General features: G+C 70.3%; 47 protein-coding genes and 2 pseudogenes. 13 read left to right on the forward strand and 36 right to left on the reverse strand.

The annotated features are described in order from the left end of the window. From AAHG03_RS14905 to AAHG03_RS14920, 4 genes are all read left to right on the forward strand, one after another. A partial coding sequence (locus AAHG03_RS14905) for a transposase (RefSeq protein WP_342151466.1) occupies positions 1 to 193 on the forward strand: 193 nt, incomplete at its 5' end. A gap of 602 nt (positions 194 to 795) precedes the next feature. Beyond that, on the forward strand, positions 796 to 1,497 hold the full coding sequence (locus tag AAHG03_RS14910) for a putative capsular polysaccharide synthesis family protein (RefSeq protein WP_342151467.1): 702 nt from the start codon (positions 796 to 798) through the stop codon (positions 1,495 to 1,497). Between the two features lie 45 nt (positions 1,498 to 1,542). After that, complete coding sequence (locus AAHG03_RS14915; protein WP_342151468.1) at positions 1,543 to 2,616, forward strand: polysaccharide pyruvyl transferase family protein; 1,074 nt, start codon at positions 1,543 to 1,545, stop codon at positions 2,614 to 2,616. Continuing rightward, positions 2,613 to 3,899, forward strand: a complete 1,287-nt coding sequence (locus AAHG03_RS14920; RefSeq protein ID WP_342151469.1) for a Rieske 2Fe-2S domain-containing protein — start codon at positions 2,613 to 2,615, stop codon at positions 3,897 to 3,899. The genes AAHG03_RS14915 and AAHG03_RS14920 overlap by 4 nt, the downstream gene beginning before the upstream one ends. A 17-nt stretch (positions 3,900 to 3,916) precedes the next feature. Here the strand turns inward: AAHG03_RS14920 and AAHG03_RS14925 are convergent, their stop codons facing one another. The 10 genes and pseudogenes from AAHG03_RS14925 to AAHG03_RS14970 form a co-directional block, all read right to left on the reverse strand. Further along, a complete protein-coding gene (locus AAHG03_RS14925) occupies positions 3,917 to 5,005 on the reverse strand; it encodes a glycosyltransferase (protein WP_342151470.1) in 1,089 nt (362 codons plus the stop codon). Then, the gene (locus tag AAHG03_RS14930) at positions 4,995 to 5,981 is read right to left on the reverse strand and encodes a sulfotransferase family protein (RefSeq protein WP_342151471.1); all 987 of its coding nucleotides are present in this window, start codon (positions 5,979 to 5,981) and stop codon (positions 4,995 to 4,997) included. Before AAHG03_RS14930 ends, AAHG03_RS14925 begins: the two co-directional genes overlap by 11 nt. A gap of 1,286 nt (positions 5,982 to 7,267) precedes the next feature. Further along, positions 7,268 to 7,516, reverse strand: coding sequence for a hypothetical protein (locus tag AAHG03_RS14935; RefSeq protein WP_342151472.1), 249 nt, complete (start codon positions 7,514 to 7,516; stop codon positions 7,268 to 7,270). Between the two features lie 80 nt (positions 7,517 to 7,596). Further along, positions 7,597 to 10,485, reverse strand: a complete 2,889-nt coding sequence (locus tag AAHG03_RS14940; protein WP_342151473.1) for an RICIN domain-containing protein — start codon at positions 10,483 to 10,485, stop codon at positions 7,597 to 7,599. A 413-nt stretch (positions 10,486 to 10,898) separates the two neighbouring features. Next, positions 10,899 to 11,300, reverse strand: a pseudogene (locus AAHG03_RS14945) (transposase); the annotation flags it as partial. Positions 11,301 to 11,597: 297 nt separating this feature from the next. Continuing rightward, complete coding sequence (locus AAHG03_RS14950; protein ID WP_342151474.1) at positions 11,598 to 13,541, reverse strand: alpha amylase C-terminal domain-containing protein; 1,944 nt, start codon at positions 13,539 to 13,541, stop codon at positions 11,598 to 11,600. Positions 13,542 to 13,549: 8 nt separating this feature from the next. Next, complete coding sequence (locus tag AAHG03_RS14955) at positions 13,550 to 14,878, reverse strand: hypothetical protein (RefSeq protein ID WP_342151475.1); 1,329 nt, start codon at positions 14,876 to 14,878, stop codon at positions 13,550 to 13,552. 11 nt (positions 14,879 to 14,889) lie between these two features. Next, positions 14,890 to 16,068 carry a cupin domain-containing protein gene (locus tag AAHG03_RS14960; RefSeq protein WP_342151476.1) on the reverse strand — a complete coding sequence of 393 codons (1,179 nt, stop codon included), beginning with the start codon at positions 16,066 to 16,068 and terminating at the stop codon, positions 14,890 to 14,892. Positions 16,069 to 16,235: 167 nt separating this feature from the next. Next, entirely contained in the window at positions 16,236 to 18,071 is a 1,836-nt protein-coding gene (locus tag AAHG03_RS14965; protein ID WP_342151477.1) for a GMC family oxidoreductase, read from the reverse strand. 35 nt (positions 18,072 to 18,106) lie between these two features. After that, on the reverse strand, positions 18,107 to 19,324 hold the full coding sequence (locus tag AAHG03_RS14970; protein ID WP_342151478.1) for an early set domain-containing protein: 1,218 nt from the start codon (positions 19,322 to 19,324) through the stop codon (positions 18,107 to 18,109). 506 nt (positions 19,325 to 19,830) lie between these two features. Here AAHG03_RS14970 and AAHG03_RS14975 point away from each other — a divergent pair. Next, a complete protein-coding gene (locus tag AAHG03_RS14975) occupies positions 19,831 to 20,007 on the forward strand; it encodes a hypothetical protein (RefSeq protein ID WP_342151479.1) in 177 nt (58 codons plus the stop codon). Positions 20,008 to 20,047: 40 nt separating this feature from the next. On the opposite strand, the gene AAHG03_RS14980 is transcribed toward AAHG03_RS14975, so the two are convergent. The 13 genes and pseudogenes from AAHG03_RS14980 to AAHG03_RS15040 form a co-directional block, all read right to left on the reverse strand. Continuing rightward, positions 20,048 to 21,496: a response regulator gene (locus AAHG03_RS14980; RefSeq protein WP_342151480.1), complete on the reverse strand. Its 1,449-nt coding sequence runs from the start codon at positions 21,494 to 21,496 to the stop codon at positions 20,048 to 20,050. 5 nt (positions 21,497 to 21,501) lie between these two features. After that, on the reverse strand, positions 21,502 to 22,416 hold the full coding sequence (gene bcsN / locus AAHG03_RS14985) for a cellulose biosynthesis protein BcsN (protein ID WP_342151481.1): 915 nt from the start codon (positions 22,414 to 22,416) through the stop codon (positions 21,502 to 21,504). Next, positions 22,413 to 24,227 (reverse strand): hypothetical protein, encoded by a 1,815-nt coding sequence (locus AAHG03_RS14990; protein WP_342151482.1) that lies wholly within the window; start codon positions 24,225 to 24,227, stop codon positions 22,413 to 22,415. The genes bcsN and AAHG03_RS14990 overlap by 4 nt, the downstream gene beginning before the upstream one ends. Further along, on the reverse strand, positions 24,212 to 25,282 hold the full coding sequence (locus AAHG03_RS14995; RefSeq protein ID WP_342151483.1) for a glycosyl hydrolase family 8: 1,071 nt from the start codon (positions 25,280 to 25,282) through the stop codon (positions 24,212 to 24,214). The genes AAHG03_RS14990 and AAHG03_RS14995 overlap by 16 nt, the downstream gene beginning before the upstream one ends. After that, entirely contained in the window at positions 25,279 to 27,498 is a 2,220-nt protein-coding gene (locus AAHG03_RS15000) for a cellulose biosynthesis cyclic di-GMP-binding regulatory protein BcsB (protein ID WP_342151484.1), read from the reverse strand. The genes AAHG03_RS14995 and AAHG03_RS15000 overlap by 4 nt, the downstream gene beginning before the upstream one ends. Positions 27,499 to 27,508: 10 nt before the next feature. Further along, positions 27,509 to 30,124 carry a UDP-forming cellulose synthase catalytic subunit gene (gene bcsA / locus AAHG03_RS15005; protein ID WP_342151485.1) on the reverse strand — a complete coding sequence of 872 codons (2,616 nt, stop codon included), beginning with the start codon at positions 30,122 to 30,124 and terminating at the stop codon, positions 27,509 to 27,511. Next, positions 30,124 to 30,867 (reverse strand): cellulose biosynthesis protein BcsS, encoded by a 744-nt coding sequence (gene bcsS / locus AAHG03_RS15010; RefSeq protein WP_342151486.1) that lies wholly within the window; start codon positions 30,865 to 30,867, stop codon positions 30,124 to 30,126. The genes bcsA and bcsS overlap by 1 nt, the downstream gene beginning before the upstream one ends. Before the next feature lie 215 nt (positions 30,868 to 31,082). Beyond that, positions 31,083 to 32,519 (reverse strand): acetamidase/formamidase family protein, encoded by a 1,437-nt coding sequence (locus tag AAHG03_RS15015; RefSeq protein WP_342151487.1) that lies wholly within the window; start codon positions 32,517 to 32,519, stop codon positions 31,083 to 31,085. Positions 32,520 to 32,592: 73 nt separating this feature from the next. Next, positions 32,593 to 33,513, reverse strand: a complete 921-nt coding sequence (locus AAHG03_RS15020; RefSeq protein ID WP_342151488.1) for a LysR family transcriptional regulator — start codon at positions 33,511 to 33,513, stop codon at positions 32,593 to 32,595. A gap of 129 nt (positions 33,514 to 33,642) precedes the next feature. Next, entirely contained in the window at positions 33,643 to 33,906 is a 264-nt protein-coding gene (locus AAHG03_RS15025; protein ID WP_342151489.1) for a hypothetical protein, read from the reverse strand. Between the two features lie 172 nt (positions 33,907 to 34,078). After that, on the reverse strand, positions 34,079 to 34,306 hold the full coding sequence (locus tag AAHG03_RS15030; protein WP_342151490.1) for a hypothetical protein: 228 nt from the start codon (positions 34,304 to 34,306) through the stop codon (positions 34,079 to 34,081). Positions 34,307 to 34,592: 286 nt separating this feature from the next. Further along, entirely contained in the window at positions 34,593 to 35,951 is a 1,359-nt protein-coding gene (locus AAHG03_RS15035) for a cytosine deaminase (protein WP_342151491.1), read from the reverse strand. A 24-nt stretch (positions 35,952 to 35,975) separates the two neighbouring features. Beyond that, a pseudogene (locus tag AAHG03_RS15040) lies at positions 35,976 to 37,354 on the reverse strand (nucleobase:cation symporter-2 family protein). Between the two features lie 189 nt (positions 37,355 to 37,543). On the opposite strand from AAHG03_RS15040, the gene AAHG03_RS15045 reads away from it, so the two are divergent. Both AAHG03_RS15045 and AAHG03_RS15050 read left to right on the forward strand, forming a co-directional pair. After that, entirely contained in the window at positions 37,544 to 37,750 is a 207-nt protein-coding gene (locus AAHG03_RS15045; RefSeq protein WP_342151492.1) for a hypothetical protein, read from the forward strand. Positions 37,751 to 37,787: 37 nt separating this feature from the next. Then, on the forward strand, positions 37,788 to 38,054 hold the full coding sequence (locus AAHG03_RS15050; protein WP_342151493.1) for a hypothetical protein: 267 nt from the start codon (positions 37,788 to 37,790) through the stop codon (positions 38,052 to 38,054). Positions 38,055 to 38,107: 53 nt separating this feature from the next. On the opposite strand, the gene AAHG03_RS15055 is transcribed toward AAHG03_RS15050, so the two are convergent. From AAHG03_RS15055 to biuH, 3 genes are all read right to left on the reverse strand, one after another. Continuing rightward, on the reverse strand, positions 38,108 to 39,181 hold the full coding sequence (locus AAHG03_RS15055; RefSeq protein WP_342151494.1) for a BMP family ABC transporter substrate-binding protein: 1,074 nt from the start codon (positions 39,179 to 39,181) through the stop codon (positions 38,108 to 38,110). Between the two features lie 98 nt (positions 39,182 to 39,279). Next, positions 39,280 to 40,836 carry an ABC transporter ATP-binding protein gene (locus AAHG03_RS15060; RefSeq protein ID WP_342151495.1) on the reverse strand — a complete coding sequence of 519 codons (1,557 nt, stop codon included), beginning with the start codon at positions 40,834 to 40,836 and terminating at the stop codon, positions 39,280 to 39,282. A gap of 5 nt (positions 40,837 to 40,841) precedes the next feature. Next, positions 40,842 to 41,561, reverse strand: coding sequence for a biuret amidohydrolase (gene biuH / locus AAHG03_RS15065; protein WP_342151496.1), 720 nt, complete (start codon positions 41,559 to 41,561; stop codon positions 40,842 to 40,844). 66 nt (positions 41,562 to 41,627) lie between these two features. On the opposite strand from biuH, the gene AAHG03_RS15070 reads away from it, so the two are divergent. Together AAHG03_RS15070 and AAHG03_RS15075 are read left to right on the forward strand one after the other, a co-directional pair. Further along, complete coding sequence (locus tag AAHG03_RS15070; protein ID WP_342151653.1) at positions 41,628 to 41,837, forward strand: BrnT family toxin; 210 nt, start codon at positions 41,628 to 41,630, stop codon at positions 41,835 to 41,837. Continuing rightward, on the forward strand, positions 41,827 to 42,126 hold the full coding sequence (locus tag AAHG03_RS15075) for a BrnA antitoxin family protein (RefSeq protein ID WP_342151497.1): 300 nt from the start codon (positions 41,827 to 41,829) through the stop codon (positions 42,124 to 42,126). Before AAHG03_RS15070 ends, AAHG03_RS15075 begins: the two co-directional genes overlap by 11 nt. Before the next feature lie 8 nt (positions 42,127 to 42,134). Here the strand turns inward: AAHG03_RS15075 and AAHG03_RS15080 are convergent, their stop codons facing one another. From AAHG03_RS15080 to AAHG03_RS15115, 8 genes are all read right to left on the reverse strand, one after another. Next, entirely contained in the window at positions 42,135 to 43,154 is a 1,020-nt protein-coding gene (locus tag AAHG03_RS15080) for a formamidase (RefSeq protein ID WP_342151498.1), read from the reverse strand. A 9-nt stretch (positions 43,155 to 43,163) separates the two neighbouring features. Further along, on the reverse strand, positions 43,164 to 44,084 hold the full coding sequence (locus AAHG03_RS15085; protein WP_342151499.1) for an ABC transporter permease: 921 nt from the start codon (positions 44,082 to 44,084) through the stop codon (positions 43,164 to 43,166). Beyond that, positions 44,081 to 45,223 (reverse strand): ABC transporter permease, encoded by a 1,143-nt coding sequence (locus AAHG03_RS15090; protein WP_342151500.1) that lies wholly within the window; start codon positions 45,221 to 45,223, stop codon positions 44,081 to 44,083. Before AAHG03_RS15090 ends, AAHG03_RS15085 begins: the two co-directional genes overlap by 4 nt. A 307-nt stretch (positions 45,224 to 45,530) precedes the next feature. Beyond that, positions 45,531 to 46,637 (reverse strand): BMP family ABC transporter substrate-binding protein, encoded by a 1,107-nt coding sequence (locus AAHG03_RS15095; protein WP_342151501.1) that lies wholly within the window; start codon positions 46,635 to 46,637, stop codon positions 45,531 to 45,533. Positions 46,638 to 46,822: 185 nt separating this feature from the next. After that, a complete protein-coding gene (locus AAHG03_RS15100) occupies positions 46,823 to 47,749 on the reverse strand; it encodes an ABC transporter permease (protein ID WP_342151502.1) in 927 nt (308 codons plus the stop codon). Further along, positions 47,746 to 48,840 carry an ABC transporter permease gene (locus tag AAHG03_RS15105; protein WP_342151503.1) on the reverse strand — a complete coding sequence of 365 codons (1,095 nt, stop codon included), beginning with the start codon at positions 48,838 to 48,840 and terminating at the stop codon, positions 47,746 to 47,748. Before AAHG03_RS15105 ends, AAHG03_RS15100 begins: the two co-directional genes overlap by 4 nt. A gap of 5 nt (positions 48,841 to 48,845) precedes the next feature. Then, positions 48,846 to 50,411 (reverse strand): ABC transporter ATP-binding protein, encoded by a 1,566-nt coding sequence (locus AAHG03_RS15110; RefSeq protein ID WP_342151504.1) that lies wholly within the window; start codon positions 50,409 to 50,411, stop codon positions 48,846 to 48,848. Position 50,412: 1 nt separating this feature from the next. Then, positions 50,413 to 51,441: a hypothetical protein gene (locus tag AAHG03_RS15115; protein WP_342151505.1), complete on the reverse strand. Its 1,029-nt coding sequence runs from the start codon at positions 51,439 to 51,441 to the stop codon at positions 50,413 to 50,415. A 393-nt stretch (positions 51,442 to 51,834) separates the two neighbouring features. On the opposite strand from AAHG03_RS15115, the gene AAHG03_RS15120 reads away from it, so the two are divergent. Genes AAHG03_RS15120 through hpxZ form a run of 4 tightly spaced genes read left to right on the forward strand, consistent with a single transcriptional unit; the run spans position 51,835 to position 54,519 of the window. Further along, positions 51,835 to 52,497, forward strand: a complete 663-nt coding sequence (locus tag AAHG03_RS15120; RefSeq protein WP_342151506.1) for a cysteine hydrolase family protein — start codon at positions 51,835 to 51,837, stop codon at positions 52,495 to 52,497. A gap of 26 nt (positions 52,498 to 52,523) precedes the next feature. Next, a complete protein-coding gene (locus AAHG03_RS15125) occupies positions 52,524 to 52,724 on the forward strand; it encodes a DUF4089 domain-containing protein (RefSeq protein WP_342151507.1) in 201 nt (66 codons plus the stop codon). Then, complete coding sequence (locus tag AAHG03_RS15130) at positions 52,721 to 54,133, forward strand: AtzE family amidohydrolase (protein ID WP_342151508.1); 1,413 nt, start codon at positions 52,721 to 52,723, stop codon at positions 54,131 to 54,133. The genes AAHG03_RS15125 and AAHG03_RS15130 overlap by 4 nt, the downstream gene beginning before the upstream one ends. Next, positions 54,133 to 54,519: an oxalurate catabolism protein HpxZ gene (gene hpxZ, locus AAHG03_RS15135; protein ID WP_342151509.1), complete on the forward strand. Its 387-nt coding sequence runs from the start codon at positions 54,133 to 54,135 to the stop codon at positions 54,517 to 54,519. The genes AAHG03_RS15130 and hpxZ overlap by 1 nt, the downstream gene beginning before the upstream one ends. A 34-nt stretch (positions 54,520 to 54,553) precedes the next feature. Here the strand turns inward: hpxZ and AAHG03_RS15140 are convergent, their stop codons facing one another. Further along, positions 54,554 to 56,248, reverse strand: coding sequence for a gamma-glutamyltransferase family protein (locus AAHG03_RS15140; RefSeq protein WP_342151510.1), 1,695 nt, complete (start codon positions 56,246 to 56,248; stop codon positions 54,554 to 54,556). A gap of 5 nt (positions 56,249 to 56,253) precedes the next feature. Beyond that, positions 56,254 to 57,138, reverse strand: a complete 885-nt coding sequence (locus AAHG03_RS15145) for a polysaccharide deacetylase family protein (RefSeq protein ID WP_342151511.1) — start codon at positions 57,136 to 57,138, stop codon at positions 56,254 to 56,256. Positions 57,139 to 57,169 lie beyond the last annotated feature (31 nt).

Consider the following 57,169-nt stretch of genomic DNA (forward strand, 5'->3'; position numbering starts at 1 on the left):
GATGAAGATCCGTCGCCAGACCGTGGAGCACCCGTTCGGCACGCTGAAGGCCTGGATGGGTGCGACCCACTTCCTGACCCGGACCTTGGCAAAGGTTAGGACCGAGATGAGCCTCCAGGTTCTGGCCTACAACATGAAGCGGATGATCCAGATCTTCGGGGTCGGTCCGCTGCTGGCGGCCATCCGGGCCTGAGGCTCGCCAGTTCGATCTGCCACGCTGCTCCACGCAAACGACCCAAGCCTGACGGATCGGCGTTCTCACACGGCCTCGACCCTTAGCAGGCCTTCGGAACGGCTGCCCGCTGGCACTTCGACTGGCGTCGACGCATGGTGTGAACCAGGGTGCTCATGTCCGAACATTCGAGGCGCTAGGTGCCTCTTCAACGCCGCGGCACCATGCGCCTACCGGCATCGCGCCAACCTCCCTAAAGCCGTATCCGACCTGATTACATCAGGTCGGCGTCTCTAAGTTTCTGTTTCACCGCGCATTCTTGCGACGAACCGGCGTCCACTTCGTCGGAATGCGCTCAAGCAGGTCTCGCCCCTACTCGTGGCACCGCTCCCTGCTCACAGCTGCAGCCGGTTGCGAGGAGATCGGCCTTCGAAGCGACATGGTCGAATTCATGAGGACATCAGCGTGCCTTTCTCTTTTCAGAAGGTAAGGCTTGGCAAGGTAGGTCCGTACGCCGGACCATGAGATGGTTCAATCCTAGGTTGAACTTTTTGCGCGGCAACAGAGGTCGCATGGAGCAACGCATCGTTCTTTCGGCCAGCAGGACTGGCTCGCAGGCCCTCGTGGCCGCCCTGTCGGAAGGGCGGACGCGGCCCGTCGAACACATCCACTTCATCGGGCGCCGGAGCCTCGACGAGAAGGTGGCCCAGTTCGCCGGCCAGCCTCTGCCGCCCATGCTGCAGACCGCCATCCGGCTCCGGTCGGCGATCGACGAGCCGGGAGCGGACCTCAGGGTCGCGGCCTGCATCCGGGATCCGATGGCCCGACAGGTCTCTCACCTGTTCAAGTTTCCCGAGATCGCCCTGGCGCAGTCCGGCATCGACGTCTACGCCGAACCGGAGCGGGCCGGAGCCTGGATGGTCGAGAGCTTCCACCGCCGCCGCCCGCTGACGTGGTTGGAGGAGCACATCTGCGAACCGTTCGGTGTAGACCCGTTCGCGGTCGCGTTCGACGCCGCCCGGGGCAGCTTTCGCCTGGAACGGGAAGGGTTGCGGCTGGTTGTGATCCGGTTAGAGGATCCGCTGCCGCTGCGAGAGGCGGGGCTGGGCTGGCTTCTCGGCCGCGCGTCGGTCCCGATCCCCGTGGTCGATCGTGGCGAGGCGGGCGCCTACGGCGAAGCCTACCGACGTTTCCGATCGTCGTTCAACCCGCCGTCGAGCCTGCTCGACGCGATCTACGGTTCGGCCATGATGCGCCACTTCTATTCCGAGGCCGAGCGCAACGCGATGCGGGACAGATGGACGGGGACGGACGCCCCGGCCTGAGGGGAGAGCCGCGGGCTCCTATGCTCCGCTGAGAAGGTATGCGTGATGGCGAATCTGTTCTGCGTGCGGCCAGCCACGCGCAACATCGGCAACGATCTGATCAACAAGGCCACGACGGACCTTCTGTACGCGGTCTTCGGTCCCCAGGCTTCGATCATCAACATCCCGGCCCTGCGCGGACCGCAATACGGCGGCCTGACGAGCCAGCAGGTCTACGACATGAACCGCTTCGCCGACGGCGTCGTCGTCGGCGGCGGCAATCTGTTCGAGAACGGGCAGATCACGATCGAGAGCCACGCCCTCGAGGCCCTGTCGGTCCCGACCCTGTTGATCGGCCTCTCGCACGGCCGCATCTACGACGAGGCCTACGCCTTCACCCACCGCACGGATTCGCTGCCCGCCCATCTCGTGCGCCAGCTCGGCGAGAAGGCGATGGTCCGGATGGTGCGGGATCACGCCTCGCGGGGGCTTCTCGCCGAACTCGGTGTCGGCGGCGTGGAGGTGACCGGGTGTCCCTCGCTGTTTCTCCCGCCGAACCCGGCCGGCGCGGAGGGCGACGGCAACATCCTGCTGTCGATCCGCCATCCGAGCCGGATGAGCGTCCCGCCGCCGCTGCAATGGCGGATAGCCGACGACGTCCGCAGGATGATCGCGTCGCTGCGTGCGGCCTACGGCGACGTCGTCTCGCTGATCTGCCACGATTACAAGGATCTTGAATTCGCGGCCGCCTTCCCCGGCATGCGGGCTCTCTATTTCGACGACGTGGAGCGTTACATCGCCACCCTGCGCGCCTGCCGGCTCAACGTCTCCTACCGCCTCCACGCCTTCCTGCCGTGCCTCGCCTTCGGTGTTCCGACGATCCACCTGTCCTACGACGAGCGCGGCCAGGACATGGTCGCGACCGCGGGGATGAAGGAGTGGGACATCGACCTCGGTCGCGAGCACGATGCCGTGGAAGCCGTCATGCAACGCGCGCGCGCCGTGGACACGTATCACCGACTGCGAAACAAGGCGCTGCCGGGGATCGCCGAGCTGCGGACGCAGACCGCAGCCGGCCTGACCCGCTTCGCCGAAGCGGTGACGGCCCGCAAAAGCCGCCGCGAGGGAGCCGCATCATGACGACCGAGACCGTTCCGACGCGTGGCCTGTGGCTCAAGCAGGCGGGCGATTCCGTGCCGGGCCAGCGGGATCTGCACGGGGGGATCGTCGCGGCGATCGTCGCGGCGGTGGCCGAGCTGAAGGGCGAGCCCGCCGCCGACCGGCTGCGCGGCGAGGGCCTGGAAGCCCTCCACCACGTGCTCGGGCCGCTCGATCTCGGCCCGGTGCGCGACCGCGTGCTGGAGGGCCTGCGCAACCGGATGCTCGCCTTCGCGGTCGAGGTCGGCCGCACGGTGCTCGGCTGGGACGGCGAGTTCTACGTCGACGACTACCTGATCCTTCGGCTCAACATCCCCTACGAGGTGGCGCGCAAGGCCGATCCCTCGGGCGAGAATCCGGGGATCGGGCGCATCAGCCCGTGGATGCGCGAGACCGCCGCGGCGCGGCGCGTCAAGGATCCGCTCTACGATCCGAAAGGCTACCACAAGGGGCATCCGCCGGCCGCCTGGGCGCACGGCCCGCATCTCGACAGCTGGGCCGGCCACTCGCGCGACGGACTCAACATCTGGTGGGCGATGTGCGACGTGCCGGCGGAGGCCAGCATGGTGCTCTATCCCGAACTCGCCGACCGGACGCTGCCCTGCGACCGGCGCACCCTCTATCTCGGCCAGGACTATCCGCTGCCGGCCCCGACCTTCGTGCCGCTCGCCCCCGGCGAGATGCTGGTGTTCGACCCGGAGATCCTGCACGGCACCCACCTCAACGTCACCGACCGCACGCGCGTCGCGGTGTCGATGCGCCTCAACGCCAGCAAGCCGACCTTCGACCCGGACTGCTTCTACGCCCGCGAGTTCTGGCGCACGGCGAGCGACATCGAGGCGCAACGCTTCGATTGGGTCCTGCACCTGAAGCGCGAGGAGCATCTCGGCGCGCCCGCTCCCGCGCCGGTCGAGGCCCGGCCCTATCCGGGAACGCCCGCGGTCGTGCCGGCCACCGTCGCGGACGGGACGGCGCGGGTCGCGCGGGCGGCGCCGCTGGCCGACGGCGAGCGGTTCGTCGCGGCCCTGCCCGACCGCCGGCTGATCGTCGCGCGCACGGGGGATCGGCTGAGCGCCGTCGATGCCGCCTGCCCGCATTACGGCGTCGATCTCGCCTTCGGCGGACAGGTGGCGGACAAGATCTACTGCCCGGCCTGCGCCGTCGCCTTCGATCTCCACGACGGAACGTCGCGCTCGGAAAGCCTGTCGCTGGCCCGCTACAGGACCTGGGAGGAAGGCGGCGCGATCCTGATCGACCTGTCCTGAGAACGGCTCCGTCGCCGTCAGACCACCTCGACGGCGACGCGGTGGGGCAGGGAGCCGTTCTGGGCGAACCACGTCTCCGACTCGCAGACGAAATCCCACTCGAACAAGTACGCGCCGGGTGCGGACGGCGCCTTCGCCTCGGCGATGATCGTGGTGCACTCGCCCGGCCGGACGAGATGCGAGACCCCGTGGCGGGGGTTGTCCCACACCAGCGGCGCCCCGTCCGCCGTCAGGACATGATAGCTCAGGTACAGCAGCGGCCCGCGCATCGACCACGTGTTGGAGCTCCATGACTGGAGCCCGGTGTTCCGGGCCACGGCCTCGTACACGAAGACCTGGCCGGGCCGCAGGCGGGTCGGCATGTCGAGCCGCAGGATATGGCCTCCCCAGGGCGCGCAGCGTCGGATCGGCGGATCGTTGATCTCCGGATCGATCACGGCCCGCATGTGACCGCGCGGGCGTGGCGCCACGCTCCGGCGGGGCGCGGCGATGCCCAGCGGCATCTCGGCATCGACGGCGCCGTATTGCCGTTCGCAGACCCCGGAGCTGCCGGCGTCGCGATACAGCGCGATCTTGTCGGCGCGCTCGTCGTCGCTCAGCAGCACGCGCTCGAAATGGTGGATGGCCACGCGCGGCTCCGGGCGGCTGAGCCCCTGCACGGTATACCCGCTATGGGCCCGGGCCGGCTTCCACACCAAGCTCGGATCGTTGCGGAACATCCGCAGCTGCCAATCCGGGAAGAACGGATCGGCCCGCATGTAGGCGGACGTCTCGCGATCGACGATCCACTGACGCAGGAACCAGTAGTTCGTCACGACCGGATCGGCCATCATCGACGGCAGCAGTTCGTCGAAGCTGTCGGTGATGCTCTCGTCGTCGTCGAGGGAGAGGATCCAGTCGCCGGATGCGTAGCGGAAGATCAGCATCCGCGCCGCGGCGAGCTGTCCGGGCGGATGATCGAAGCGATAGACCCGGTCGGCGAGGTCGGCGGCGATCGCGAAGGTCCGGTCCGTCGACGCGACATCGACGCCGACGACGATCTCGTCCGCGAAGGCGGAGACCTCGTCGATGAGGCGTCCGAGGCGGCTTTCCGAATCACGGGTCATGATCGAGACGGTCAGTCGCGGCGAGCGCCTGGGCGCCCTCGCATGCACCGATCGAAGCGGGCGCGCTCGTTCCGGCGACGCCCGCGTCCCGTCCCGATGCGGGGATTCCAGGGTCCGCGATCGATCGTGCGGCCCCGAAGGCACCGTAGCCGAGACTTTCCAGCGTCGGGCCGAGCCACGCGTCGAGGCGCGCGTCCTCCTCGTCGCCGGACGTCTTCCGCCGAAACCCGATCCGCCCCGGATCGATCGGACCGGCCGCCATGCCTTTCCAGGCATGGGAGCGCGGCAGGATGACCGGCGTCGCCTCCGCTTCGTCGGCCACGAGTTGCCGCGCCTCGAACGGGAGGTCGAGGCGCGCCATGATCGCGCCGAGCGTCTCGCCGGGCTTGGTCACGAGGTGCTCGTAACGGATGACGACGAAGCGCTCGGGGTATGCCGCGTTCAGGCGCCGTGCCTGTTCGACCGCGTCGATCCAATAATGCGCCGCACCGCGAAGATCCGCGTTCCACCAGGGCATCGCGGCGAGGGAGAGGGCGACGTCTCGGCCGTCGCGGACGAGGCAGAAGACCGGACTGTCGGGAAAATCCTCGAGGATGCGACCGGCGTGCCAGAGATGCTGCGGGGTCTTCTCGCCGCAAATCGGTTTGCCGAGCGAGCCGGAATAGAGAGACAGGATCGTCGCGAGCACCTCGGCCGCGCCGGACGGCTCAGGACAGGCCGCGACGACCGCATCGGCATCGAGGCGGAGTTCGGACAGCCTCGGCCATTCGGACAAGAGCCGGCGCAGCGTGGACGGATCGCAGGGCCACGGCCAAGTCGCTGTGTCTTCGTAGAACGCCGTTTCCGGCGTGACGGCGATCTTGCTGTGCCGGTTCATCAGCACGCTGAGCAGGGTCGTACCGGAGCGGGGGCATCCGACGATGAAGAACGGCGGGGGGCTTGCGCCGAGCGTTGCTGGATTGATCGACGTGTTCAAGCGTACCTACCCCTCATATGCCTTTCGGCGGAAGCCCGTCGATTGCATCTGTTCGGCGTTCTGTTCGAGCGCGTTGGACCGGACCAGCGCGAGCGGGAGCAGCACGAATATGACTGACTGTCTTCTAACGATCGTTGTCTCTCGCTTCGCACGCCCAGCTTCAATGATTGAAGATTTATTCAAGCATTGCATTCTCCTACGTAAAGTCGAGGGATGCTGCCAATTTTGCCGCCGCGCGGCCGGAAGCTAATTATATTTCTTCTTGGGCACATAAGTCCAGCCTAAATTCGCGGGCGAGCTAACGTTTTTTAATTGATGATTCTTACGAACAACGCTGCGCTGAATCTTTCCGCTGGTCGTACGTGGCAGCGAGCCCGGCCGGACTAGGACGAGGTCATACAATCGCACTCCGTAAGCTTCAGCGACGGCTTGGAGGGCACAGTCGACCATCTGCGAGCGCTCGTGTCGCATCGCCCGCGTTCCAGTCACCGTCTGCAACGTGGTCCCCCGCGACCCAAATCCCGCCCACCTCGCCCTCGCCCTCGCCAGCGCGGAGGCCGGTTTCCGGATCGACAGTGGCCACTGAGCCGTCTGCCAACGGGCGGCCGCAACTGACCACTGACGCTGCCAAGCCGAGCGTTTCGCTGGTCATCGTACTCTTGCACAGCCCAATGTCCGACAGTGAGGCACAATCCTATGGCATCTCAAAGACGTCCTCACGCAGCGTCCTCACACGCATGTGACCACAGCCCAAGCCAGCGGTCGGGTTGAACGGCACGACGCGCACGCGTGACAGGTGGGCGGCACGCGACCGATGCAAGCAGTCATGTTTGGATCGGGAGTGCGATACGATAGGGACACCAGAGGCGATCTGCGGATCAAGCCCCGCGTCAGCGTTTGGGCGTCACTGATATGGCCCGCAGAGATCGGCTTAGGCATAAAGCCCAGCGGCTGTTTCCGGGTGCCGAGCCAGCCGCTCCCCACCCTCAACAGTCCTTCGCACGGCCAAGCTGATCGAGTTGGAGCCATGACGCCGAGAATGGACGGAGCTGGTAGCCTCGGGCGGTAGCTGGTCTTGGGCGCTCCGGCACGAGGCCCAGTGCACCGGCCGCACCGTGAGTCTCACTTTCGATGAGGAGGGCCGCCGGTTCTTCGGCACACGCCCGCTTTCGCGATGCCTGGGTGGCAGGTCTGGACCCAGGCGACCGAACCGGACGCGATGCCTCCGGCCTGCGCGTCCCTGCCGTTTCTCTGACGAAGCGCTGATCGACGGTCCCCCGGCCCCGTCACGGGCAATCGGTCCAGGCCTTCCAATCGAACTCCGTGCGCTGCTCCCGCGCGTTGGCGGCGCAGGCGGCCTGCGGTACGCGGTTCATGCAGGTCTTCTGCCCGTTGCCACGCGAGGTGATGGTGCAGGCGCCCGCAGCCTCCTCGGGCTTCGTCTGTGCGCCCTGCGCCTGGGCGCCGGTGATCCCGTGCGACCCCGCCAGCGCGAGGGTCAGGGTGATCGCCGCGGCGAACGGTTTCATCGGCATGGCCTCCATCCTCCCGCGCTTCGGGCTCGGGCGCGCCGGACCGCCATGAACCGGCCGGCGCGCCATCGCATCCGGGAATTCTACCGGATGCGCACGATCTTGGCGACGCTGGGCACCCCGCTCGCGTCGAGGGCGAACAGCATCCAGTTGCCCGGCGTGACGATCCCCGGATCGGACGGCAGCGCGAGGCTGTACTGCGTTCCGTTCGAGCCGGAGATGGTCAGCGGCACGCGCCGCTGGTCGTTGTCGACCGTGTGCGTGGTGCTGCCGACCCGCACCAGGGCAAAGCTTCCGACCGCGCGGTCGGTGGTCGCGCCGATCGTGGTCCCGAGGGCGGCCGTGGTCGGGGCGGCCGTGATGGTCGGCCGGCTCGCGAGTTGCCCGTTGGCGTCGTATAGGTAGGGAGGGGTCAGGATCTGGAGGTTGGGATGGTCGGCGGCACAGTTGCATAGGCCGCCGCCCGCCGACAGCACGCGGCCGTCGGCGAGGAGCAGCGCGACGCTGTGATAGGTCCGCGGCACGCTGATCGGCGCGAGGCGCACGACCCGGTTCGTCTTTGGCGACCACATCTCCGGATAGTAGATCGGGGTGGAGTCGGTGAACGGGATCGGCACGGTCTGGCCTCCGACCACGACCACGTCGCCGCTCGGCAGGACCACGCTGTTGTGGAACGCCCGCGCGAACTGGAGCGGCGCGGTCGCCGCGACGGTCGGCGTCGAGCCCGGGCCGCCGCCGATATCGATCGTGTAGGTCGCCCCGTTCGCCGGCACGTTCTGGTACTGCGCCGCGCCACCGGCCTTGAAGATCCGGTTGACGTCGAACATCGTCGCGGTGCCGTTGATCGAGAAGGTGTCATCGGCGCGGGTGCCCGCATTGGTGAGCATGCCGTTGCCGCGGGTGTCGATCCAGTGCATCTGCCGGCTCGGGCCGGCATGGAACACCGCGCCGTTGCCCATGCCGAACATCCAGAAATGGTTGTCGGCCCGGTACATATCGACGCCCGGCTCCGCCCCGGCGTCACCCGAGACGTTCGACAAGACGCGCCAGCTGCCGGCAGAGGCCGACCAGACCTCGGCGTTCTTGCCGCCGATATTGCCCGACCACGAGCCGCCGTAGGTCAGGGTCTCGCCGGTCGAGAGGGTGACGTTGGAATTGTAGCCGCGGGGAATCCGCAAGGTCGGTCCCGCGCTCCACTGATTGGTGTCGGGATTGTAGATCGAGGTGCCGCCGGCGGTGATACCGCCGGTGATCATCAGGCGACCGTCGGGCAGGAGATTGGTGCCGGGGCAGAACATGTCGTGGTTGGTGTTCGACACGTAGGTATCGTTGGAGGCGCCGGTGTTCGGATCGAACACCGTGATCCACGTGCCGTTGCCGTTGCCGAAGCTGGTCTTTGATTCGGCCGCCCACATCATCACCTTGCCCGAAGGCATGACGGTGGCCGAGACCGGCACGAGGCCGAGGCCGGTGAGCGGCGTCCAGGCCGAGGGCGGGGCCGGCGGCACCAACGCGAAGACCGCGTTGCTCTGGAGCGTGCAATCCCACTGGATCACCGCCCCTTTGTTGTCGAGGGACGCGTTGGAGATATTGAGGCAGCGGCCCGAATGGGTGGCCACGACCTCGTGGAAACCGCCCGCCTTGCGGAAGGCCCACAGGCCGCCGGGACCGCCGCAGGTCTGCTGTGAGACCGCGGCGCCGTTGGTGGTCGCGCCGTTGGTGACCGTGAGGCACAGGCCGGACTTCACGTTCTGGATCTGGTACCCGGTCCCGGACGCCGTGAACCGCCAATCCATGTGGGTGGCGCCCGGCTCGCAGGGCCACTGGTCGATCCCGACGCCGGTCGCGGTCTGTCCGCCCGGGTTCTCGACGCACATGGCCGAGTGGCGGGCGACGATCAGGCCGGTCGTGGCGGGTGGCGCATCACCCGGCGGGGTCGTGCCGCCGGTTCCGCCCGCGGTCGAGCCGCCGGAGCCGGTGCCACCTCCGGTTCCGGACGTGCCGCCACCGCCCGATGCCGCGGCGACGGCGGCGAAGGTCTGGTTGGCGCCGCCGTGGCAGCCCCACTGGATCATCTTCGCGCCGCCGACGGTGCTGGCGCCGTACACATCGAGGCACTGGCCCGAATAGGCCGCCACGAGGCCGAAGCCCGCCCCTTGCGCCTTGGCCGACCACGTCTGCTGGGTGGCGCCGTTGCAGCTCCACTGGATGACGGCGGCCCCCGCATTGTTGGAGATCTGGGAATCGACGCACAGGCCGTTCGCCTGATTGACCAGCGCGAAGCCGTTGCCGAACGCCTTGACCTGCCAGGTCTGCGCGGCGCTGCCGGTGCAGGCCTCCTGATCGAGCTGCGTTCCATTGGCGGTCGCGCCGCCCGGCACGGTCAGGCACAGGCCCGAATGGGTCGCCTTGATCGGCCCCGATCCGGTGCGGTTCGCAAAATCGATCGCTCCGCCGGTTCCGCCGGCGCTGGTCCCCGATCCCGTGGCGACGGCGGCGAAGGTCTGGTTGGCGCCCCCGCTGCAGCCCCACTGGATCAACTTCGCACCGTTGGCGGTGCTGCCGCCGAAGACGTCGAGGCATTGTCCGGAATAGGCCGTGACGAGGCCGAACCCTGCCCCTTGCCTTCTCCCCGACCACGTCTGCTGGCGGCTGCCGTTACAGCCCCACTGGATGATCGTGCCGCCCTGCGTGTTGGTCATCTGCGAGTCGATGCACTGCCCGCTCGCCTGGTTGACCAGCGTGAAGCCGTTGCCGAGCGCCTGGACCTGCCAGGTCTGCGCGGCGCTGCCGGTGCAGGTCTCCTGATCGAGCTGCGTTCCATTGGCGGTCGCCCCGCCCGGCACGGTCAGGCACAGGCCCGAATGGGCCGCCTTGATCGGCCCCGATCCGGTGCGGTTCGCAAAATCGATGTCGGCATGGGCCTGGGATGCGGCGGTGCTCGCGGCTATCGAGCATAACAGCGATATCAATGCTGGCTTGAGGCGCAGCGGGGCTCGGCAGACCATGTCTTTGACGCACTCAAGCAATTCTAGAGTTGAGCAACATGGCCCCGCTGTCCTAAAATTGAATTAATTCGCGCTTGCTTAACGATGCCGCAAAGATGCCGTCGGATCAGATGGACTCCAATCAATCCATGCACTGGTCACATCTGTCTTCGAGCCATGCCATAGATCTGCCGTGCCAGAGGTGAAATGCCCGCTCACGGAGCGGACCTCAATTCTTGCTGCCTGCCCCAAGCATCCCTCTAGGGTCAAAACCCGATCAACGCATTGATTGATCGTCGTAATGCGGTTTCAATGGCGCGCTTCGAGACAGAGAGGCGCGCCATGGCGGACTTGTTCTGACTATCGGACGAACAGTGGGCGGTGATCGAGCCGTTCATGCCCAAGAACCAAGCTTCCCGCGCCGCCTTCACATCCGCCCGCGCGTGCTCGGCGGCATGGGCTGTCTTTTTTTGTAGGTGGGATCGCGCGCGTCGAGGAACGCCCACAGCGTGCCCCGTCCGATCTTCAGATCACGCTCGGCCAAAAGCCGGGCGCGCATCGCCTCCAGGGCGATGTCGCTCTGCGCGTCGATCAGGCCGCGCAGGAAAGCCTCGTGCGAATCGAGCTTCGAGGTTCGGGGACGGCCCTGGGAACGGGCGGCCACCGTGCCGGTCGCCTCGACCGCCGCCCAGCGGATCCGCCCTGGCGATCCCGCCCCCAAAGCGGGCGACCGCCTGACGCCGCGGGGTGGCCGCATCCACCACCCGCTCGCGCAGGTCCAGGCCGTAGGGTCGCCCCATGTCTCGCTCCTCGCCCGGAGCAAGCACCGAATCAGCCCGCAAAAGCCCTGTGAACCCCGCCAAACCGATTCGGCTCAAACCGAAAACGCTCTACATTCTTGTGCCGCATCGGCTTTCTCTGACAAGCCGGTTCCCACCTTTCGGGCCGACGCTTTAGATCTCGACATGATATCAAAGACATCACACAAGCGGCGCCATGGATTTCTTCTCCTGACTTGAGGTCGCATAAGATCGAGACACCCAGGACTTCAATCACTGAATACGACGATGATCGAGTTGGCTCACCTCGCGTCGCCATCAATCGCCGACATCCGTGACGAGGAGCAGAACAGAGTTGGCCGGAATGGTCATCGAAGCACTCGATGGCATTTCATGCATAGGCGCATGATGTGCCCACACTTCGCCCCCGTTTCCAGCGGCGTTCCGATTTACCCAGCGATCGTAAACGTCGCTGTTGAAGGCCTCGATCCACCGCCCGTCCCGCGGCATGCCGATGCGGTACCCATTCAACGTCTCTTCGTTCAGAGAGACCACGATCATGACATCGCGACCGCGCCCTTCGATCCATCGCTGAAAAGCAAGGACCCGGTTGTACTCGTCCACGACGACGATCCGAACCCCTTCACCACGCAGGGCCGGATGCCGTCGTCTCATCTCGACCAGTTCGCGCGTGAAGCGGAGATGGTCCGCCATCGCGGGGTCCGCCGCCGAGAGTCCGTCCCAGTCAATGAGTACGTCCGAGAAGTAGGCGGGATTGTCGCTCCATTGCTTGTCTTCGAGCACCTCCTGTCCCATGAACAGCATGGGTATGCCGGGGCTCGTCAGCAGGAGCCCGGTCGCGACGCGCGACCGGCTGCGGGCATACCAGGATCGCGGATTGGAGGGATCGGCGAGCTTCGGGATCCGGGCCTTCCCCCTGTCCCGGTAGACCTCGTCGTGACTCTCGACATACTCGACGCGCTTCCAGCGTGCCGGAAAGTCCGTTCGCGCGATCGCGTCGGCGACGGCGTGAAGCCCGACATGGGCGTCCCTGCCGTGGGACGCCGCGGCGAGCGCCCGGCGCACCGCCTCCCGCAGACCGTCGCTCCACGTCGCGTCGAAGCCGGCGCCGCCCTCCTCCCGGCGACGAACCACCCACGGATTCACGTTCCAGTACTCGGCGATGTGGATGGCCTCCGGACGTCCGGTCCTGACCGTCGCGGTGATGTCCTGCAGCAAGGCCCAGCCCCGGTTGCTGGACTGGTCGATGACGGTCGCCTGATCGTATCGGTAGCCGTCGATCCGGTACTCGTTCACGAAGAAATTCGTGTTGTCGATCAGAAATTGCCTGATCTCTTCCTTCGCGAAGGCGAAGACCGGCCCGGCATGATCCTGTTCGGTGAAGTAGAGGCTCCGGTTGGGATCGCCCTGCGGCTGTAGATCGAAGAACCACAGGCCGTCGGCGTGCCCGCGGGCCTCGGCTCCCGCGTGGTTCAGGACGATATCGAAGAGCACTGCGATCCCGGTGAGATGAAACAGATCCACCATCGCCTTGATCTGGTTGATCGGGATCGCGAGCACGTCCTTCGACGGCGCCGAACGGCCGCGCCGACGGAACAGTTCGGCGACGAAGGCGGCATCCTCATCCGACAGCGCCTCGACCGTGTAGTCCATCTCGGGGGAGAACAGGTCGACGCCGCCGTAGCCCATGCTGCGCGGGGCGGCATATTCGGCCATCGGCAGGAACTGGACGGCATTGACGCCGAGGTCGGCGAGATAGTCGAGGCCTCTCAGCACGTCGATGACCGTCGCGACCCGGCTGCGCAGATCGGGGCCGCGCCACGTGCCGATGTGCAGTTGGTAGAGGATGAGATCGTTGAAGGCCGGAGGGCGCCAGCCGTCCGCCTGCCAGGGATAGGTGTCGGCGCGGCGGATCACGCAGTTCGCGGCCGGATAGGCCGGCATGGCCGTCAATTCGCGGGCATAGGGGTCGCGCTTGTAGCCCTCTGCGCCCGCCCCCTTCACGTAGAAGCGATACTGGTCGCCCTCGCCCGCCCCTGGGACGAAGCCGAGCCAATGGCCGAGGTCGCCCCGCGTCAGCGCGTTCGCCTCGGTCGCGATCCAGCTCTCGCGCCCGGAAAACCGCCCGACGACATGGACCGCGGCGGCCTGCGGGGCCCAGACGCGAAAGGTCGTGCCGCCGCCGACCGGATGGGCTCCCATCGGGGTGTCGGCCGCGATGTGCTGCAGGGAGAGGGGCATCGCGGACCTCAGTCGTAGCCGCCGAACATGAACAGCAGGGCGCGCTCGTCGAGACTGTTGATGAGCGCGTGCATCTGCCCGCCCTTGACGATGCTGAGATCGCCCGGACGGATCGTCCTGATTTCGAAAGCCCGATCCCGGTCGTCGCGCTGCTCCCAGTCCGCCATGACCATCAGCGCCTTCCCCTCCATCAGCAGGAACGCCTCCTGATTGTCGCGATGGCGGTGGATGCCGATGATGGCGTCCGGTTCGAGGATGTGCAGATCCATGTAATCGACCGCCATGAACCGCTCCCGCCGATCCGGGGCGGGCCTGCGTCCGTAGGCGTCGAAGCTCCAATCGGGCAGGTCGCGCCCGAGTTCGGGCAGCAGGTCGCGTCCGGCGGCATCGCGCCGCCTCTGCTCGTGGCCGAAATAGTTCGAGTAGAGATTGCGATATTCGAGGTAGCCGAGCCCGCCATGGGCGTTGCGGCTGCGGCCCACCGACAGGAAGCCGTTCCACCCGCGCTGATTCATGGAGAATTCGAGCCGGTGGTTTCGCCCCTCCCGGGAATCCCAGATTTCCCGCGCAGGATCGGCGAAGGCGAGTTCGAGGCGCAGCGTCCGGGTCGGATGCAGGGTGTGGTCCGGCGCGTAGTTCAACAGCTCGACCGCGCCGTCGGAGGCGTCCGCATCGGCCCGCGCCTTGTGCATCGGTTCGTCGAACAGGTCGGCATGCGTTCCCTTCACGAGGTCGGGCCGCGCCAGGAGGAACGAGCCCCACGCCTGTTGCGCCTTGCTGCCGAGCTCCGCCGGCGCCTCCCCGGCGTCCAGCGCCCAGAGTTCGACCCTGTAGAGCTGCGCCTCCTCGTCGAAGGGCATGACGATCGTCGACGTCGTCTCGTGATCGCCGATCTTCAGGTGGAGGCGCAGATGCGAGTGGCGGCAGACGCCGTCGCCGCCGACCAGCGGCGAGGCCTGCGGCGGGCTGAAAGCGATGCTGACGAACGAGCCGATCCAGGCCTCGCCCACGGCCGCGAAGCCGCGCGCGACCTGAACCCCGGTCAGCGTGAACGCGCGCAGGTTCTGCTTCTGGAAATCCTCGCGGTTGTCCTGCCCGCGCGGGTCGGCGGTCTCGGGGCCGCCGCCGGACGGTCCGTAGAAGGCCAGGGAGGCGATCGGGAAGAGGTACTGGATGCTGTCGGCCAGGTAATGCTGGCGATCGGCGGCGAGGGGAAAGCCTTCGATCTCGCCGATGACCCGCATCACCGGATTGTCGCGGTCGTAATTCGGCTTCCGCCCCCCGTCCTGACCGATGAGGAACGCTGAGCGCGCGATATCCGCCTGTACGAGTGTCATCGCCGTGTCCCTCAAGCGCTGTGGTACAGGAAAGCGACGAACCGGAGCGGCTTGTCCTTGGACTCGTTTCTGATGCCGTGGATGCCGCCGCTTTTGGTGAAGATCACGCTTCGGGGCTTCACCTTGACGGCGCGCACCGGCTGCGGCCCGAACCCGTAGACATGCTGCTCGACGACGGCCGCCCCCGAGAGCGACGGGTCGTCGTGCTCGCCCATGAAGGCCGTGCCTTCGCCTTCCGTGATGTAGTAGAGTTCCTCGCTGCCGATGTGGCGATGAACGCCCTCGAACGTTCCGGGTGGGATCGTGACTTCGTGGAAGAAAACCAGCGAACCGCTGAACTGCTGCTGCAGCACCCAGCGCATCTCGATGACGTTCAGGCCGGGCGTCCGATTGTATTCCGGGTTGCCCGGCTCCATCATGCCGTTGTCGTAGCGGACCGGCTGGATCTGCCCCACGTCGTCGACGAACCAGCCGCGCTGGAAATAGAGCCCGTAATTGGGATCCCTGACCGTATTTTCATCGGCATTCGGCTCCTGAACGTTCGGCACCTGGACATTGCGATCGAAGAAATTGTCCCACCGCGCCGCGAGCTCCTGCCTGATCTTGCGGCCGTTCGGCCATTCGACGTCGAGTTCGCCGAACGCCACCTTCACCAGATCGAAGGCGCTGCCGCCGTCCCGCAGGAGCGCCGCGAACTGCGGCAGGCAGGTGATGGAGCCCCGGTGCCCCATCAGATCGAGGACCTGGTAGTCGTGCCGCTTGCCGCGCGGCAGTTCCAGCGTTTCCCAGAACTCGACCTGATACGCGCGGATCCAGGGACACCAGTGCAGCCGCACATCGACCACATCGGCCAGCAGGTCGGCGGAGGTCGGCCCGGTCGATCTCATGAAGGCGACGTAAGCCCGGATGTCGGGCGCCATGGTGCGCTGCCGCTCGCGCACCATCTCCGACAGGCGCCCGCCCCTGTATTCGATCCGCACGAAGTTCGAGAGCTTCAATCCGTCGATGTAGACCTGTCCCTTCAGTACGGTGATGTCGCTCTTTGCCCGGACTTCGTCGACGTTGTAGCGGTAGCGCGGACTGCGCGTCGCGTTGAGGTACTGCGCGTGATAGACGCGGTCGGGAAAGAACACGACTTCGAAGATCTGGGCGAACGGATCGGTGGCGAGCCTGTCGAAGCGGGCGTCCATCGGGTCCTCCTGGAGCGTCTTGCGGCGAAGCGGATGCCGACCCGTCGCGAGAAGAGGCGGCAAGACGAGAACGGAGACCCGCCGATCCGATGCGATCGGGCCGGAAGTCTCTGGAGCATCGTCCCGAAAGGTGGTTTCCGGCTTTCGGGACGATGCGGCACAAGAGCCTAGACGGCTTGTTTCAACCGGTCGGCGACCCGGAAGGCGTTCGCCTGGATGGTCAGCGTCGGGTTGGCGCCGCCCGAGGTCGGCATGAACGAGCCGTCCGTGACGTAGAGGTTGTCGAATCCCCACATGCGGCAATCCGGATCGAGGACGGAGTCGGTCTCGTCGGTTCCGAAGCGCATGCCGCCGAGGATGTGGTTGGCGATCCGCACGCCGTTGCCGTAGACGGACCCGTACTCGGAATCGGTCGGCTTGATGTCCTTGATGCCGCTGTTCTCGGCGCCCTTGAGGAGGATATTCTTGCAGATGTCGGCCATGACATTCATGACGTGACCGTCATGGGAGTGCCACTGCTTGATGATGTGCGCCGACTTGCGGTTCCACTTGTCGCGGACAGGGTGCAGTTCGATCCGGTTGGTCAGCCGCGGAATCTGATTGGCCATGAAGCTGACCGACAGGCGCGTGCCGAAGTCATGGTCGAGCCACGTGCGCATGGCGCCCTCGCGCCGGCCCGTCTCGCGCATGAAGCCGCTCCAATTGGTGTCGAGGTCGGCGCTCTGGTCGTTGCGGGCAAGGGTGACCGGCAGGCACTGGTCCGAGGTGTTGTTGTAGATGACGCCGCCGGCCCACATCCCGTTCGCGTCGAGGAATTCCGCGCCGGCGCATCCGTCGGTGGCGTAGTCGCTGTCGAGCGAGATCGACTTGTCGTAGCGCCGTCCGGTCAACGCGGTCTCGGCGCCGCCGAAGGCATGCGTCAGGAAGAAGCGCCCGAGCAGGCTGCCGTCCTCGCCGTAGCGGGCGCGGCGTCCGAAGCCGGTCGGGTCGTGCTCGCAGGACAGCATCATCAGCCGGATCGATTCCACCGCCGAGCAGGCGACGACCACGACCTTGCCGGAAACGGTCTTCGTCCGGCCGCTCTCGTCGCGGAAGTGGACGCGATCGACCTTCGCGCCGCTGGCTTCCAGATGCGTGACGGCGGCGTTCGGCAGGAGTCGCAGGAACGGGCCCGCCTGAGGATCCTTGAGCGTCGGGCGCAGCAGCGAGACCCAGGTGTTGGATTTGTAGCCGAGCGGATCGCCGTAGCGGTTCACGTAACCGACGCGGGGTTCGCCGGCCTTGCGACCGCTGGGTGCGTGATCCTCGGTGATCACGGCGAGCGGCGTGCGGTACGTCGCCAGCCCCAGCGCCGCCATGCCCTGCCGGGCCACCTCGCTGATCGGGTTGGCCGCGAGCGGCTTCTGGTAATTGTTCGTTCCGAAAGACTTGCCCTGCCCCTGAGCGGTGCCGTTGATGCCGACGAGACGCTCGGCCTTCTCGTAGTAGGGCAGAAACGCGTCGTAACCGATCGGCCAATCCCTGACATGGTCGAGGGTATCGCCGGGATCGTCCTTGAGCGTGCGGCCCTCGTTGGCCGTCCGGAGCCGGAAGTCGCGCTCGGTGAACCGCAGCGACACGGCGCCGTAGAGTTGGGTCCCGCCTCCGACGACCTGCGCGGTGTAGCCCTCGACGGTCACCGTCGACTTGTTCTGAGGCTTATCGGGATCGGAATAGATATGCGGCTCGTCGTTGAGGTCCGGCTCGACGTGGCTGCCGTAGAAGGAGGCGTTGGTGTTCGCCATGCCCGGAATGGTGATGATGCGCTCGGGCCCGGCGTTGAACATCTCGTCCCGCTTGAAGTCGCTGAGCGCGAACGGCCCGCGGTCGTCGTCGCCCTGGGTCCTGAGCAGCGGTCCCTTCTCCAGCACGAGGACTCTCATCCCGCTGCGGGCAAGCTCGTAGGCGATCGGCGCGCCCCCTGCCCCGCTTCCGATCACGACGACATCGAACTCGGCTTCCATGTCGATTTCCCCCGATCAACGCAGGCCAACACAGATCAACCCAGATATTCGGTGCTCTGTCCGTAGGGGCGCTCGATCGTGCGCTGCCAGTCGAAGGCCGTCGTCGGCGGCAAGGCCGGGTCGGTCACGCGGTAGCTGTCGGCGAGATAGGCCCAGGTCATCGCGCCGAAGTTGCCGCCGTACTTCGGATGGCAGAACGCCCCGGTCCACGCGTGCCGCCTGAGCAGGTTCACGAAGTAGGTCGGGTTGTCGTAGCGGTTCAGATCCCATCCATCGGCGACGAGAGCGCTCCAGGGGGTGCCGGCCGACATATCCTCGTAAAGCTTGTTGTAGCCGACGGCGGGCCGCTGATCGCCGGGCGAGCGGCTCGCGTCGCTCGGAATCCGCTCGACCGCGATGCCGGGGAACCGGCGGCGCAGCACCTGCGCGATCATGTCGAGGCAGGTCCGGTAGCCCGGAAGATGGTGCCGCTCCTCACGGGCCAGGATCTTGTCGATGTAGTTTGCAGCGCCGACCGAAACGTCCAGACGATGCAGGTTCGGAATCTGCGCGGTTGCGGCGCCGCGTTCGAGGAAGATGCGGGCCTGCTCGTCCTCGAACGGCAGGATCTGGCGAACCAAGCGATCGAGAAGCGTGAACTCCCAGCGTTCCAGGACCACCGTTTCCTGGTACTCCCAGGTGAAGAACGACGACCAGACGCTGCCGTCCGAATGCTGGAAAAGTTGCGGGTTGACCGGATCGAGGACGGGCGATCCGTCGATGAGGAAGCGGTAGCGATGGCGCTGACCGCGCCCGACCATCAGGGTCACCGCGTGGTACAGCGTGTCGCCGACCCGCTTCATCTCGATCGGTCGATTGAGCGCGCCCGCGGTCGTGACCAGCGCGACGGCACCGAACCGGGGGCCGTCGTTCGCCTCCTTGAGCACGAAGGTGACGTCGTTGAAGTCCATGTAAGCGCCGCTCTCGAACTCCTCGCGTGAACTCGGCTCATGCGCATCAACGACCGGGAAGCGCCAAGCATCGCTGATGCGCGCGCGCTCGTGTTCGGCCTCCAAGCCAAAGTAGGAATGCCTGGGCTCACGATTGTCGCGCGCGAGGAAGCGCGCGCAATGGTTCAATACGTATTCGTCGCTTTTATCAACCAATCTTGCTCGCATTGCCATGACCTCATTTTGGATCAAAGCCTGACAAAACAACATGAACGATCGAATCTGATGCTTTCGACTTAAACCGTTGTCGCCGGCTGCCGTCAATCTGTTTTTTCGGACTCAGACCTCGCAAATGGTCATTTCCGGGAAGCCAGCTATGCTGACCAAACGCGGCCATAAAGAGCGCCGAACATGACTTGGAGCATCGTCCCGAAAGGTGGTTTCCGGCCTTCGGACAAAGACGATGCGGCACGGAAATTGAGAGCATCGTCCTGGATCCGATATCCAGGACGATGCTCTGGAGCGCTTTCCGACGCAGTGGGCACCGGTTCGTCGTAAGAAGGCGCGGTCGCCGATCGCGCCGCGCCGCACGCTCGGGCCGGAACACTTCCCGCGGTGCGAGGTAGTGGGAGCAAAGGCCGGCGCGATGCCGGCCGCCCACGCCCGCTTCCGGAAAAGGCCACACCATGCTCTTCACCGAGATCGTCAGCGCGCTCGGCCTCGGCATCCTCGCCGTGGATGTCGAGGAGACCCTCGACACGTATCTCTGAATCCCGAGCGGGCGCGGCGGTCCGCCGTGCCCGCCGACACCGGCCCCGCGGAGGTTTTCCATGACCGACACGACGAAGCGGCCCGACGGCGACGAGCGGCGGGATTTTCCCGAGGCGCCGGATCGTCCGCGCCTGACCCCGCAGGGACATGCCAGCGGGACCGCCTCAGGGGAAGACAGCACCGACCCGCAGGGCGGGGCCAAGGAGGGACAGGGCGACAAGGCGGAGGGCGCGTAGCCCGGGAAGGCGCGCCGCTCCGAACCGTTCGGCCGCGCGCTTATAGGGCCGTCGCGGCCCGGCCTGCGACCGCCTGCGCGGCAGAGCGGACCAGCCGCAGTTCCTCCCGGTAATCGCGGTGCGCGCGGATGGCCGTCTCCAGGGCGCGGCAACGGGCGGCGAGGGGCTCGAAGCCCAGGCTTCCGGCCGCGGAGATGAGGATGTGCGCCTGTCGCGCCAGCGTCGCGGCGTCGGCGTCGGGAGCGAAGCTCGTCTCCAGCATCGCGATCAGGCGTCCCCGCAGCCGCTCGACGTGATCGGTGCCGATGAGGCGACCGAGTTCGGCCATCGTCTCCGGGTCGGCGGCCCGCTCGGTGACGCCGGGGGCGGACCATGCGCGGCCTGCGGGCGGGCCGCCCTTCACGGAAGGCGGCGCCCAGCCGGAGGTTTTTTTCGAGTGCTCCGGCGCGCCGGGTGGGCGTGACAAAAGGCCGGCGCGGCCGGCCTCGGTCACCGCCACCAGCATCCCCTGCGGGCAGGGCTCGCAGCGCACCAGCCCGGCCTGCGCGAGGGCGAGGACGGCGGCCATCCGGCCGGCGGGGGAATCGCCCGTCTCGTAGGCGAGATCGGCCGCGTCGCGGTTGAGGATCAGGCCGCGATCCGCGACGACGAGGAGCCGGAGCAGGCGGGCGGCGGCGTCGGGGGCGGCCTCCGGCGGGAGCGCAGCGCGGCGCTCGCGGAAGCCGCGGCCGGCCTGCGCCACCGCCGTCCAGGCCTCCGGGTCGCCGACTTGGAAGACGAGGTCGCAGGCGGGCCCTAGGCGCTCGGACAGGGCGACGCTCGGAAGAAGGTTCTGCGGGCCCGACGCACGCAGGCTCCGCAGGGCGGCAAGGCCGGTCTCGTCGGCGACGAGGGCGATGTCGGCCTCGCCCGCGTCCGATACGATCCGGAACGCCTGGGACAGGGCCTCGGCCGGGCCGGCCGCGGTGTCGGAAAGAAGCAGCGCGGCGGGCCGGGCCTTCAGGCCGCGCCGGGCCCAGAGTTCGTCCGCGGGCGCGGACGGAGCCGCGGGGGAATCGCGCCGCGACAGCCGGTCGAGCGTCCCGAACAGGTCGGCCGGGCGCAGCGGCTTGACCAGGATCGCGTCGAACAGCCGGTCGGCGCCGCGGCGCGCGGCGAGGCCGTGGCGGTCGGCGGTGATGCCGACGAGGCGCAGGCGGCCGGCCGGACGCGACAGCTCCTTCATCAGGCGCGCGAGCGCGTAGCCGTCCATCTCGGGCAGGTGATAGTCGATCAGCGCCACGTCGTGCTCGCCCTCGGCGAGCCGGCGCAGGCCCTGGAAGCCGTCGGCGGCGATCTCGACCCGATCGCCGCGGCGCTCGCACAGCGCCCGGATCAGCTCCTGCGAACTCGTGTCGTCCTCGACGAGGAGGATGCTGAGGCCCGTGCGGAGACCGGGCTCCTCGGCGGTCGGTTCGGATTCGGCGGAGGGGGGAGGCAGGGACGACATCGCATTCAAGGCCGCGGGCGGAAAAGATCGGTCGCGGGGCCGCGCAGGGCCTCGGGCGGAAGGTCGAGGGCGGGCCGCGCCGAGGGCTCCGGCGCCGCCGCACCATGGACGGTCGCGGCAGCCGCGGCGAGGGCGGAGCGCGGAGCGGGCTCGACATCGGCCCCGAGATAGCGCCGCCCGGACGTGTCCGGGGCGGGGGCCGGCATGGGGGCGATCACGGGGGCGATCACGGGCGCGGCGGCGGCGACCGGCTGCAGTCTTACGCGACGCGGACGCGGCGTTGCGGCGACCGTTTCACCCTGCCCGGCGGGGACGAGGCGCAGCCGGTCGAAGGCGGCGGCCATGGCGTCGAAGGTGAGGTCGGAGCGGCATAGGCTGAGGCGCAGCGACAGCGGCCGGTCGGCGCCCGCGACGCCGAGGGCCGGCGGCGCCTCGATCCACTGCCACGCGTAGAGGCAGCGTCGGCCGTCCCCATCGCGGCCGATCGCCAGACCGTAGGGGCCGTAGGCGTTCCGCGCGGGCCGCGTCACGACCTCCATGGCGACGCCCGGCAGCGCGGCGGCCAGCTCGTCGCGGATGCCGTCCCGCGTCGGCTTCGGCGGCAGATCGGGCGAGGCGGCGCCCTCACCCGCCCACGCGGCGACGAGGCGGGCCGTTCCGCCGGGGCTCGCGAACGTCACCCGTTGGGCGATGCCCTCGGGGCGCTCGCTCGCTTGAATCTGCGACGGGCGGCCGATCCAGTGCGGGAGGATCGCCACGGCGTGCCGGTCGAGGGGGCGGGCGACGGCATCGCGGCCGGCCGCGAATCCGGCGTCGAGGCTGGCGTAGCGGGGCGCGGCGAGGACGGCCGTGTCGCGGCTCTGGCAGGCGCCGAGCAGGGCGAGCGGGAGGGCGAGGCAAGGCAGGAGCGGGCGGATCACGGGCGGTTCTCTTGACGGGCGGGCGGGCGGCGGATCGATCCGGTGCGGTCGGCGTCGAGGGGTTGTGGGGCGGCCTCGGTCGGGGCCTTCAGGCGCTCGTCCGACCAGAGCGAGCCGAGGGGGGCGGGTTTCTCGGCCGCGGTCGGGCTGCTCGGGCCATCCTCGCCGTTCCAGGCGGGTTTCAGCGCGAAGCCGAAGCGCTCGTAGGGCATCGGGCCGACGCCGGGGACGCGGCGGGCGATGGTGGGCGTCCGGGCGGAGGCCTTCTGCGCCGGAAGCGGCGGATCGGCCATGCCGGTGGGGGCGACGCGCAGGTCGTTCTCCATCGCGACCGCGACCGGGAACTGGCTGCGCGCGATTTTCGGGAGCGTGACGTCCGGCGCCACGACCTCCTCGGCGGAGGGGACGCGCCCGGCCGGGGCGCGGGCGTCGAGGGTGAGCCAGGCGGAGGCGGGCGTGGAGGCCGGTTTGGCGGCCTGCTCGGGGTGCGGCCCGCACGGGGTCGGGCGGTCGCCGGTGCGGAACAGGAGATCGACCACCTTGGGAAACAGGCCGTCGTAGCGGTTCACGATATCGAGAAACGCCTTCTCCTGGCGCAGGCGCCGCAGGGTCAGGGCGTAGCCGTAGACGGTGGCCTCCTTCGGGAACCACGCGACCGCGCGCCGGAACCAGCCGAGCGCCGTGTCGAACTGGCAGTTGTTGTAGGCGTACCACGCCAGCGCCTGCGCGCCCTCGCCGGAGGCGACGGACGCCGTGACCTGGGCGTAGCGCCGCAGCCGCTCGGCCTCGATCGGCGGCGGGTTCGTTCGCGTGAGGTCGGCCTCCAGCAGGTCGATGAACAGCAGGGTGTTGTTCACCAGCGGCTCGCGCCACGCATAGGCGACCTCCTCGGCCTCCCGGCGGTAGCCGAGCCGGTCGAGGGTGTGGGCGAGGCCGTGGGCCACCATGGCGTCGCCGGCGCGAGACATCGCCCGCTTGAACCATGTCAGCGCGGTCGGGAAATCGCGGCGCTTGAACGCGAGCCACGCCACCAGGGCCGGCTGGTTCGCGTCGCTCGCGGCCTCGGCGTAGGTCTCGAACGCCGCGAGGTCGTCGGGGGGAACGGTCTGGCCCGCCTCGTCGTGCAAAACGGCCGCGATGCGCCCGCGGGTCAGGTCGATGCGGATCGGGGCGCGCTCCCCCGCCGAGGCGAGGTCGGCGAGGCGGTCGATCTCGGCCATGGGCAGGAAGGCCATCGCCCGCAGCAGCACCGCGCGGCGGGCCTCGCCCTCGGCCGCCGGCATCAGCCGCCGCAGCAGGGCGACAGCCTCCGCGGCGCGCTCGGTGCGGCCGAACGCTTCGGCGATCGCCAGCGTCAGATCGAGGTCGCCGGGTTCGACCTCGGCCCGGCGGCGCTCGACGGTTGCCGCGAGATCGGCCCAGCGCTTCGCCTTGGCGAGCGCCAGGACGGTGCGGCGCAGCTCGCGGCGCACGATCGCGCGGGTCAGCGCCGCGGAGGGCTTCCAGCCGGGCTCGGTGCGGGCGCGCTCCGTCAGTGCGACTTGCAACTCAGCGAGGCGGTCCACTGACAAAAAATCCCAGAGCGGGCCTTCGTCCTCGCCGCCGGGCTCGGCGGTCCAGAGGTCGGCGGGGGGCTGCCAGCCCGGATGCAGGCGGCGCAGGCGCGCGCTCTCGGCGGCGACCCGCGCCTCCTGCTTCTGCGCGGCGTAGTAGCGGAGCGCCGTCTCGTCGGGCCGGCTGGCCGCGGGCTGCGCGAGGGCGGACGCGACACCGAGCGCCGGAAGAAGCGCCAAAATCAACGCGGCGCGCATGCGGAAAACCTCGTGCGGAGCGCGGCGAGCGCCAGCAGGTGCAGGGTGAGGGGGTAGTAGTTCTGCTCCGCCCGCGGGGTGCGGAGCGCGGCCGGGAACGGCGTGCCGCGGGCGGCGCAGGCGGCGAGCGCGGGCAACGCGGCGTAGCTCGGCTCGACGAGGCGGTCGCTGACCGCGCCCGTCGCGATGTCGGCGAGCGCCGGCCCGGCCTTGCCCTCCCAGAGCGTCAGGAAGGGGGCGTAGAGATCGGGCTCGCTCACGCCGGCCATGGCGAGATAGAGCGGGATGCGGATCGCGTTGTAGGAGAATTGCGCGGGAAACCCGTCCGCCGGGCGCGGGGCCGGGCCACCGAGCGAGACCCAGTCGCTCGGCAAGCGCGCCGGTCCGAACCGCGCGGCGGCGATCAGGCGGCGTCCGCTGCGCGCCAGGCCGGCCCAGTCGAATTCCGGGGCGAGCCCGGCGACGCGGTCGAAGGCCGGAAACACCCAGTAGGACAGGTTGACCACGGGGCCGTCGGCCCGGTCCTCGGCGGAGAAGCCGGACAGGCCGGGCAGCAGCAGCGGCCCATGCGCGGCGCGCGGCAGGATCAACTTGCGGCCGAGTTCGACCGCGATGCGCCGACCCGCGACCCGATGGGAGGGCTCGCCCCAGGCCTGCACCGCCTCGGCCAGGGCCCAGGTGACCAGAAGGTCGCCGTCGGAGGCGTTGTTCAGGTCGGCCACCGCCGGGCGCCGCTCCGGCTCCCAGCGCCACGCGAGCAACTGGTCGTCGCGCACCATCAGGTTGGCCCGCGTCCAGGTCCAGATCCGCTCGAAGGTCGCGCGGTCGTCGGCGGCGACCGCGAGCAGCATGCCGTAGCCCTGGCCCTCCGAATGGCTGATGCCGCCGTTGCCGGTATCGACCACGCGGCCCTGCGGGGTGACGAAGCGCTCGCGATAGGCGCGCCAGCCCTCCACGCCGGCGAGCGAGCCGGCGAAGGCGACGGCCGGCTCGGCACGGGCCGGATGATGCGCGGCAAGGCCGAGCATCAGGGCAAAAATCGCAAAAAACCTCATGACGACCTCCGGCCGAGCTGGCGCACGAGGAGGCGCGAGGAGCCGGCGAGGCAGGCCGCGACGAGGAGGGCGGCGAGCCCGTAGAAGCCGGCGTTGAGCGAGAGCCATCCGGCCAGCACGCGGCGGAGGTTGGCGAGCGAGGGCGGGGCGGTCGGCACGTAGCGCGGTGCTTCGGCGGCCCGCACGACGACGGTGCCGTCGACGGCCGAGAGCATGGCGAGCCGCCCCTGCGGCCGGCTCCACACCCGCGGATGGACGAGGCAATCCACCGCCTCGCGGAGCGCGGCGGGGCTCGGCGCCGTGACGAGGGTGAGGAGGTCGTCGGTTTGCGGGCCGGTCACCGCCTGCGCCAGCACGGCGGAGGCGCCGCCGAGATCGGGTGCCGCCTCGGCGGACGCGTCGGGTGCAGCCGGGCGGGGCGCGCGGCAGGCGGCGATGCCGTCCTGGCGCAGCGCCCGGCGGCGGGCAGCGGGCGTGGCCGCGGCGGCGGCCATGGCCTCGCGGCCGGTCCAGGCCTCGCGCAGGGCCTGCGGATCGAGGCCGGCGGCCGTGACGGTGGCCGGATCGAGCAGGCGGGCCGGGGCGACCATCACGGTCGGGCCGTCCGCGCTGCCGCGCCCGGCCGCGAAGGTGAACGGGATCGGCCGCCCCGCCGCCACGGCGAGCCGGGCCGCGACGGTCGCGGCGGCGGCCATGCTGTCGCGGTCGGGCGCCGGAACCGCGAGCGTCGGGCGGCGCGCGCCCTCCGCGTAGGGAAAGCCGGCCTCCAGCGAGGAGGCGAGTTCGGGCTGGCGGGCGATCCGGGCGAGCGGCGGGATCGTGAGCCGGGTGCTCGCCGCGAGACGCAGCCGCTCGGGGGCGGCGGCGTGGTCGGTGCAGGCGGCGTCCTGCGCCCGCGGCAGCTCGGCCAGGATCGTCATATGGTTGAGGCCGGGCCGCAGCAGCCGCAGCGGCAGCAGGACCGTGCGGCGGGCAAAGCTCTCGCCCCGCGGCTTGGCGAGCGGCGTGCTACCGGCGCTGGCCCCGTTGATCTCGACGCTGATGCGGGCCTCCGGATCGAGCCCGGCCGCGTAGGCGCCGTCGAGATCGAGCGTCAGCCGGTCGTAATCGGCCGCCAGGGTGTCGTGGGGCAGCGCGAGATCGAACGCGATGCGGTGGCTGCGGGCGCTGATGCGCTGGTCGGCGAAACCGAGATCGGCCAGCGTCAGGGCGACGCCGCCCTCGACCGGGCGGCCCTCGGCTTCCGCGAGCGCCCGCAGGCCCGCCGGGGTGCCGGGCGGCGCGGCCCCGCGGCGGCGGGCGAGTTCGGCCAAGGCCGCATCGACCTCCGCCTCGTCGCGGCCGGTGGCGACGAGGGTCGCGGCGCGTCCGTTCGCAGCGGGCAGCAGCGCCAGCACCGGACCGGTGACGGCCCCAAGGCTCGACAGATCGATCGTTTCCGCGAGTTCGCCCGCGGGGGCCGCCGCCAGCGCGAGGCCGTCGCCTTCCGTCTTCGTGACGAACTGCGCCCGCGGCTGGCCGAAGCGCCCGGCGAGCACCGTCGCCTGGAGTGCCGCGAGCAGGTGCTCGACCCCGCGGGCGGAGAGCCGCCCGCCGGCCTGGATCAGGCGGATCGGCATGGCGCCGTCGGCGGCAAGCGGAAAGGCCGCGAGGTCGTCGAGGCCGGGCAGAACCTCGGCGGCGGGCAGGAAGCCGGTCGTGTCGCGGTCGATCTGGGTCCACAGCTCGTAGGTGGCGGCGACCGAGCAATCGACCCGATGGCGCTGGACCACGCCGACCCGCACCGCGTTGACGCCGCGGGCGAGGAGCCCCGGCGGCACGTCGAAGGCGACGGCACGCGGCTCGCGGGCGCCGTCGATGGCGACGGCGCCGACCTCGGTGCCGTTGACCGAGACGGTGAGGGTCGAGGCCTCGGGCAGTACCGAGATCGCCGAGAGGTAGCCGAGCTGGAAGCGCCCGCCGGCGCGGGCCTCGGCCTCCGTCACGGTGAGCGGGAGCGTGACCGCGCCGTTCTCGCCCGCGAGCCGCAGGGAGGCGGCGACCGAGCCCGGTCGGCGGAGCGCGGGCGCCGAACGGGCGGGGGCTTCGGCCGCGGCGTCCCGGCCGGGGGCCTGCGGCAGCAGCATCGGCCGGGCCGGGCCGTAGCCCGAAAAGCTCTGCGCGGCGGCGGCGGTGCCGCCCAGCAGGGCGAGGACGAGGGGAAGGGCAAAGCGCATCGCGGACATCTCAGGCGACCCGCCGCATGGCGGCGCCGCGGGAGGCCGGATCGCGCCGCTCGCTCGGCAGCTCCGGCGCGGGTTGGGCTTCCGGCACGGTGAGGATGGCGGCGGCGGGGCTCGCCGTCGCCGGGGTGTGCCGGCCCGCCTCGATCCTGCGCTCGGCGGCGGCGAGCGCGGCGATGCAGGCCCGCCATTCCGCGGGCTCGAACCCGGTGACGACCATGCCGGCCGGAAGAGCTTCCCGCTTGCGCAGGGCCTCGACCGCCTCGCGCCACGCCTCGGCCGTGAAGGGCACGGGCGGTTCGGCCGTCGCTTCGGCCTGCATGGCGGCTTGTGGGACGGCTTGCGGCTCGACCGGCAGGATCGCGGGGATAGACGCTTGTATCGTCTCGCGCTCCGCGATCACGGCCTCGGCGGGCATGGGCAGCGCTGCGGCGGGGGTGAGCGGGAGGGCGTCCGCCGTCCGGTGGCGCAGGGCCGCGACGGCGTAGGCGGCGGCGCGGACCGGCTCGGTGAGACCCCAGCCGAGCAGCCGAAGCGAGCCCGTCAGCAGGTTCTCGTGCCGCCGCCGGCCGGCGAGGAAGGCGCGCAGGGGCGCCGGATCGCCGTAGATCAGGTCGGCCAGGGTGAAGGCGGCGGCGGGCGTCAGCGCCTCGACCGTCACGGTGAGGCGATCCCCGGTGCCGCTCGGGCAGGCGACGGTGAGGGGCGCGGGCAACGGGCGGCCGGGGACGGGTTCGAGGGTCAGGGTGCCGGAGGCCGGGGCGCGGGCACCCCAGGCGGCGCCGTCGCGGCGGCGCAGGATGCAGGCGCCCGAGGCCGCCCGCTCGACCGTGACCGCGATCGCCTCGGGCCCGAGATCGAGCCGGGCGGACCGGGCGGTCGGCAGGCTCGCATGGGTCTCGCTCCGGCGCCGCTCGGCCACGACCCCCAGCGCCGCGCCCGCGACGACGAGGTTGAACAGACACCACAGCCCGACCACGAGCATCAGGCTGGTGACGCCGGGCTCGTAGAGGTAGCGCCACGCCGCCGTGGCGCAGCCCGCCGCCAGCAGGCCGAAGATCGCGAAATAGGGGCCGGCGAGCGCGGAGAGGCGGTCGCCGTCGAGGCTCGCGCCCTTGTTCGTCACGTTGAAATGGGGTTTGCGCGGCGAGATCAGCACCGAGGCGATGGAGCGGATCAGGTAGACGCCCTGGACGTATTCGTAGAGTTCCGACACCCACGGCCAGCGCAGGCGGCCGTAGAGGTAGTTCTGCATCATCATGTTGGCGACGACGTAGGTCGCCGTGAAGGCCACGGCCTCGTCGATCGAGGCGACGAAGATCTTCACGTCGAAGAAGATGTGCAGCAGCGGCGCCAGCATGAAGATCAGGCGCGGCAGGGGAAAGAACCAGAACGCCATGCTCGACAGGTAGGACAGGCGCTGGATCGCCCCGAGGCCCGGCTTCGCCAGCGGGTTCTTGAGGATCAGGATCTGGAACATGCCCTGGCACCAGCGGGCGCGCTGGCCGATGAAGTCGGCGAAGGTGTCGGGCTGCAGGCCGGCGATCAGCGGCTTGTCCACGTAGGCGCTGGTCCACCCGCGGGCATGCAGCTCGAAGGCGGTCTCGCAATCCTCGGTGATGGTGACGCCGGAGAAGCCGCCGACCTCGTCCAGCGCCTTGCGCCGCAGCAGCGCCGCCGAGCCGCAGAAGAACGAGGCGTTCCACTTGTCGAGGCCGCGCTGGGTCAGCCCGTAGAACATCTCGTTCTCGGACGGCATCCGGCCGAAGGTGCGCAGGTTCCGCTCGACCGGGTCCGGGTTGAGGAAGACGTGCGGGGTCTGGACGAGGAAGAGCTTCGGATCGGTGGAAAACAGCCCGACCGTCTCGCGCAGGAACGGGCGGAACGGGGCGTGGTCGGCATCCAACACCAGCACCAGCTCACCGGACGCGGCGGCGAGCCCGGCATTGAGGTTGCCGGCCTTGGCGTGCTCGTTCCTGGCCCTCGCGAGGTAGCGGACGCCGAGATCGGCGCAGAGGGCTTGCAGACTCGCCCGGCGCTCGCGCGCAGCGGCGGCGCGGGCCGGGTCGGGGTCGGCGCATTTCTGGTCGGTGCCGCCGTCGTCGAGGAGCCACACCGTGACGCGCTCGGCCGGGTAGTCGAGCCGGCGGGCGGCGGCGAGCGTCAGCGCGAGGATCTCGGCGGGCTCGTTGTAGCTCGGGACGAAGACATCGACGGTGGGGAGCGCGGCGTCGGGCAGGAGCGGCGCCGCCGGGCGCTCCAGCGGGTCGGCGTTGACGATCAGGCTGACCGTGAGGATCAGTACGCAGTAGAGTTCGGCCGCCAGCAGCACGAGCCCGAGGCCGAGGCCCACCGGATCGTCGAGGCCGGGCAGCGTGCCGGCGAGCCGCCAGTAGAGGTAGCGGCCGACCACCAGCATCGCCAGCGCGATGAAGGCCATCCGCGGCAGGCCGCGGGGCGGGCACAGCAGCCACAGCGCCAGCATGCCACCGCAGGCCGCCGCGCACAGCGCGAGCTGGGCGTCCGGCGCCACCGGCTGGGCGACGAGGGCCAGCGCCAGGGCGGCGCTGACGCCCCAGGCGGCCCAGGTGAGGGCGAGGGTGCGGCGGGGGGCGGCCATCAGAAGCCCGTCCGCAGATCGACGGTGGTGTAGAGCCCGCCCTTGCGGGCGTGGTCGTGGAGGTAGCCCGCCGACAGCCCGAGCTGCATCGCCCCGAAGGTCAGGCCCGACAGGTGCACGCCCGCGCGCCACTGCCGGTAATAGTCGTCGCCGAGCAGCGCGAATTCCGGCCCGACGTAACCGCCGGCAAACGCCGCGATGCCGCCGCGCAGACGCCCGTAATAGGCGTTGAACGCGGTCGAGTAGGTGCCGGTCGCGTGGATCATCGTGACGGCGGTCGGCCGGGCGTAGTAGTCGAGCGCGGCCTTGAGCCCGACCGCGACCGTCTCCGTGGGCGTGTCCGCATCGAACCGCGACAGCGCGTTGCGGCGCAGGTTCAGCCCGACGAAGCCCGAGAGCACGGCGTCCCGGCTCGCCCAGGCATAGCCCGCCATGGCGGCGATCTCGGCCTGGTCGCCGAGCGCGTCATTCTTGCCCCCGTTGCCGGCCCGGTACGAGCCGATCAGCCCGTCGAGGCGCACCCGCGGCCCGCTGACCGTGAGGTCGTCCCGCGGCGCCGCCGTCAGCGTGGCGGACGCGAACTGCGAGCCCTGCGAGGACAGCGTGGCCGAGGCATCGACCGCCACGATCCAGGCGTCGCGCTCCGCGGGCGTGACCGCCCCGGTGTACCAATCGGCCGCGCACGCGGCACCGCTCGCGCCGACGGCCATCGCCGCGGCACAGCCGAGAACTGAAGAATGCATGTCGGAACGCCACCTGACCTGCGTGACGCGCCGAAAATCGAGCCTGCGGCCTTAACGGGACCTTGCCGACAAGCCTCCAATCCACGGGACCGGGGAGCTAGCCCGGAGCGGCAAACGGCCTAGGCCCTCCGATAGAACTCGACCTCCGGCGCCGTGCCCTGACGCACGGCTTCCACGGCGCGATGACGGGTGCCGCCCTGGATCGCCCGGCGGCCTCAGGCGGGTCGTTCCGAAAAAATCGCCTTCTTGACGATGGCGTGGACGCCCCAGTTGCCGTCGACCACCTGGGTGATGCCGAAATCGACCGCGACCGACATCAGCGAGATCGCCTCGTCCTCGGTCAGGCCCTTCGCATGCATCAGGAACTGGCGCATCTTGCGGAAGGCGTCGCGCATGGCGAGGTCGATGGACGACTTCTGGAAGATCGCGCTCTGCGCGTCCGGCCCGAGGTCCTTCAAATAGTTCGGGTAGCTGAAGCCCGAGAGCACCCAGTCGTCCTTGGTCTCGATCATCGGGAAGTCGAGCGCCTCCAGCGAGGTACCGGCGAGGTCCGCCTTCTTGTGCAGGACGAACTGGAAGGTACCGGTAAGCGAGCACTCGATGGCGGTGCCGCACAGTTCGGAATCGCCCTGGCTCGCATGGGGATCGCCGACCGAGAACAGGGCGCCCGGCACCGCCACGGGGTAGTAGAGCGTCGCGCCCTTGCCGATGCGCCAGTTGTCGATGTTGCCGCCGGTGTAGCTCGGCGGGATCGAGTTGACGCGCTCGGCCTCGGCCGGCGCCAGCCCCATCGTGCCGAAATGCGGGCGGATCGGCACGCGGATGCCCTTCAGCACGTCGTAGGTGCGCGTCGTCTTCGAATGATCGACCGGCAGGCCGGGATAGTCGATGGTCGGGTGGTCGAGGCCGTTCGGGTCGGTCACGCCGGTCCAGGGGAAGCTGTAGACGGCCTTCGCCCAGTCGCGCCCGCCCGTGGCATCGACCTCGTAGATCGTGATGACCTCGCGTTTCTTGCCTTCCAGCATGTCGTTGTAGTGGAAGCCCCACCACGCCGCCGCGTTGCTGCCGAAGGTCAGGCCCTTGAATTTCGGGTTGGCGGAAGGCCGCGGCGTCACGTCGAGGATGCGCACCTCCAGGACATCGCCGGGCTCGGCCCCGCGGATCGCCACCGGCCCGGTGCAGATATGCACGCCCAGCCCCCCGCCGGGCCCGAGCTTGGCGTCGTCCGGCCCGGCGCCGCGGCGGGCCACACCCTTCTTGTCCTTGGTCCAGAGGAAGACGCTCTCGGCGCCGGGGTCACCGGTCACCATCCGCTCGGCGTCGTCGTTGGCGTGGTGCGTCAGCGTCTCGATGGTGACGAAGTCGCCCGACGCGATCTCGACCTGCGGCGCCAAGTTCTTGGAGAAGTAACCCCAATGCACCGTCTCGGCGGTGGCAGGCAGGTGGTAATGCGCGGCCTTGCCCGTGCCCGCGCCGGCCCCGGCGAGCGCCGGGCTCACCAGCGACAGGCCGCCCGCGGCGATGGCCGCCGCCCCGCCGGTGGCGAGGAAGCCGCTCTTCAGGAAGGCGCGCCGCTCCGGCTCCATGTCGCGCCGGTAGCGCAGGCGGTGCTCGGCGAAGGCGGCACAATGCGGATCGTCACCCAGGCACATTTTTCTCGATCCCTGACGCGGAAAGCCCGGGCGAGCCCCATGCAAGGCTACGGCCACGCTTAGCGCCTGGGGTTCAGGTCTTCTCCGCCGCCTCCCGCTCCGCCTGCTCGACGAAGCGGCGGATCAGCCAGCGGCCGGCGGGGCCGGGCGGCCGGTCGGTGCGGTAGATCGCGGTGAGCGGCAGCCAGTGGCGCTTGGCCTCCGGGATGCGCAGGGCCACGAGCCGACCGGCGGCGAGGTCGGCCTCGACCATGTGGGCCGGCATGCCGCCCCAGCCGATCCCGGCGAGCAGCAGCGTGTGCTTGGTGCTGAGATCCGACAGCCGCCACGTGCGGGTGGCGACGACGCCGAATTCCTGCCCCTCCGACAGCGGCGAGCGGTCGGCGATGACGAGTTGGACATGCTCGCGGGCGCGCCCCGGCGGGCCGCCCTCGACGGCTGCGAGCGGGTGCAAGGGGGCGGCCACCGGCAGCATCTCGACCTCGCCGACGGCGACGGTCTCGATCGGGGCGCCCGCCTGATTCCACAGCTCGACGCTGATGCCGACCTCGGCCTTGCCCGAGACGACGAGCTGCTGGGCCGCGCCCAACGCTTCGACGTTGAGCCGCAGCCCGACCGTGGGGAATTCGGCCTGGAACGCCGTGAGAGCGTCGATGAGCCGGGCGCCCGGCATCAGCACGCTCGTCACCAGCCCGACCTCGGCCTCCAGCCCGCCGAGCAGCCCGCCGACCTTGGCCCGCAGGGCATCGACGCCGTGGGCGACGGTGCGGGCCTCGGCCAGCACCGCGCGCCCGGCCTCCGTCAACTGCGGCTTGCGGGTGGCGAGCCGGTCGAACAGCGGCAGGCCGAGCTGCGCTTCGAGGTTGGCGATGGTGTAGCTGACGACCGAGGTGGCGCGGTTGAGCCGCCGCCCGGCCGCGGCGAAGCTGCCGGCCTCCACCACCGTGAGGAAGACCCGAAGCTGGTCGAGCGTCGGCGTTCCGGGGCCCTGCATGCCGATTCCCTCGAACGATGCGCCGTGCGTGCGCGCAAGGATTCCGGCAAGCAAGGGCGACGCCGACGCGACGAGGCCGGCCCCGCAGGAGCGGGACCGGCCTCGTGAACGCCGGACGTGGGGTTCGGGTTAGCGTACGGCGCGGGTGCCGTGGGTCCGGCCGATCGAGCCCGTGGTCTCGACGCGCTCGACCGTGATCGGGCCGACCGCGTTGCGGTCGAAGCGCTGCTCGTAGCGATACAGGTTGCCGGGGCCGGCCGTACCTTCGAGGCCGCCGGGCGCGGTGGCGGCGGGGATGCCGGCGGGTGCGTTGTAGCTCTGGGCGGAGGCCGCGGAGGACAGGCCGGCGGCCAGCGAGAGGGCGAGGGCGGAAGCGGCGACGAGGCGGGTCATGGGAAACTCCATCGGGTGGGGGGCGGTGACGGCCTGCGGTGCGGTGAAGCCCCGGTCGTCATCTGATGAGGAGAAGATGGCTCCGATCCTCCCTTCGGAAAACCGGAATAAGTTCGAACGAAACGTTCGATGGATTTGAAAAGCGGCCGGTGGCCGAAAGGGCGGTGAAGGGTCAGCGCAGGCGTTCGCCGCGCACCGAACCGGTCGTGACGACGCGCTCAGAGGCGGGCGCATCGCGGCGCTGAACGAAGCGCTCGACGTTGCCGGGCGCCGCGGTGCCGGTGAGGCCGCCGGGGGCGGTCGCGGCGGGGATGCCGGCAGGCGCGTTGAAGCTCTGCGCCAGGGCGGCGGTGGACAGGCCGGCGCCGAGGGCGGCGCCCAACAGGATGCGCGAGATCATGAACCACTCCTCAGGACTCACGATGTCGCCGCGACGGAGATGCGCGGGCAATCGGATGTCCCAAGAACTGAGCACCGGTGCCTTCGGTGGCAACAGCGATTGCTGCAATTCAATGCACAAAGAACGGGCGCGGCGAGGACGGGCCGGAGCAGAGGCCCAGCTTCCGTCAGGAAATCCTCAATGAAAACAATTCACTGCCTGGGGTTTGGCGAATTTCTCGGCCGTGCGCCGATGCTGGCACGCTTCTTTCGCGAAGCGTGCGGGATCGCACGGTGAATCGGGGCCGCTACCAGGGCGCCGGCTCGCCGCTCAGGGCTTCGTAGGGCGGCGGCGGCGCGGTGAGGCGCCGCCCCGCCGCGAGCACGATCCGGTCGGCATGGGGACGCGCGACGACCTCACCGAGGCTGCGCGCGGCCGGCAGGATCAGGTCGGCCGGGCCGCCCTCGCGGATCGTGCCGGCAAAGTCGAGCCCCATGATGGCGCCCGGCACGGGGCCGGCGAGCGCCGGGGCGCGTTCGAGCGGGTGGTCGAGGTGGAGGATGCGCACCGCGGCGCGAAAAGTGTCGAGCATGTCGTGGTCGCCGTAGGCGTAGAAGCCGTCGCGGCAATTGTCGCCCGCGACCGCCACCGGCACGCCCGCCGCCATGAGTTCCTGCACCGGCGCGACACCGCGCCAGCGCGGGGTGCGCCCGCGGGTCCGGTCCTGAAGGTAGAGGTTGACCGTGGGCAGGGTGACGATGCGCAGGCCCGCCTGCGCGACCCGCCGGATCGTGGCGGCGGCCTGTTCCGGCGGCTGAACCGCGAGGCTGCAGCAATGGCCGCAGGTGACGCGGCCCTCGTAGCCGTGCCGGAGCGTGGCGCGGGCCACCGCGTCGAGGGAGGCGGCGGCCGGGTCGCCGGTCTCGTCCACGTGCAGGTCGATGTCGAGGTCGCGGGCGCGGGCCAGGGCGAACAGGCGGTCGAGTTCGGCATCGAGCCCCGCCAGCGCCGCCCCGTGCAGACCCCCGGTGGGGCGGGTGACGCCGCCGAGCAGGCCGCCGGATTCCGCGATCAGGTCGGCGAGCCGCTCGCCGTAGGGCCCGGCATATCCGTCGAGCGGCATCAGCCCTACGCCCTGGAGCGCGATCCGCCCGGCCCAGGCCGCGCGCATCTCGCGGAACACCGCCCAGGTCGTTTCCGCCTGATCGCGTGAGGGGCCGCCCTCCTGGCTGTCGAGATGGGTGCGGATCGCCCCGACGCCGTGGGCCTCGGCGCAGGCGAGCCCGAAGCTCATGCGGCGGCGCAGATCGTCGGCATCCCAGTACCGCGTCCGGTCCGCCCGCGTCGCGTCGAGTGCGCCCGCGAAGTCGCCGTCGGGATTGGGGGTGCGGGCGACCGTGTGCCCCTTGTCGAGATGGGTGTGCACATCGACGAGGCGCGGCCAGACGTGGCGCCCGGCGAGGTCGGCGGCGGGTAGTTCGGCCGGGGCATGCCCCGCCGGCCGCACCGGGCCGAACCGCCCGCCCGCGATCACGAGGTCGAGCAGCGCCGCGCCGTCCGCGTCGCGCTGCGCCCCGTCGGGCACGCCGTCCGTGAGGAAGGCGGCGGGCACGCGCGCGTTGCACAGGCGAAAAACATCGGCCTCGGGCAGGAAGGGTTTGGTCATCCGGGGATCATAGCCCCTGCGCCGTCAATGCGCCTCGGCCGTCTTGGCCTGCCGCACGGCGGCCTCCCGCGCCTCGACCGAACTGCCGAAGCCGTTGAAGAACAGGTTCAGCAGCACCGCCGAGATCGCGGTGAGCAGGATGCCGGATTCGAGCAGCGGATGGAGCGCGTGCGGCATCTGCTTGAAGAAGGCCGGGGCGACGAGCGGGATCATGCCGAAGCCGACCGAGACCGCGACGATGAACAGGTTGTTGCGGTGCCGGCAAAGTCGACCGCGCCGAGGATGCGGGTGCCGGTGGCGCCGACCATGCCGAACATCACGAGCCCGGCCCCGCCGAGCACGCAGGGCGGCACCGCCTCGACCAGCGCCGCGAGCTTCGGGATCAGTCCGAGCCCGAGCATGATGCAGCCGCCGACCACCGTGACCATGCGCGAGCGCACCCCGGTGACGCCGACGAGGCCGATGTTCTGCGAGAACGAGGTGTAGGGGAAGGTGTTGAAGATGCCGCCGACCAGCGTGCCGAGGCCGTCGGCGCGCAGGCCCTTGGTCAGGCGCCGCTCGTCCACCGGGTCGGCGGTGATCTCGGCGAGCGCCAGGAACATGCCGGTCGATTCGATCATCACCACGATCATGACGATGCACAGCGTGATCGCCGAGACGAGGTCGAACCGGGGCCAGCCGAAATGGAACGGCCGGATCACGTCGAACCACGGCGCGGCGCCGACCTTGGCGAGATCGACGAGGCCGAACGCGGCGGCCACGATCATGCCGACGACGATGCCGATGAGCACCGAGGCCGAGTTGACGAAGCCGGTGGCGTAGCGGGTGATGGCCAGGATCGTCACCAGCACGAAGGCGCTGATGCCGAGATAGAGCGGCGCGCCGTAATTCGGGTTGCCGACGCCGCCCGCCGCCCAGTTCACTCCGACCTTCATCAGCGAGATGCCGATGACGAGGATGATCGTGCCGGTGACGACCGGCGGAAACAGCGGCAAGAGCCGCCCGATCATCGGCGCCGCCAGCAGCCCGAACAGGCCGGCGGCGATGACCGAGCCGTAGATCGTCGCGAGCCCGAGGCTCGGGTTGGTGCCCATGGCGATCATCGGCGTGACCGAGGCGAAGGTGACGCCCATCATCACCGGCATGCGGATGCCGATGCCGGGCAGGCCCCAGCTCTGGATCAGGGTGGCGATGCCGCAGGCGAACAGGTCGGCGCTGACCAGGATCGCGATGTCCTCCGGCGACAGCCCGAGCGCCCGCCCGACGATGAGCGGCACCGCGACCGCGCCGGCATACATCACCAGCACGTGCTGGAGGCCGAGCAGCCCGAGCACGGTCGGCGGGACCGGGGCCGTCGCCCCGGCCGCGGAAGGAGACGTCGTCGTCGCTGCACGCTCGCCCATGCACGTACCCCTTCCGTGCCCGCCCTGATCGCAGGGCGGGGCAAGGCATGTGCCAGCTTGTCCGTGCGGGCCAGGGTCGGCGCGCCGGATGTTGTTGTGGACGCGCGGTCCCGGGAACTGAGCCCGGCACAACCTTTGCTGCGCTCGGCCGTTGAACAGGGCTGCCGCCCTTCAAGGATTTCTTTCGTCATGCGCTGTCTCAAGGCCGGGCTCGGGCTCGGCGTCGTCCTCGCGGCCTGGCTCACCGTGGCCGGCTTGTCGGCAGGCGGCCTCGTCGCCACGGCGACGGGGGCTTCGGCCCAGAGCCTGACGCCGCCGGCGGGACAGTCCCGCATCACGGCGCCCGGCGGTCGGCGCGGCAAGGCCGCGCTCCGGCACCGCAAGCGCCACCGGTAACCCGCCTCCCCTCTCCCTGCCTGGAAAGCCCCCGAAGATGTCCGTGAGAACGACCCTCGCGCTCGCCCTCTGTGCCGGCCTCGGCCTGACCGGCGGCGCGCTCGCCCAATCGGTCGGCGCGCCCGCCGGCCAACCCTCCGTGACCGCGCCCGGCGGGACCGAGGGCACGGCCGGCCCGGCCAACGAGCGCCGGGCGATCGAGCGCGGCGACGCCGTCCCGGCCCCGCCCGGCGTCGGCGTGCCGGTCGAGACGCCGCCCCCGCCGGAGGAGCGCAGGCTTCCGCCGCCCCCGCCTCGGCCCTGAAAACGAAAAGCGCCGCCGGAGCCCTCCGGCGGCGTTTCTCGTTCAGCAGCGGCTTACTGCGCCAGCTTGTCGTCGATCCCCTTCACGTACCAGTTCATCCCCAGGATCATCGGGTCGGGGGCGCTCTCGCCCTCCTTCACCGCGACCGTGCCGTCCTGCTTGGTCACCGGGCCCTGGAACGGGTGGATCTTGCCGTCGGCGATGCCCTGCTTGGTCTCCTCGGCCATGGCCTTCACGTCGTCGGGCATGTTGGTGAAGGGCGCGAGCACGACCATGCCGTCCTTGATGCCGCCCCAGGTGTCGTGGCTCTTCCACGTGCCGTCGAGGACGGCCTTGGTCTCGGCGATGACGTAGCCGTTCCAGTCGTCGACGATGGAGGTGAGCTGTGCCTTCGGGGCGAAGCGGAACTGGTCGGAGGACTGGCCGAAGGCGAGCTTGCCGGCCTTCTCCGCCTCCTGCAGGGGGGCGGCCGAGTCGGTGTGCTGGGTGAGGATGTCCGCTCCCTGAGCGAGCAGCGCCTTGGCGGCCTCCGCCTCCTTGCCGGGGTCGAACCACGTGTTCACCCAGACGATCTTGATCTTGATGTTCGGGTTGACCGACTGCGCGCCGAGCATGAACGCGTTGATGCCGCTGACGACTTCGGGAATCGGGAATGAGGCGATGTAGCCGACGGTGCCGGACTTCGACAGCTTGCCGGCGATCTTGCCGCAGATGTAGCGGCCCTCGTAGAACCGGGCCGAGTAGGTCGCGACGTTGTCCGCGCGCTTATAGCCGGTGGCGTGCTCGAACTTCACCTTCGGGAATTTCTTGGCTACCTTCAGCGTCGGCTCCATGAAGCCGAACGAGGTGGTGAAGATCAGTCCGGCGCCGGAGCGGGCGAGCTTTTCGATGGAGCGCTCGCTGTCGGCCTCCGGCACGTTCTCGAGGAAGGTGGTCTCGACCTTGTCGGGCATGGCCTCGGCCAGCGCCTTGCGGCTGAGATCGTGCTGGTAGGAATAGCCGTAATCGGCCACCGGGCCGACATAGACGAAGCCGACCTTGAGCTTGTCGGCGGCGAGCGCCGGGCCGGCGGCGAGCGCGAGGCCCATCGCCGCGCCGGCCCACCGTGTCAGAACCTTACGAACCATCGGATGTCCGCCCCTGTCCGGTGCCGCCCGCGGCCGCTCATCGGCTCGTCGTGACATCGGCACCGGGCGGTCGGGAGCAAGACCAGGGCCAGCCCGGCTCAGTGATGCCCGGCCATGTGCCGGCCGATGGTGCCGGAATCGGCCGTGGCCGCGGGCGTCTCGTAGACGAGGCGCCCCTCGGACATCACCACGATGCGGTCGGACAGCTCCAAAATCTCGTCCAAGTCCTCGCTGATCAGCAGCACGGCGGCGCCCGCGTTGCGGGCCGCGACGATGCGGTTGCGGATCTCGGCGATGGCCGAGAAGTCGAGGCCGAAGCAGGGGTTGACCACGATCAGCAGATCGACCGGGTCGGTCAGTTCGCGGGCCAGCACCGCGCGCTGGACGTTGCCGCCCGACAGCGTGGCGATCGGCGCCTCGGACGAGGCGGTCTTCACCTTGAAGCGGGCGATCAGGTCCTTGGCCCGCCGGCCCATGCCGCGCCGGTCGAGCCAGAAGGTCGGCCGGGCCTCGATATCCTCGCCGCGGCGGTCGAAGGCGCGGAAGGCGAGGTTTTCGGACACCGACATCCGCGGGGCGCAGGCGTTGCGTAAGGGCTCTTCCGGGATGAAGCGCACCCGGTGGCGGCGGCTCTCGGCCCGGCTGCCGCGATAGGGCTCGCCCTGCACCGCGACGCGCCCGCCGGTCGCCCGGATCTGCCCGCCGAGCACGTCGGCGAGTTCCTTCTGGCCGTTGCCCGAAACGCCGGCGATGCCGACGATCTCGCGCCGCCGCACGCGCAGATCGGCGATCTCGATCCGGCGCAGGCCCGACACGTCGGTCGCGGTCACACCCTCCACATGCAGCACGTCGTGGGCCGCCTCCGGCTCGCCGACCCGTGCGGCGAGCGTGCGCACCGTGCGCTCGCCCACCATCATCGCCGCCATGTCGTCGCGCGAGACCGCGCCGACCGTGCCGCCGCCGACGAGGCGCCCGCGCCGCAGCACGCTGAACGAGCGGGCGAAGGCCTCGACCTCGCGGAACTTGTGGCTGATCATCAGCACCGAGAGCGCGCCCGCATCGCACAGGCCGCGCAGCAGCCCCAGCACCTCCTCGGCCTCGTCGGGCGTCAGCACCGAGGTCGGCTCGTCGAGGATCAGGAAGCGGGCTTTCAGGGCGAGCTGCTTGACGATCTCCAGCTTCTGCTTCTCGCCCGCCGCGAGTTCGGCCACCGGCCGGTCGAGATCGAGCCGGAACGGCATCCGCTCCATGAAGGCGGCGAGTTTTTCCCGTTCGCTCTTCCAATCGAGGATCGCGGGGGCGTCGGCCCGGGCGATCACGAGGTTCTCCGCCCCCGTGAGCGAGGGCACCAGGGTGAAGTGCTGGTAGACCATGCCGAGGCCGGCACTTTGCGCGCCCTTCGGCCCGCTGATCTCGGCCTCGCGCCCGTCGATCAGCACCGAGCCGGAGGTCGGCGCGTAGAAGCCCATCACGCATTTGACGAGCGTGGACTTGCCCGCGCCGTTCTCGCCGAGCAGCGCGTGGAAGCCGCCCGGCGGCACGAGGATCGACACGTCGTCGAGCGCGGTGAAGCCGCCGAAGCGCTTGGTCATGCCGACCGTCTCGACGCCGATGGCGCCGTCAGGCCGCGGAGCGGGCGGGGGGATCGTCACCATGGCGCTTACCCGATTACCCGCAGGATCGCCTCGGAGGAGGCGACCGCACCGAACACGCCGCCCTGCATCGTCACCATCTTCAGCGCCGCCGCGTGGTTGCCCGGATCGGTCGCCGCGGTGCCGTCCGAGACGATGACGCATTCGAAGCCGCGGTCGTTGGCCTCGCGCATGGTCGTGTGGACGCAGACATCCGTGGTGATGCCGGTGAGGATCAGGTTGCGGATGCCCCGCGTGGTCAGGATCAGTTCGAGATCGGTGGCGCAGAACGAGCCCTTGCCGGGCTTGTCGATCACCGGCTCGTCGGGACGCGGCGCCAGCTCCGGGATGATCTCCCAGCCCGGCTCACCCCGCACCAGCACCCGCCCGCAGGGGCCGGGATCGCCGATGCCGGCCCCGATCCGGCGCGAGCGCCAGCGCTTGTTCGCCGGCAGGTCGGCGAGGTCCGGCCGGTGCCCCTCGCGGGTGTGGATGACGTGGAAGCCGTTTTTTCGCGCGGCGGCCAGCAGGCGCGAGATCGGCCCGATCGGCGCGCGGGTCAGCGCGAGGTCGTAGCCCATGGCATCGACGTAGCCGCCCTTGCCGCAGAAATCGGTCTGCATGTCGATGATGACGAGCGCGGTGTTGGCCGGGCGCAGGTCGCCGTCGAACGGCCAGGGGTAGGGCTCGGCCTCGACGGTGAGCCCGGCCTCGGGCGCCTCGGCGGTGGGGACGAGGACGGCGCTCATGCGGCCTCCGGTCGGTGGCTTGTCCAAGGGGGTTCGTCGCAGCAATCTTGTCGTGGCGACCCGTTTCTGATGACGGCGCCCGACGGGATCGAGGGCGGAGAGCTACGCTGGAAGGCGGTCGGCACCATGGGCGGCGTCGCGGTGCTCGTGGTCGTCCACACCGTGCGCGAGAGGGACGAGGATGGCAGCGAAATCGAGATCGTCCGCATCATCTCGGCCCGACGTGCCGACCGCACCGAGCGACGCCGCTACGAGCGGGAAACTCGTGAGTTTTGATGTCGATCTGGCGAACCTTCCGCCGCTGACCGAGGTGCAGGAGGCCGAACTCGCCGCGCTCGACGCCCTGCCCGACGACGAGATCGACACCAGCGACATCCCGCCCCTGACGGAGGAGTTCTGGGCCGAGGCCGTGCGCGGAAAATACTACCGGCCGACCCAGACCACGACGACGGTCCACATCGATTCCGACGTGCTGGCGTGGCTGCGCGATCAGGGCCCCGGCTACCAGACGCGCCTCAACGCGATCCTGCGCCGCGAAATGCTCGCGGCGCTGAAGAAGGGCTGAGGCGGCGCTCACTCCGCCGCCTCCCGCCTCGGCCCCTCGCCGTAGACCCGCGTCGGCTCGGGGAAGCCGCAGCCCGTGCCGTCGGTGACCCGCACGGTGTCCTCCCACGGCAGGCGATAGCGGCCCGCGGCGAGGTCGTGCATGTAGGTGTAGGGGCAGTCGCCCGCGCCGCCCTTCACCGCGGTGTAGCCGCGGTGGCCGAGCTGGTAGATGTTGTTCTCGACGCCCCAATGGGCGCGGGCCTCGCGCACGAGGTCGGGGCGCACCTCCGCGGTGATGATCTCGTCGACCCGCCCCGTGGTGCCGTGGGCGATGACGGTGCCGTCGAAGTCGACGATCATCCCCTCGCCCATGGAGTCGAAGCTGCCGTCGGAGCCGCACAGGCAGACGTTGGCCGTCACCATCAGGTTGCAGAAGGCGTTCGACTGGTTGGTGAAGCGCCAGGATTCGCGGATCGGCGCGGTGTAGCCCGCGGTGCGGATCATGATCTCGGCGCCCTTGTAGGCGCATTCGCGCGCCATCTCCGGGAACATGCCGTCGTGGCAGATGATGAGACCCAGTTTGGCCCCCTTCGGCCCCTCGATCACTGGGATGCCGAGATCGCCCGGCTCCCACGGCTCGACCGGCACCCAGGGGTGCATCTTGCGATAGTAGAGCTTCAGCTCCCCCGTATCGTCGATGATCAGGCCGGAATTGTACGGGTTGCCGTGGGGGTTGGCCTCCATGATCGAGAAGCAGCCCCAGATCCGGTGATCGCGGCAGGCCTGCTTGAACGCCGCCACCTCCGGCCCGTCGAGGGAGACCATGATGGCCGGGTTGGTGTCCATCGACAGGCCGTGCAGCGCGTATTCGGGGAACACGACGAGGTCCATCGTGCCGAGATTGGCCCGCGCCTTGCCGACCATCGCGACGATGCGATCCGTCTGCGCCTTGAGATCCGCAGGAGTGACGACCGTCGGCAGCTGGAGCTGCACGAGGCCGATGACGACGCCGTTCGGGGATTTGTTCAGTCCGCCGAGACCGTTCATGCGATGTCCTTACTTGAGCGACAGTTCGCCCGGCGCGCCGGCGAGCGCCCGGTCGGGGGAGGAGGTGGCGATCAGGAGCGCCAGGGTGAGGACGTAGGGGGCGGCGTAGAACAGGTAATAGCCCTGGGAGATGCCGACCGATTGCAGCGCCGGCCCGAGCGCGCCCGCGCCGCCGAACAGGAGCGCGGCGCCGAAGCAGGCGAGCGGGTTCCAGCGGGCGAAGATGACGAGCGCCACCGCCATCAGGCCCTGGCCCGAGGAGATGCCCTCGTTCCACGAGCCCGGATAGTAGAGCGAGAGGTAGGCGCCGCCGATGCCGGCGAGCACCCCGCCCGCCGCGGTGGAGAGCAGCCGCACCCGATCGACGTCGTAGCCCATGGCACGCGCCGCATCCGCGCTGTCGCCGACGACGCGCACGATCAGCCCGGCCTTGGTGTTGCGTAAAGCCCACCACAGGGCGAGGCTGAGCGCGGCGCCGACGAGGAACAGCACGTTGACGCGCAACGCCGCCTGCACCTGCGGCAGGTCGGACCAGAAGCCGAAGGGAATCGCGGGCAGCGGCGGGGCCGAGGGCTGGATGAACGGCTTGCCGAGGAAGAAGGCGAGCCCTGAGCCGAACAGCATCAGGGCGATGCCGACCGCCACGTCATTGACCCGCGGAAACCAGCAGATGAAGCCGTGCAGCAGGCCGAAGACGCCGCCCGCGAGGCCCGCCACCGCGACGCCGGCCCACGGGCTCCCGGTCATCACGGCGGTGGCGTAGGCCGACATCGCGCCGAAGACCAGCGTGCCTTCCAGGCCGAGATTGATCCGCCCCGAGCGCTCGGTCAGCGTCTCGCCGAGGCTGACGAACAGGAACGGCGTCGAGACGCGGATGGCGCCGCCGATCACCGCGAGCAGGACGGTCCAGAGGCCGAGGTCGTCGCTCATGCAGCCTCGCGCTTCTCGGCCCAGAGATGGGGGTTGAACGGCTTGAACCGGCCGTAGAGGGTCTCGCTCGTCAGGACGACGAGGAACAGCAGCCCTTCCAGCACCAGCACGGTCGCGTCGGGCAGCTGCATCCGCCGCTGGATCAGCCCGCTCGACGCCTCGATGCCGCCGAGCAGGAAGGCCACCGGCAGGATCGCCAGCGGGTTCTGGCGCGCCAGGAAGGCGACGAGGATGCCGGTATAGCCGAAGCCCGCATTGAGCGAGGCGTTGGCGTTGCCGTGCACCGCCGTCACCTCGAAGAAGCCGGCGAGCGCCGCGCAGGCGCCGCCGAGCGCGGTGAAGCCGACGACGAGCCGCCCCACGGGCAAGCCCTGGATCTGCGCCGCCCGCACGTTGCCGCCGGCGATGCGGGCGGCGAAGCCCAAGGTCGTGCGCTCGGTGAGGAGATAGGCCAGCAGGCAGGCGAGCACGCCGATGCCGAGGCCCCAATGCACGTCGAGGCCGGGCATCGGGCCGACCGCGAAGGCCTCGCCGATCGGCGGGGTCGAGGGCTTGTTGAGGCTCGCCGGGTCGCGCAGCACCGCCTCGATCATGTGGTTGGCCAGCGCGATGGCGATGTAGGACATCAGCAGGCTGGCGATGGTCTCGTTGACGCCGCGATAGGCCCGCAGCGCCCCGACGCCGCCGATCCAGGCGGCCCCGGCGAGCGCGGCGGCGAGCGCCATCAGCGGCACGGCGAGGAGCGGCGGCGCGCCCTGAAGCGGGATCGCGGCGGCGGCGGCGGCAAGCCCGCCCAGCACGATCGCCCCCTCGCCGCCGATCACCACGAGCCCGAGCCGGGCCGGCAGCGCCACGCAGAGCGCGGCGAACAGCAGGGGGGCGGCCCGCTGAAGGCTGTTCTGCAGGGCGAAGGGCGAGCCGAACCCGCCGCGCCAGACGAGATCGAGGAAGGCGAGCGGGCTCTTTCCCAGCGCCAGCAGGAACAGCGAGAACAGCAGGAAGCCGACGACCACCGCGCCGACGGGAAGCGCCACCACCTCGGCCCGGCGCGCGAGCCACGCCCGGATTTGGAGCGCCGTCGAGGGGCGGTTTTCCGAGAGCGATAGGGCGGGCGCAGTGGTGTCAGCGCTGGTGGACATCGCGTGTCATCGTCGAATTCCTCACCATTGGGCGGGGCAGAAACCGTGCCACTCGTGGTCGATCGCTTCGGTCTGCCGCGCATCCCCTCGCCCCGCTGTGCGGGGAGAGGGCTTCGGCGACCCCGTCGTCGCCGAAGCGAGGCGGCAGCCGAAGGTGAGGGGGCGATTCAGGACGAGCCTCTTCCTGAGCCGCCCCCTCACCGCCGCTCCGCTTCCTTCATGGACGACGAGGTCCATGAAGGCCTCTCCCCGCGTGCGGGGAGAGGGGGGAACCGGCGGCATCCGAGGCGATCAGCCGGACAGGCGGTCAGGCCGAGCCCTTCACGCCCTCGACGAGGTAGTTGGTCTTCTCCAACTCGGCGGCGTTCTCGGCGAGCGCCTTGCCGGAGCCGGCGATCTCGTTGCCCCGGTTGTCCTTGAGCGGGCCCTTGATGATGGCGAAACCGCCCTTCATCATCTCGGCCTTGACCGCGTCGGCGTTCTTGCGCGCCTCCTCGGAGACCGCCGGGCCGTAGGGGCTCATCTTCACGAAGCCGTCGGGCAATCCGCCGCGCAGAAAATTGGGCGGGGCCTTGCCGGCCTGCATGTCGGCGACGAAGCCCTTGTAGATCGAGGCCCAGTTCCACTCGGCGCCGGTGAGGTACTTGCCCTTGGCGAGCGCCGACTGGTCGGCGTGGTAGCCGCAGACGAAGGCACCGCGGCGCGCCGCGGTCTCGACCACGACCTTCGGGCTGTCCACGTGACAGGTGATGACGTCGGCGCCGCCGTCGATCAGGGCGTTGGTCGCCTCCGCCTCCTTGACCGCGAGCGACCATTCGCCGGTGAAGATGACCTGCACGGTGATCGAGGGATCGACGCTGCGGGCGCCGAGCAGGAAGCCGTTGACGTTGTTGAGCACCTGCGGAATGGGCTTGGCCGCGACGAAGCCGAGCTTCTTCGACTTCGAGGCATGCGCCGCGACGATGCCGTTCAGGTACTGCCCTTGCGCGATGTAGCCGAAGTACGAGCCGGCGTTCTTCGGGTTGGCCTCGGTCCAGAGGCCGCCGCAATGGCGGAACTGCACCTTGGGGTTCTTCTTGGCCTCGATCAGCACGTGCGGATCGAAGTAGCCGAACGAGGTCGGGAAGATCAGGCCGGCGCCGTCCAGGTTGATCATGCTCTCCATGGTCTTCTGGACGTCGGTGGTCTCGCGGACGTTCTCCTCCTCGACCACCTGTACACCGGGCAGCGCCTTCAACGCGGCGGCCCCCTGCGCGTGGGCTTGGTTGTAGCCGTAATCGTCCTTCGGGCCGACATAGATGAAGCCGACCGTGAGCGGTGCCGCCGCCCGCGCGCGCCCGAACGGCAGCGTGCCGAGCGAGAGCGCGGCTGCGCCGCCGAGAAGATGTCTGCGGGAGAAGGTTGGAGCTGCCACGCGTTCGGTTCCGTCTCGACTATATCGGCGGGGCCTGTGCAAAAGTCGGACCCAATCCATCCGAGCGGCGCGCCTGAATTGGCGGCAGGGACGATCTTCCCAATTCTCAGTGGAACTTGGACGACGACGTCCGCGGAAGCCTCCGAAACGGCCACGCTTGCACAGTTTCGCGCCACGCTGCGGCCTCAGCGGCTCGGTGTGAACACCTGTCCGAGGGCGGCCGGGCCCGGCGAGCCGCCGCGGCGGCGGCCGAGCGAGAGCAGGACCAGCGCCAGGATGGTGGCGAGGTAGGGCATCGCCGAGAGCAGTTGCCCCGGCAGGCCGAGACCCGCGGCCTGGGCGTGGAGCTGGAGCACGGTCGCCCCGCCGAACAGCAAGGCACCGGCCGCGACCCGGAACGGGCGCCACGAGGCGAAGACGACGAGCGCGAGCGCGATCCAGCCGCGCCCGGCGGTCATCGCGGGCGCCCAGAACGGCGTGTAGGCGAGCGACAGATAGGCGCCGGCCAGCCCCGCGCAGGCGCCGCCGAAGAGAACGGCTAGGAAGCGGACTTTTCGGACTTTGACGCCGAGTGCGTGGGTCGCGGTGTGGTCGTCGCCGACCGCCCGCAGCATCAGGCCGGCGCGCGTGCGCCCGAGGAACCACCACACGCCGACGACCAGCGCCAGGGCGGCGTAGACGAAGGCGTCCTGCCCGAAGAACAGCCGTCCGATGCCGGGCAGATCGGTGAGGCCGGGCAGCGAGAGATGCGGCGCCGGCTCGCGCTTCAGCCCGACATAGGAGGCGCCCACCAGCCCCGAGAGGCCGAGCCCGAGGATGGTCAGCGCCAGCCCGGAGGCGACCTGATTGGCCGCCAACCCCACGGTCAGCACGCCGAACAGCGCGGCGAGCAGCACGCCCGCGCCCGCGCCGCCGAGCGCGCCGAGCCCGGTCGAGCCGGTCTGCATCGCGACCGCGAAGCCCGCGGCGGCGCCCAGCACCATCATGCCCTCGACGCCGAGATTGAGCACGCCCGCGCGCTCGGTGACGAGTTCGCCGATGCCGGCGAGGATCAGGGGCGTGGCCGCCGTCAGCACCGTGACGAGCACCATCTGGACGATGTCGAGGGTCATCGGGCCTCCGGCAGCGCCGTCTTGCCGCCCGGCACGAGGCGGACGTGGCAGCGGGCGATCACGTCGGCGCCGAGCACGAGGCCGAGCAGCAGGCCCTGGAAGGCGCGGGTCAGGTCGAGGGGCAGCTTGAGGTCGATCTGCGCGTTCTCGCCGCCGATGGTGGTGAGCGCGATGACGAAGGCCGCGATCAGGATGCCCGGCGGCGACAGGCGCCCGAGGAAGGCCACGATGATCGCGGTGAAGCCGTAGCCCGGCGAGATCTCGGGCTGGAGCTGGCCGATGCGGCCGGCCACTTCGAGGATGCCGGCGAGCCCCGCCGCCCCGCCGGAGATGGCGAACACCGCGAGCGTCAGCCGGCTTTGCGAGAACCCGGCGAAGCGCGCCGCCCGCGGGCTGGTGCCGACGAGGCGCACCTCGAAGCCGAACAGGGTGCGGGCGAGCACCAGCGCGGCGAGCGCCAGGGCGAGCGCGGCCACCAGCACCCCCGCATGCAGCGACTCGCCCTCCGTCAGGTAGGGAAGCCGGGCGAAGGGGTCGAAACTCACGCTCTGAGGGAAGTTGTAGCCCTTCGGGTCGCGCAGGGGGCCGCGGACCATGTAGTCGAGCAGCAATTGCGCGACGTAGACCAGCATGAGGCTCGTCAGGATTTCCGAGACGCCGAGGCGCACCTTCAGCAGCGCCGGGATCATCGCGTAGGCGAGGCCCGCGAGGGTGCCGGCCACCAGCATCGCGGGCAGGACCCAGAGGGTGAAGCCCTCCATCCCGTGCGCCGCGATGGCGACGATCCCCCCGGCCAGCCCGCCGACGACGTACTGCCCTTCCGCGCCGATGTTCCACAGGCCGGCGCGGTAGCAGAAGGCGAGGCCGGTCGCGATCAGCGCCAGCGGGGCGGCCTTGAGCGCGACCTCCTGGATCGACCACACCTCGCTCAAGGGGGCGACGAAGTAGGTGAGGAAGGCGTCGGACGGCGCGACGCCGAGCGCCGAAACGGCGATCCCGCCGATCATCACCGCGAGCGCGAAGGCCAGCACGGGGGTGAGCGCGTCGAACCAGGGCGAGCGGCGGGCGCGGGGGATCAGGTCAAGACGCATGATTGTCAAGATGCATGGGCCAGCGCCTCCGAGCGGCTCGGCGGGGCCGGGATGGGCTCGCTCGCGCCGCCCATCAGCAGGCCGATGGCGGCGCGGTTCGTCTGCCCGGTCGGCACCGGCGGCGAAAGGGTGCCGTCGTGCAGGACGGCGATGGCGTCGGCGATCTCGAACAGCTCGTCGAGGTCCTGGCTGATGACGAGGACAGCGGCGCCGCGGGCGGCCAGATCGATCACCGCTTGGCGCAGTTGCGCGGCGGCGGCGGCATCGACGCCCCAGGTCGGCTGATTGATGACGAGGATGCCGGGCTCGGCCAGGATTTCCCGCCCGACCACGAACTTCTGCAGGTTGCCGCCCGAGAGCGTGCCGGCGGCCGGATCGGGGCCGGCCTTGCGCACGTCGAAGGCTTCGATCACCCGCCGCGCGAGGTCCTGCGCCGCGCCGAGGCGCAGCAGGCCGAGGCGCGCGAGCGGCGCGGTGGCGTGGCGCGACAGCAGCGCGTTCTCGGACAGGCGCATCGACGGGGCGGCGGCGTGGCCGTTGCGCTCCTCCGGGACGAAGGCGGCGCCTAGGCGCCGCCGAGCGTTGATGCCGCGCCGGCCCACCGCCGCGCCGTCGATCCGCACCGCGTCCGGCCGCGGCGCCAGGGTCTCGCCGGAGAGCGCGGCGAACAGTTCGGCCTGCCCGTTGCCGGCAATGCCGGCGATGCCGAGGATTTCGCCGCCCGCCACGGAGAGCGAGATGTCGCGCAGCGGCGTCGCGTGCAGGCCCGGCGCGGGGAGGTCGAGTTTTTCCAGGCGCAGGCGCTCGCGTCCGCCCGCGGGCGCCGCTTTCGGCGTCACGGCGCGCACCTGCGTGCCGACCATCATCGCGGCGAGCGAGCGGGCGGTCTCGTCCTGCGGGTTGCAGGCGCCGACGACGCGGCCCACCCGCAGGATCGTGGCGCGGGTGCACAGCCGGCGCACCTCGTCGAGGCGGTGCGAGATGTAGAGCAAGGCCCGGCCCTCGTCGCGCAGGCGCTCCAGCACCGTGAACAGCCCCTCCGCCTCGCCCGGCGTCAGCACCGAGGTCGGCTCGTCGAGGATGATTAGCTTCGGGTCCTGGAGAAGGCAGCGCACGATCTCGATGCGCTGGCGCTCGCCCGCCGAGAGCGACCAGACCGGCCGCTCGGGATCGAGATGCAGGCCGTATTCCTGCCCGAGCCGGGCGATGCGCTCGCGCAACGCCCGCCCGCCCAGGGATCTCGGCATGACGAGCGCGATGTTCTCGGCGACCGTCAGGTTCTCGCACAGCGAGAAGTGCTGGAACACCATGCCGATGCCCAGCGCCCGGGCGGCCTCGGGGCTGCCGAGCCGCACGATGTCGCCGCGATGGGTGACGACGCCCTCGCTCGGCTCCAGCAGGCCGTAGAGGATCTTCATCAGGGTCGATTTGCCCGCGCCGTTCTCGCCGAGCAGCGCGTGGATCTCGCCGGCCCTGATCTCCAGATCGACGCCGTCATTGGCCGTAAAGGCGCCGAAGCGCTTCACGATGCCGTAGGCGGCAAAGAGCGGCGTCGGCCCCGATCCGCTCACGTCAGAACACGTGCACGGATATGCCGGCGAGGAACGACTTCTCCTCGGCACCCGGCCCGGCGCCGCCTTGAGCAAAGCCGATGTCCTTGTCGACGCCGAACTTGTTGCGCCAGTACTGGAAGCCGACGAAGGCATCGAGCTTGCCCGGCTGCTTCCAGACCAGCTGGCCGACGTCCAGCACGAGGTTGGTGCGCGACAGGAACTCGACGTTGGTCGGCGCCGTGCCGGGGATGCCGCCGTTGCCCTTCGGCAGGACGATGTTGTTGAAGCCCGCGAGTTTCAGCGGGAAGCCACCGAGGAAGCTGTCGAGCGGGAAGCTGTAGACGATCTCGAATTCGGGGACGGTGTTGAACTCGACGCTGCGGAACGGCTCCGTCACGAGGCCGTTGCGGTTCCACTCCTTGTAGGCGTGCACCGCGACGTTGAGGAAGCCCGCGGGCACATCGACGGCGAAGGAGAGGCCGCCGACCACGTCGCGCTTCATCGGCCCGAACACGGTGTTCTTGGCGTTCATGTCGAAGCCGAAGGACAGCGACACGTCCTTGATCAGGCCGGGATAGGAAAAGAACGTCGCTCCCGTGAGCTTGGTGAGGCTGAGCGTGCCGCGATACAGGCCGTAGGCTTCCGTCGCGCCGTAATCGTAGACCACCGGCAGGCCGCCCGGCCCGTTGGCGGTGCCGGCCGGGTCCTGGCTGCCCGACTTCAGGATGTCGAGCGAGAAGAAGTTGGTGCCGTATTCCCACGCATCCGCATGCGAGATGTTGAGGATGTGCTTGGGGATGTCGCGCCCGGCGAGCGGGTCGGAACTCTTGGTGCTGGGGACGCCCGGCTCGGAAGCCGGGAACGAGTAGCGATAGCTGACCTGCGTGTCGGCGAAGAGGAAGAACGAGACCGGCTTGACCGGCACGGCCTCGACCGGGGCCACGCCCTTGCGCACCTTCTCCATCGCCGGATCGGCCGCCGCCGCCTGTCCGACCAGGGCGAGCGACAGTGCCGCCGCCAATCCCGCTGTGAGCCCCCGAGCCGCCATGGCCGTCCCCTTTTGTCTTTCACAAACCCGTGTGGCGGGCAGCAACCGATATGCCAGGGCAAGCTTGCGCGGCGATGGCGCCCCCGCGCGTCACATAAAGGCAACATATTTTGGCCCAGAGCCGGTCGAGCCGCTGGGACAAGTCGGTCGTCATCACGGTGGGAGACGAATTATCCAGATCACGGCCGGGCCGCACGGCCGAAGATCGGACCTGATCTCGGGTTCCGTCTTTGCCTAATCGGCGCGCATCTGCCTCATCGTCCGGCGCGCGCCGTTCCGGGCGCCTGCCGCTTCGCCACGCATCAGCGGCCGAGGTTCGGGCACGCGTCTTGCGCTCAGGCGAGCGATGACGGCCCCGATCCACCCGGATCGCCGCCCGCGAGACCGAAACCGATGCCCGTCCTCGACGCCGAACCGTCGCCCCTGCCGATCGACCTCGCGACGACGGCGCTGATCGTCATCGACATGCAGCGCGACTTCCTCGAACCCGGCGGCTTCGGCGAGAGCCTCGGCAACGACGTGTCGCTGCTGGCCGCCGCGGTGCCGCCGACGCGGGCGCTGCTGGCCGCCGCGCGGGCGGCCGGCCTCCTCGTGGTGCACACGCGGGAGGGCCACGCCCCCGACCTCTCCGACGCGCCACCGGCCAAGCGCGAGCGCGGGGCGCCGAGCCTGCGGATCGGCGAGCCGGGGCCGATGGGCCGCATCCTGATCCGCGGCGAGCCCGGCCACGACATCGTCGCCGAACTCGCACCCCAGCCGGGCGAGCCGGTGATCGACAAGCCGGGCAAGGGGGCGTTCTACGCCACCGACCTCGGCCCGCTGCTGCAGGAGCGCGGCATCGCCACGCTGATCGTCTGCGGCGTCACCACGGAGGTCTGCGTCCACACCACAGTGCGCGAGGCCAACGACCGCGGCTATCGCTGCGTCGTCGTCTCGGATGCCTGCGCCTCGTACATCCCGGCCTTCCACGAGGCGGGGCTCGCCATGATCAAGGCCCAGGGCGGCATCTTCGGCTGGGTCGCCCCGTCCGCCGCCGTCGCGGCCGCGCTCCGATGACGGCCGAGGCAGGAGACGCAAACCGCATGAGCGACCGCCCCACCGAGCCGGCCTTCGATCCGGACACCTACGCGCAAACCGTGGCCGGCGCCCTCGGGATCGCCCTCGATCCCGCCTGGATCGCCCCGATCACGGCCAACCTGCGGGTGCTGCACGCCGCGGCCGAAACCGTCGGCGCCTTCCCGCTGCCCGACGAGGCCGAGGCCGCGCCGGTGTTCACGGCGTGAGCGCGGTGACGGACTGGAGCACTGCGCCTGCCGCGGACATCGCCGCGGCGTTCGCCGCCGGCGCGGTCACCGCCCGCGCCGTCACGGACGCCGCGCTGGCGCGGATCGCCCGGCTCGACGGGCGCGTGAACGCCTTTACCGACGTGGTCACTGAGCGCGCGCTGGCCCGCGCCGGGGCGCTCGACGCCGCCCGCGCCCGCGGCGCGGCACCGGGCCCGCTCGCGGGCGTGCCGTTCGCGGCCAAGAACCTGTTCGACATCGCCGGCCTGCCGACGCGGGCGGGCGCCCGGATCAACCGGGAACGTGCGCCCGCGACCCATGACGCCGCGCTGATCGCCCGCCTGGAGGCGGCGGGCGCCGTGCTCGTCGGCGGGCTCAACATGGGCGAGTACGCCTACGACTTCACCGGCGAGAACGTCCACGACGGTAATACGCTGAACCCGCACGACTTCGGGCACATGTCCGGCGGCTCGTCGGGCGGGTCGGGCGGGGCCGTCGCCGCCGGCCTCGTGCCGCTGGCGCTCGCCTCCGACACCAACGGCTCGATCCGGGTGCCCTCGGCCTTCTGCGGCTGCTTCGGGCTGAAGCCCACCTACGGGCGGCTCAGCCGCGCCGGCACCTTCCCCTTCGTCGGCAGCCTCGACCATCTCGGGCCGATGGCGCGCACGAGCCTCGACCTCGCGCTCGCCTACGACGCGATGCAGGGCCCGGACGCCGCCGACCCCGCCGCCGCCACCCGCCCGCCCGAGCCGGTCGTGCCGCACCTCGCAAAGGGCGCGACCGGCCTGCGGATCGCCGTGGCGGGCGGCTACTTTTCGCGCGGCGGGGAAGCCGAGGCGTTCGAGGCGGTGGCCCATTGTGCCCGCGCGCTCGGCGTCACCCGCACGGTCGAGATTCCGGAAGCCGCGCGCGCCCGCGCCTCGGCCTACCTGATCACCGCCGCGGAAGGGGCCGCGCTCCATCTCGACCGGCTGCGGAGCCGGGCGCGGGACTTCGATCCGGCGGTGCGCGACCGGCTGATCGCGGGCGCGATGCTGCCCGCCCCCTTCGTCGAGCGGGCGCAGCGCTTCCGCCGCTGGTACCGCGACGCCGTGCTCGCCCTGTTCGAGACGGTGGACGTGATCCTCGCCCCCTCGACGCCGTGCCGGGCGCCGCGTTCGGGTCAGGCGACCTTCGTGCTCGACGGCGTCGAACTGCCGGTGCGGCCGAACATCGGCCTGTTCACGCAGCCGATCTCGTTCATCGGTCTGCCGGTCGCCGCGGTGCCGGTCCGGCTCGATGGCGGCTTGCCGCTCGGGGTGCAGGTCATCGCCGCGCCCTGGCGCGAGGATTTGGCGCTGCGGGTGGCGCATCATCTCGAACGCGAGGGGGTTTCGCTTGCGCCCGTCGCCGCGCTGGAGTCCGCCTGATGGTGATCGACGATCCCGCAGTGAAGGCCGAGGTCGAGGCCGCGTTCGCCCGCTACGAGGCCGCCCTCGTCGGCAACGACGTGGCGACGCTCGAAGCCCTGTTCCACGACGATCCCCGCACGATCCGCTACGGCGCGGGCGAGAACCTCTACGGCATGGACGCAATCCGCGCCTTCCGCCGGGCGCGGGCCCCGCAGGGCCTCGCCCGCACCCTGGAGCGGGCGGTCGTCACCACCTACGGGCCGGATCTGGCCGTCGCCATGACCCTGTTCCGGCGCGAGAGCGCCCCCGGCCGGATCGGACGCCAGAGCCAGACCTGGGTGCGCTTCCCCGACGGCTGGAAGGTCGTGGCCGCCCATGTCAGCGTCATCGACGATCCCGAGTAGCGGAGCGACGCCGCCGTCCGTGGGGCCGGCGATGTCAAAGGCCGAGGGCGAGGCCGTCGCTGCGGGGATCGTGGGCGCCGACGAAGCCGCCGTCGTCCTCGATGCGGATCGCGCCGGGATGGCCGGCGAGCGGGCTCTGCGCGGGGATCGGGCTGATCGCGTGCCCCCGTGCCGCGAGGTCGGCGAATACGGCCTCACCGGCATCGAGTTCGAGCTTCAGGCTGTCGCGGCTGTCGGAAAACGTCTTGCCGAGGAGGAAGCGGGGCCGGGCGAGCGCGGTCAGCGGGTCCATGCGGTAATCGATCAGGCGCGTCAGCACCGCCGCCAGCGTCTGCGGCTGTCCGTCCGCCCCTTGCGTGCCGTAGATCAACCGCGGGCGGCCCTGCTCGAAATACATGCCGGGGTTCAGGGTGTGGAACGGGCGCTTGCCGGGGCGGACCGCGTTGATGTGGGCGGGATCGGCGCTGAAGGCCGCGCCGCGGTTGTGCCAGAGGATGCCGGTGTCGCCGGCCACGACCCCGCTGCCCCAGTCGAAATAGACGGTCTGCAGCAGGCTGACGCAGTTCCCGTCGCGGTCGGCGGCGCCGATGAAGACGGTGTCGCCGGTCTGGTACACGTGCGGCCAGGGCGCGGCCTTCGTCCGGTCGATGCGGCGGGCCTGGGCATCGAGATGGGCGGGCGACAGCAGGCGATCGACCGGGACGTCGGAGAAGTCCGGGTCGGCGATGAAGCGGTTGCGGTCGATGAAGGCGCGTTTCACCGCCTCGACGAGGAGATGGTAGTGGTCGGCGCTGCCCTCCGGCGTCGCCGCCACGTCGAAGCGGTCGAGGATGCCCATGATTTCGAGGGTGGTGAGCCCTTGCGTCGGCGGGCGCAGGCTGACGAGTTCGCCGCCGCGATAGGGCACGCGCAGCGCGCTCTCGTTTCGCGCCCGGCAGCGGGCGAGGTCGTCCGCGGTCAGCGGCGAGCCCGCCTGCTCCAGCCCGCGGGCGATCCGGCGGGCCAACTCACCCTCGTAGAAGTCGCGCCCGCCGTTCTCGGCCAGCATCGTGAGCGAGCGGGCGAGTTCGGGCAGGCGGACGGTCTCGCCGATATCGGGCACGCGGCCCTCGGCGGTGAAGGCCCGCACGACATCGGGCCAACGGCCGATCTCGTTGGCGCGGAAATTCGTCCAGAAGCGCTGCGACGGCGTCATCGGGAAGCCGTCGGTCGCGTGCGCGATGGCGCGCTGGAACAGCCCCTTCCACGATTGGCGCCCGCCCCAGGCCCGCTGGCTATAGGTGAAGGCCTGCTCCCAGGTATCGACGGCCGCCGCCGCGGTGATCGCCGAGCCGGGGCCGCGGGTCGGGATCGGCCGGCCGTCCTGCGCCACCCCCGCCGCCGCCTGGCCGATGCCGGACAGGGTGAAGCAGGCGCCGTTGCGGTCGCTGACGATCATGAAGGCGTCGCCGCCGAGACCGCAGAAATGCGGGTAGGTCACGCAGAGCGTGGCGTTGACGGCAATCGCCGCCTCGATGGCGTTGCCGCCCGCGCGCAGCACCGCGCGCCCGGCTTCGCTGGCGAGTTCGTGCGGGCTCGTCACCATGCCCTCGCGGGAGCGGGCGAGGCCCCCGCGGGTTTCGGCGAACGGACGGGTCGGCATGGTCGAGGCCCCCAGGGCCGCCGCGGAGGTCAGGAGGAGCGCGCGCCGCGACGGGGCCGGCGCTCGATGGGCTTCGCGGCGGTCCATGACGGCTACTCCATGATCCGAGCGGCATGGGCCGCGATGGCGCCGGCGGTGGTGAGCCAGACCGTGTCGCGCTCCGCCGCGATCCGCTCCAGCACCTGGCGCAGCGGGCGCAGGCGGTGCGGCTGGCCGACGATGTAGGGATGGAGCGCGATGCCCATGACGAGGGGCGCCTTGCGCGACTGCTCCAGCATCTCTTCGAAGCCGTCGAGGAGGGAGTCGGCGAAGGCGCGGCCGGTGTCCTTGCGGGCGACGACGGCCGGGATGTCGTTCAACTCCTGCGGATAGGGCACCGAGAGGATGCGCCCGCCGTCGCGGGTCGCGAACCATGTCGGCTGGTCGTCGTGACACCAGTCGAGCAGGTAGCGGTAGCCGGCTTCCGCCAGGAGGTCGGGCGTCACCCGCGACTGCGAGATCCAGGGGCCGAGCCAGCCCGCGGGCGCCTTGCCCTCCTCGCGGGTCAGCACCGCGGTGGCTTCCGCGATCAGCGCGCGCTCCTCCGCTTCCGGCATGTCGCCCTGGCGCTCGGCGTTGGTGCGGCCGTGGCCGACGATCTCGTCGCCGCGGGCCCGGAACGCCTCGATCAGGCCCGGACAATCGCGGTAGATGCGGCTGTTGACCAGGATGCTGGCCGGCAGATCCAGCTCATCGAGCAGGTCGCGCAGGCGCCACGCGCCGACGCGGTTGCCCCAGTCGCGCCACGCGTAGTTCAGCACGTCCGGCTGCGGCCCGCCCGGCGCCAACTCGGCGCCGAGGCCGGAGCCGAAATCGAAGGTCTCGAGGTTCAGGGCGAGGTAGACGGCGAGGCGCTTGCCCTCGGGCCAGTCGTAGACCGGCCGGTCCGGCAGGGCGGAATAGGCGTAGCGGCCATGGCTCGGCGCGGATGTGGTCACGGTCTGAATCTCGGTCCTGTGGTGGATGGAG

The sequence above is a fragment of the Methylorubrum subtropicum genome (assembly GCF_038442325.1).
Lineage (GTDB): Bacteria > Pseudomonadota > Alphaproteobacteria > Rhizobiales > Beijerinckiaceae > Methylobacterium > Methylobacterium subtropicum.

What these genes read in the sequence shown, in the direction of transcription:
- AAHG03_RS14915 (WP_342151468.1), top strand. Translation starts at nt 1,543, where the DNA reads ATGGCGAATCTGTTCTGCGTGCGGCCAGCCACGCGCAACATCGGCAAC.
- AAHG03_RS14920 (WP_342151469.1), top strand. Translation starts at nt 2,613, where the DNA reads ATGACGACCGAGACCGTTCCGACGCGTGGCCTGTGGCTCAAGCAGGCG.
- AAHG03_RS14925 (WP_342151470.1), bottom strand. Translation starts at nt 5,005, where the DNA reads ATGACCCGTGATTCGGAAAGCCGCCTCGGACGCCTCATCGACGAGGTC.
- AAHG03_RS14935 (WP_342151472.1), bottom strand. Translation starts at nt 7,516, where the DNA reads ATGCCGATGAAACCGTTCGCCGCGGCGATCACCCTGACCCTCGCGCTG.
- AAHG03_RS14950 (WP_342151474.1), bottom strand. Translation starts at nt 13,541, where the DNA reads ATGCCCCTCTCCCTGCAGCACATCGCGGCCGACACCCCGATGGGAGCC.
- AAHG03_RS14955 (WP_342151475.1), bottom strand. Translation starts at nt 14,878, where the DNA reads ATGACACTCGTACAGGCGGATATCGCGCGCTCAGCGTTCCTCATCGGT.
- AAHG03_RS14960 (WP_342151476.1), bottom strand. Translation starts at nt 16,068, where the DNA reads ATGGACGCCCGCTTCGACAGGCTCGCCACCGATCCGTTCGCCCAGATC.
- AAHG03_RS14965 (WP_342151477.1), bottom strand. Translation starts at nt 18,071, where the DNA reads ATGGAAGCCGAGTTCGATGTCGTCGTGATCGGAAGCGGGGCAGGGGGC.
- AAHG03_RS14975 (WP_342151479.1), top strand. Translation starts at nt 19,831, where the DNA reads ATGACCGACACGACGAAGCGGCCCGACGGCGACGAGCGGCGGGATTTT.
- AAHG03_RS14980 (WP_342151480.1), bottom strand. Translation starts at nt 21,496, where the DNA reads ATGTCGTCCCTGCCTCCCCCCTCCGCCGAATCCGAACCGACCGCCGAG.
- AAHG03_RS14990 (WP_342151482.1), bottom strand. Translation starts at nt 24,227, where the DNA reads ATGCGCGCCGCGTTGATTTTGGCGCTTCTTCCGGCGCTCGGTGTCGCG.
- AAHG03_RS14995 (WP_342151483.1), bottom strand. Translation starts at nt 25,282, where the DNA reads ATGAGGTTTTTTGCGATTTTTGCCCTGATGCTCGGCCTTGCCGCGCAT.
- AAHG03_RS15000 (WP_342151484.1), bottom strand. Translation starts at nt 27,498, where the DNA reads ATGCGCTTTGCCCTTCCCCTCGTCCTCGCCCTGCTGGGCGGCACCGCC.
- bcsA (WP_342151485.1), bottom strand. Translation starts at nt 30,124, where the DNA reads ATGGCCGCCCCCCGCCGCACCCTCGCCCTCACCTGGGCCGCCTGGGGC.
- bcsS (WP_342151486.1), bottom strand. Translation starts at nt 30,867, where the DNA reads ATGCATTCTTCAGTTCTCGGCTGTGCCGCGGCGATGGCCGTCGGCGCG.
- AAHG03_RS15015 (WP_342151487.1), bottom strand. Translation starts at nt 32,519, where the DNA reads ATGTGCCTGGGTGACGATCCGCATTGTGCCGCCTTCGCCGAGCACCGC.
- AAHG03_RS15020 (WP_342151488.1), bottom strand. Translation starts at nt 33,513, where the DNA reads ATGCAGGGCCCCGGAACGCCGACGCTCGACCAGCTTCGGGTCTTCCTC.
- AAHG03_RS15025 (WP_342151489.1), bottom strand. Translation starts at nt 33,906, where the DNA reads ATGACCCGCCTCGTCGCCGCTTCCGCCCTCGCCCTCTCGCTGGCCGCC.
- AAHG03_RS15030 (WP_342151490.1), bottom strand. Translation starts at nt 34,306, where the DNA reads ATGATCTCGCGCATCCTGTTGGGCGCCGCCCTCGGCGCCGGCCTGTCC.
- AAHG03_RS15035 (WP_342151491.1), bottom strand. Translation starts at nt 35,951, where the DNA reads ATGACCAAACCCTTCCTGCCCGAGGCCGATGTTTTTCGCCTGTGCAAC.
- AAHG03_RS15045 (WP_342151492.1), top strand. Translation starts at nt 37,544, where the DNA reads ATGCGCTGTCTCAAGGCCGGGCTCGGGCTCGGCGTCGTCCTCGCGGCC.
- AAHG03_RS15050 (WP_342151493.1), top strand. Translation starts at nt 37,788, where the DNA reads ATGTCCGTGAGAACGACCCTCGCGCTCGCCCTCTGTGCCGGCCTCGGC.
- AAHG03_RS15055 (WP_342151494.1), bottom strand. Translation starts at nt 39,181, where the DNA reads ATGGTTCGTAAGGTTCTGACACGGTGGGCCGGCGCGGCGATGGGCCTC.
- AAHG03_RS15060 (WP_342151495.1), bottom strand. Translation starts at nt 40,836, where the DNA reads ATGGTGACGATCCCCCCGCCCGCTCCGCGGCCTGACGGCGCCATCGGC.
- biuH (WP_342151496.1), bottom strand. Translation starts at nt 41,561, where the DNA reads ATGAGCGCCGTCCTCGTCCCCACCGCCGAGGCGCCCGAGGCCGGGCTC.
- AAHG03_RS15080 (WP_342151498.1), bottom strand. Translation starts at nt 43,154, where the DNA reads ATGAACGGTCTCGGCGGACTGAACAAATCCCCGAACGGCGTCGTCATC.
- AAHG03_RS15085 (WP_342151499.1), bottom strand. Translation starts at nt 44,084, where the DNA reads ATGAGCGACGACCTCGGCCTCTGGACCGTCCTGCTCGCGGTGATCGGC.
- AAHG03_RS15090 (WP_342151500.1), bottom strand. Translation starts at nt 45,223, where the DNA reads ATGTCCACCAGCGCTGACACCACTGCGCCCGCCCTATCGCTCTCGGAA.
- AAHG03_RS15100 (WP_342151502.1), bottom strand. Translation starts at nt 47,749, where the DNA reads ATGACCCTCGACATCGTCCAGATGGTGCTCGTCACGGTGCTGACGGCG.
- AAHG03_RS15105 (WP_342151503.1), bottom strand. Translation starts at nt 48,840, where the DNA reads ATGCGTCTTGACCTGATCCCCCGCGCCCGCCGCTCGCCCTGGTTCGAC.
- AAHG03_RS15115 (WP_342151505.1), bottom strand. Translation starts at nt 51,441, where the DNA reads ATGGCGGCTCGGGGGCTCACAGCGGGATTGGCGGCGGCACTGTCGCTC.
- AAHG03_RS15120 (WP_342151506.1), top strand. Translation starts at nt 51,835, where the DNA reads ATGCCCGTCCTCGACGCCGAACCGTCGCCCCTGCCGATCGACCTCGCG.
- AAHG03_RS15125 (WP_342151507.1), top strand. Translation starts at nt 52,524, where the DNA reads ATGAGCGACCGCCCCACCGAGCCGGCCTTCGATCCGGACACCTACGCG.
- hpxZ (WP_342151509.1), top strand. Translation starts at nt 54,133, where the DNA reads ATGGTGATCGACGATCCCGCAGTGAAGGCCGAGGTCGAGGCCGCGTTC.
- AAHG03_RS15140 (WP_342151510.1), bottom strand. Translation starts at nt 56,248, where the DNA reads ATGGACCGCCGCGAAGCCCATCGAGCGCCGGCCCCGTCGCGGCGCGCG.